This is a genomic window from Brevundimonas sp. (assembly GCF_052436175.1).
Classification (GTDB): Bacteria; Pseudomonadota; Alphaproteobacteria; order Caulobacterales; family Caulobacteraceae; genus Brevundimonas.
Window position 1 is genome coordinate 1 of sequence record NZ_JBQVNM010000015.1, and the last position, 50,598, is coordinate 50,598.

At 68.5% G+C, this 50,598-nt stretch carries 50 protein-coding genes; 29 read left to right on the forward strand and 21 right to left on the reverse strand.

Annotation, left to right across the window (positions count from 1 at the left end):
* From ACT6QK_RS05545 to ACT6QK_RS05575, 7 genes are all read right to left on the reverse strand, one after another.
* Positions 1-2,244 (reverse strand): AAA family ATPase (locus ACT6QK_RS05545; protein ID WP_444596817.1); only part of this gene is annotated, 2,244 nt, incomplete at its 3' end.
* Positions 2,245-2,292: 48 nt separating this feature from the next.
* The gene (locus tag ACT6QK_RS05550; protein WP_444596818.1) at positions 2,293-2,916 is read right to left on the reverse strand and encodes a thioredoxin domain-containing protein; all 624 of its coding nucleotides are present in this window, start codon (positions 2,914-2,916) and stop codon (positions 2,293-2,295) included.
* A 1-nt stretch (position 2,917) separates the two neighbouring features.
* On the reverse strand, positions 2,918-3,532 hold the full coding sequence (locus ACT6QK_RS05555) for a thioredoxin domain-containing protein (protein ID WP_444596819.1): 615 nt from the start codon (positions 3,530-3,532) through the stop codon (positions 2,918-2,920).
* A 2-nt stretch (positions 3,533-3,534) separates the two neighbouring features.
* A complete protein-coding gene (locus ACT6QK_RS05560; protein WP_444596820.1) occupies positions 3,535-4,176 on the reverse strand; it encodes a thioredoxin domain-containing protein in 642 nt (213 codons plus the stop codon).
* Positions 4,177-4,289: 113 nt separating this feature from the next.
* A complete protein-coding gene (locus ACT6QK_RS05565; protein ID WP_444596821.1) occupies positions 4,290-4,934 on the reverse strand; it encodes a DsbA family protein in 645 nt (214 codons plus the stop codon).
* Positions 4,935-5,046: 112 nt separating this feature from the next.
* Positions 5,047-5,574 carry a hypothetical protein gene (locus ACT6QK_RS05570; RefSeq protein WP_444596822.1) on the reverse strand — a complete coding sequence of 176 codons (528 nt, stop codon included), beginning with the start codon at positions 5,572-5,574 and terminating at the stop codon, positions 5,047-5,049.
* A 55-nt stretch (positions 5,575-5,629) separates the two neighbouring features.
* Positions 5,630-6,190 (reverse strand): DUF721 domain-containing protein, encoded by a 561-nt coding sequence (locus ACT6QK_RS05575; RefSeq protein ID WP_444596823.1) that lies wholly within the window; start codon positions 6,188-6,190, stop codon positions 5,630-5,632.
* Positions 6,191-6,443: 253 nt separating this feature from the next.
* Between ACT6QK_RS05575 and ACT6QK_RS05580 the strand changes: the two genes are divergently transcribed.
* The 3 genes from ACT6QK_RS05580 to mutY are packed head-to-tail and all read left to right on the forward strand — an operon-like array spanning position 6,444 to position 8,753.
* Entirely contained in the window at positions 6,444-6,746 is a 303-nt protein-coding gene (locus ACT6QK_RS05580) for a hypothetical protein (RefSeq protein WP_444596824.1), read from the forward strand.
* A gap of 42 nt (positions 6,747-6,788) precedes the next feature.
* A complete protein-coding gene (locus tag ACT6QK_RS05585) occupies positions 6,789-7,694 on the forward strand; it encodes a hypothetical protein (RefSeq protein WP_444596825.1) in 906 nt (301 codons plus the stop codon).
* Positions 7,695-7,733: 39 nt separating this feature from the next.
* Positions 7,734-8,753 carry an A/G-specific adenine glycosylase gene (gene mutY / locus ACT6QK_RS05590; RefSeq protein ID WP_444596826.1) on the forward strand — a complete coding sequence of 340 codons (1,020 nt, stop codon included), beginning with the start codon at positions 7,734-7,736 and terminating at the stop codon, positions 8,751-8,753.
* Here the strand turns inward: mutY and ACT6QK_RS05595 are convergent.
* From ACT6QK_RS05595 to ACT6QK_RS05610, 4 genes are all read right to left on the reverse strand, one after another.
* Complete coding sequence (locus ACT6QK_RS05595) at positions 8,731-10,878, reverse strand: amylo-alpha-1,6-glucosidase (protein ID WP_444596827.1); 2,148 nt, start codon at positions 10,876-10,878, stop codon at positions 8,731-8,733. The two genes, mutY and ACT6QK_RS05595, sit on opposite strands and share 23 nt — an antisense overlap.
* Positions 10,879-11,001: 123 nt before the next feature.
* On the reverse strand, positions 11,002-12,117 hold the full coding sequence (locus tag ACT6QK_RS05600; protein ID WP_444596828.1) for a glycosyltransferase family 4 protein: 1,116 nt from the start codon (positions 12,115-12,117) through the stop codon (positions 11,002-11,004).
* Positions 12,118-12,260: 143 nt separating this feature from the next.
* The gene (locus ACT6QK_RS05605; RefSeq protein WP_444596829.1) at positions 12,261-13,352 is read right to left on the reverse strand and encodes a site-specific DNA-methyltransferase; all 1,092 of its coding nucleotides are present in this window, start codon (positions 13,350-13,352) and stop codon (positions 12,261-12,263) included.
* A gap of 72 nt (positions 13,353-13,424) precedes the next feature.
* A complete protein-coding gene (locus ACT6QK_RS05610) occupies positions 13,425-13,937 on the reverse strand; it encodes a hypothetical protein (RefSeq protein WP_444596830.1) in 513 nt (170 codons plus the stop codon).
* A gap of 113 nt (positions 13,938-14,050) precedes the next feature.
* On the opposite strand from ACT6QK_RS05610, the gene murC reads away from it, so the two are divergent.
* The 6 genes from murC to ftsA all read left to right on the forward strand — a co-directional run bounded on the left by murC (position 14,051) and on the right by ftsA (position 20,162).
* Complete coding sequence (murC, locus tag ACT6QK_RS05615; protein ID WP_444596831.1) at positions 14,051-15,481, forward strand: UDP-N-acetylmuramate--L-alanine ligase; 1,431 nt, start codon at positions 14,051-14,053, stop codon at positions 15,479-15,481.
* On the forward strand, positions 15,478-15,993 hold the full coding sequence (locus tag ACT6QK_RS05620) for a DMP19 family protein (RefSeq protein ID WP_444596832.1): 516 nt from the start codon (positions 15,478-15,480) through the stop codon (positions 15,991-15,993). The genes murC and ACT6QK_RS05620 overlap by 4 nt, the downstream gene beginning before the upstream one ends.
* Positions 15,990-16,901 carry a UDP-N-acetylmuramate dehydrogenase gene (murB, locus tag ACT6QK_RS05625; protein ID WP_444596833.1) on the forward strand — a complete coding sequence of 304 codons (912 nt, stop codon included), beginning with the start codon at positions 15,990-15,992 and terminating at the stop codon, positions 16,899-16,901. Before ACT6QK_RS05620 ends, murB begins: the two co-directional genes overlap by 4 nt.
* Before the next feature lie 95 nt (positions 16,902-16,996).
* Positions 16,997-17,935 carry a D-alanine--D-alanine ligase gene (locus ACT6QK_RS05630; protein WP_444596834.1) on the forward strand — a complete coding sequence of 313 codons (939 nt, stop codon included), beginning with the start codon at positions 16,997-16,999 and terminating at the stop codon, positions 17,933-17,935.
* Positions 17,923-18,825 carry a cell division protein FtsQ/DivIB gene (locus ACT6QK_RS05635; RefSeq protein WP_444596835.1) on the forward strand — a complete coding sequence of 301 codons (903 nt, stop codon included), beginning with the start codon at positions 17,923-17,925 and terminating at the stop codon, positions 18,823-18,825. Before ACT6QK_RS05630 ends, ACT6QK_RS05635 begins: the two co-directional genes overlap by 13 nt.
* A 17-nt stretch (positions 18,826-18,842) precedes the next feature.
* On the forward strand, positions 18,843-20,162 hold the full coding sequence (gene ftsA, locus ACT6QK_RS05640; protein ID WP_444596836.1) for a cell division protein FtsA: 1,320 nt from the start codon (positions 18,843-18,845) through the stop codon (positions 20,160-20,162).
* A gap of 207 nt (positions 20,163-20,369) precedes the next feature.
* On the opposite strand, the gene ACT6QK_RS05645 is transcribed toward ftsA, so the two are convergent.
* Complete coding sequence (locus ACT6QK_RS05645; protein WP_444596837.1) at positions 20,370-23,510, reverse strand: TonB-dependent receptor plug domain-containing protein; 3,141 nt, start codon at positions 23,508-23,510, stop codon at positions 20,370-20,372.
* A gap of 316 nt (positions 23,511-23,826) precedes the next feature.
* Between ACT6QK_RS05645 and ACT6QK_RS05650 the strand changes: the two genes are divergently transcribed.
* From ACT6QK_RS05650 to lpxC, 3 genes are all read left to right on the forward strand, one after another.
* Positions 23,827-25,842 (forward strand): alpha/beta hydrolase family protein, encoded by a 2,016-nt coding sequence (locus ACT6QK_RS05650; RefSeq protein WP_444596838.1) that lies wholly within the window; start codon positions 23,827-23,829, stop codon positions 25,840-25,842.
* Between the two features lie 247 nt (positions 25,843-26,089).
* Positions 26,090-27,715: a cell division protein FtsZ gene (ftsZ, locus tag ACT6QK_RS05655; protein WP_444596839.1), complete on the forward strand. Its 1,626-nt coding sequence runs from the start codon at positions 26,090-26,092 to the stop codon at positions 27,713-27,715.
* Positions 27,716-27,881: 166 nt separating this feature from the next.
* Positions 27,882-28,799, forward strand: a complete 918-nt coding sequence (gene lpxC, locus ACT6QK_RS05660; RefSeq protein WP_444596840.1) for a UDP-3-O-acyl-N-acetylglucosamine deacetylase — start codon at positions 27,882-27,884, stop codon at positions 28,797-28,799.
* Here the strand turns inward: lpxC and ACT6QK_RS05665 are convergent, their stop codons facing one another.
* The 5 genes from ACT6QK_RS05665 to lgt form a co-directional block, all read right to left on the reverse strand.
* Positions 28,800-29,312, reverse strand: coding sequence for an SgcJ/EcaC family oxidoreductase (locus ACT6QK_RS05665; protein WP_444596841.1), 513 nt, complete (start codon positions 29,310-29,312; stop codon positions 28,800-28,802).
* Positions 29,313-29,382: 70 nt separating this feature from the next.
* Positions 29,383-30,171: a helix-turn-helix domain-containing protein gene (locus tag ACT6QK_RS05670; RefSeq protein ID WP_444596842.1), complete on the reverse strand. Its 789-nt coding sequence runs from the start codon at positions 30,169-30,171 to the stop codon at positions 29,383-29,385.
* A gap of 42 nt (positions 30,172-30,213) precedes the next feature.
* Complete coding sequence (gene pgeF / locus ACT6QK_RS05675; protein ID WP_444596843.1) at positions 30,214-30,990, reverse strand: peptidoglycan editing factor PgeF; 777 nt, start codon at positions 30,988-30,990, stop codon at positions 30,214-30,216.
* Positions 30,987-32,087, reverse strand: coding sequence for a class I SAM-dependent methyltransferase (locus ACT6QK_RS05680; RefSeq protein WP_444596844.1), 1,101 nt, complete (start codon positions 32,085-32,087; stop codon positions 30,987-30,989). Before ACT6QK_RS05680 ends, pgeF begins: the two co-directional genes overlap by 4 nt.
* 6 nt (positions 32,088-32,093) lie before the next feature.
* Complete coding sequence (lgt, locus tag ACT6QK_RS05685; protein WP_444596845.1) at positions 32,094-32,996, reverse strand: prolipoprotein diacylglyceryl transferase; 903 nt, start codon at positions 32,994-32,996, stop codon at positions 32,094-32,096.
* Positions 32,997-33,199: 203 nt separating this feature from the next.
* On the opposite strand from lgt, the gene ACT6QK_RS05690 reads away from it, so the two are divergent.
* From ACT6QK_RS05690 to proC, 4 genes are all read left to right on the forward strand, one after another.
* A complete protein-coding gene (locus ACT6QK_RS05690) occupies positions 33,200-33,487 on the forward strand; it encodes an accessory factor UbiK family protein (RefSeq protein ID WP_444596846.1) in 288 nt (95 codons plus the stop codon).
* Positions 33,488-33,582: 95 nt separating this feature from the next.
* Entirely contained in the window at positions 33,583-34,086 is a 504-nt protein-coding gene (locus ACT6QK_RS05695; protein WP_444596847.1) for a YbjN domain-containing protein, read from the forward strand.
* A gap of 155 nt (positions 34,087-34,241) precedes the next feature.
* Positions 34,242-34,649 carry a hypothetical protein gene (locus ACT6QK_RS05700; protein WP_444596848.1) on the forward strand — a complete coding sequence of 136 codons (408 nt, stop codon included), beginning with the start codon at positions 34,242-34,244 and terminating at the stop codon, positions 34,647-34,649.
* 68 nt (positions 34,650-34,717) lie between these two features.
* The gene (gene proC / locus ACT6QK_RS05705) at positions 34,718-35,527 is read left to right on the forward strand and encodes a pyrroline-5-carboxylate reductase (RefSeq protein ID WP_444596849.1); all 810 of its coding nucleotides are present in this window, start codon (positions 34,718-34,720) and stop codon (positions 35,525-35,527) included.
* Here the strand turns inward: proC and ACT6QK_RS05710 are convergent.
* The 3 genes from ACT6QK_RS05710 to ACT6QK_RS05720 form a co-directional block, all read right to left on the reverse strand.
* Positions 35,524-36,045, reverse strand: a complete 522-nt coding sequence (locus tag ACT6QK_RS05710) for a hypothetical protein (protein ID WP_444596850.1) — start codon at positions 36,043-36,045, stop codon at positions 35,524-35,526. The two genes, proC and ACT6QK_RS05710, sit on opposite strands and share 4 nt — an antisense overlap.
* Before the next feature lie 96 nt (positions 36,046-36,141).
* Complete coding sequence (locus ACT6QK_RS05715; protein ID WP_444596851.1) at positions 36,142-37,485, reverse strand: ATP-binding protein; 1,344 nt, start codon at positions 37,483-37,485, stop codon at positions 36,142-36,144.
* A gap of 26 nt (positions 37,486-37,511) precedes the next feature.
* Positions 37,512-38,243: a response regulator gene (locus ACT6QK_RS05720; protein ID WP_444596852.1), complete on the reverse strand. Its 732-nt coding sequence runs from the start codon at positions 38,241-38,243 to the stop codon at positions 37,512-37,514.
* 229 nt (positions 38,244-38,472) lie between these two features.
* On the opposite strand from ACT6QK_RS05720, the gene ACT6QK_RS05725 reads away from it, so the two are divergent.
* Genes ACT6QK_RS05725 through ACT6QK_RS05740 form a run of 4 tightly spaced genes read left to right on the forward strand, consistent with a single transcriptional unit; the run spans position 38,473 to position 41,093 of the window.
* The gene (locus ACT6QK_RS05725; protein ID WP_444596853.1) at positions 38,473-39,744 is read left to right on the forward strand and encodes a NupC/NupG family nucleoside CNT transporter; all 1,272 of its coding nucleotides are present in this window, start codon (positions 38,473-38,475) and stop codon (positions 39,742-39,744) included.
* A 25-nt stretch (positions 39,745-39,769) separates the two neighbouring features.
* Positions 39,770-40,390 carry a glutathione S-transferase family protein gene (locus tag ACT6QK_RS05730; protein ID WP_444596854.1) on the forward strand — a complete coding sequence of 207 codons (621 nt, stop codon included), beginning with the start codon at positions 39,770-39,772 and terminating at the stop codon, positions 40,388-40,390.
* A 35-nt stretch (positions 40,391-40,425) separates the two neighbouring features.
* Positions 40,426-40,719: a type II toxin-antitoxin system Phd/YefM family antitoxin gene (locus tag ACT6QK_RS05735; protein ID WP_444596855.1), complete on the forward strand. Its 294-nt coding sequence runs from the start codon at positions 40,426-40,428 to the stop codon at positions 40,717-40,719.
* Positions 40,716-41,093 (forward strand): type II toxin-antitoxin system VapC family toxin, encoded by a 378-nt coding sequence (locus ACT6QK_RS05740; protein ID WP_444596856.1) that lies wholly within the window; start codon positions 40,716-40,718, stop codon positions 41,091-41,093. Before ACT6QK_RS05735 ends, ACT6QK_RS05740 begins: the two co-directional genes overlap by 4 nt.
* Here the strand turns inward: ACT6QK_RS05740 and ACT6QK_RS05745 are convergent, their stop codons facing one another.
* On the reverse strand, positions 41,094-41,528 hold the full coding sequence (locus ACT6QK_RS05745) for a PaaI family thioesterase (RefSeq protein ID WP_444596857.1): 435 nt from the start codon (positions 41,526-41,528) through the stop codon (positions 41,094-41,096).
* 61 nt (positions 41,529-41,589) lie between these two features.
* Here ACT6QK_RS05745 and ACT6QK_RS05750 point away from each other — a divergent pair, with 61 nt between their 5' ends.
* The 9 genes from ACT6QK_RS05750 to ACT6QK_RS05790 all read left to right on the forward strand — a co-directional run.
* On the forward strand, positions 41,590-41,901 hold the full coding sequence (locus ACT6QK_RS05750) for a DUF3253 domain-containing protein (protein WP_444596858.1): 312 nt from the start codon (positions 41,590-41,592) through the stop codon (positions 41,899-41,901).
* A gap of 57 nt (positions 41,902-41,958) precedes the next feature.
* Complete coding sequence (locus tag ACT6QK_RS05755; RefSeq protein ID WP_444596859.1) at positions 41,959-43,008, forward strand: alpha/beta fold hydrolase; 1,050 nt, start codon at positions 41,959-41,961, stop codon at positions 43,006-43,008.
* 87 nt (positions 43,009-43,095) lie between these two features.
* Positions 43,096-44,727, forward strand: coding sequence for a flagellar basal-body MS-ring/collar protein FliF (fliF, locus tag ACT6QK_RS05760; RefSeq protein WP_444596860.1), 1,632 nt, complete (start codon positions 43,096-43,098; stop codon positions 44,725-44,727).
* Positions 44,727-45,764, forward strand: coding sequence for a flagellar motor switch protein FliG (fliG, locus tag ACT6QK_RS05765; protein WP_444596861.1), 1,038 nt, complete (start codon positions 44,727-44,729; stop codon positions 45,762-45,764). The genes fliF and fliG overlap by 1 nt, the downstream gene beginning before the upstream one ends.
* Complete coding sequence (locus ACT6QK_RS05770) at positions 45,764-46,444, forward strand: flagellar assembly protein FlbE (RefSeq protein ID WP_444596862.1); 681 nt, start codon at positions 45,764-45,766, stop codon at positions 46,442-46,444. Before fliG ends, ACT6QK_RS05770 begins: the two co-directional genes overlap by 1 nt.
* The gene (gene fliN / locus ACT6QK_RS05775; RefSeq protein ID WP_444596863.1) at positions 46,444-46,773 is read left to right on the forward strand and encodes a flagellar motor switch protein FliN; all 330 of its coding nucleotides are present in this window, start codon (positions 46,444-46,446) and stop codon (positions 46,771-46,773) included. The genes ACT6QK_RS05770 and fliN overlap by 1 nt, the downstream gene beginning before the upstream one ends.
* 37 nt (positions 46,774-46,810) lie before the next feature.
* Positions 46,811-48,196 carry a sigma-54-dependent transcriptional regulator FlbD gene (gene flbD, locus ACT6QK_RS05780; RefSeq protein WP_444596864.1) on the forward strand — a complete coding sequence of 462 codons (1,386 nt, stop codon included), beginning with the start codon at positions 46,811-46,813 and terminating at the stop codon, positions 48,194-48,196.
* A gap of 1 nt (position 48,197) precedes the next feature.
* Positions 48,198-49,127 (forward strand): class A beta-lactamase, encoded by a 930-nt coding sequence (bla, locus tag ACT6QK_RS05785; protein ID WP_444596865.1) that lies wholly within the window; start codon positions 48,198-48,200, stop codon positions 49,125-49,127.
* Positions 49,124-50,598 (forward strand): FHIPEP family type III secretion protein (locus ACT6QK_RS05790; protein WP_444596866.1); only part of this gene is annotated, 1,475 nt, incomplete at its 3' end. The genes bla and ACT6QK_RS05790, both read left to right, overlap by 4 nt.

Consider the following 50,598-nt stretch of genomic DNA (forward strand, 5'->3'; position numbering starts at 1 on the left):
GGTGCGGGCGGCGGCCAGTTCGGCGCGCAGAGCGTCGAGGGTCTCGGACGGCGCCTCAACGGTCAGTGCCTCGTTCAGAGCGGCTTCCGCCGCCTCGACCTCGGTCGACTGGCGCGCGAGCGTCTCGTCCAGGGCCTGGGCGCGGGCCTCGCGACGGGCCTGATCGCGGGCCAGGGTCTCGACCCGGTCGCGGGCGGCGGCCACGGCCTTGTCGGCGGCGAAGGGTTTGAGGCGGGCGGCCTTGACCGCCTCCTCGGCGACGCGGAAGGCCTCGGTCGCCGACTTCAGGGCGGACTGGGCGGCGTCCAGCGCCGGCTTGCCGACATCGATCTCGGCCTCGAGTTCGGCCAGACGGGTGCGCTGGGCCAGACGCACGGCGGCGGGGCGCGGCGCCTCGGCGCGACTGACGAAACCGTCCCAGCGATAGAGATCGCCCTCGCGCGTCACCAGCCGCGCGCCGGGGGGCAGGAATTGGGCCAGTCGCGCCGCGTCGGCCGCAGACGCCACGCCGCACAGGGCCAGACGCGCCGCCAGCGGATCGGGCGCGCTGACATGGGCGCTCAGGGGTTCGATCCCGGCGGGCCAGGTCGGCGCGGGGACCTCGGCCCCGCCCCAGTAGGCGGCCGCCCGAGCGTCCAGCGCCGCATCCAGATCGTCTCCGAGCGCCGCCGCCAGGGCCGCCTCATAGCCCTTGTCGGCCGAGACCTTGTCCAGAGCGGGCGGATGGTCCCGCCGGGCCGAGACCAGCAGGGAGGCCAGACCCCGCGCCTCGGTCTGCAGCCGGCCCAGCCGGTCCTCGGCGGCGCGGGCGGCGGTGCGGGCCTCCTGTTCAGCCCGGGCCAGATCGCCGCGTTCGGCCTCGGCTGTTTCGACCCCCGCGCGAGCGGCGGTAAGTTCGGCGGTCGTCGTCTCCAGCGCGGCCCGAGCTTCGGTCAGCTCAGGCGTTTCCAGCGGACCGAGGGCCTCGCGCTCGCGCCGGGCGGCCTCCAGCCCGGCGGTCGCTCGCGCCACCCGCGCCTCGGCGTCGCGTTTGCGGGCGCTTTCGGCGTTGGCCCGCGCCTCGATGGCGGCGAGCGAGGAGGCGATGCGTTCGACCTCGGAGTCGGCGGCGCGGCGCGCGTCCTCGGCGGTGGCCAGGGCCTGATCCAGTTCGGGGCCGCGCGCGGGGGCGGCGGCGATTTCGGCGGTCAGGGCCTCCAGCTCGGCGTTGAGCCGCTCCAGTTCGACGGCGGCGTCGTGGGCCATGGCCGTCTCGCGGTCCTGATCGGCGCTGATACGGGCGACCTCGGCCTTCAGCCGATCGACCTCGGCCCGGGCCTGCTGCTCGGCCATGTCGAGGCGGTCGCGTTCGAGCGAGGCGCGGTGCAGCAGGGCGCCGGCGACCGCGTCCTCCTCGCGCGCCGGCTTCATCGCCTCCTGGGCCGACAGGGCGGCGGTCTGGGCGCGGGCGGCGGCGGTGGTCGCCTCACCGGTCGCCCGCTCGGCCTCGCGCAGCTCCTCCGTCGCCGCCTCGGACGCCAGTCGGGCGTCGTTCCAGCGCACGAACAGCAGGGCCGATTGCAGGGCCCGGATCTCGGCGGAGATCTTCTTGTACTTCTCCGCCTGACGCGCCTCGCGCCGAAGCCGGTTCAGCGAGGTCTCGAGTTCGCGGCCGATGTCGTCCAGCCGCTCCAGATTGGCCTCGGCCGCCTTGAGCCGCAGCTCCGCCTCGTGGCGACGGGTGTGCAGGCCCGCGACCCCGCCGGCCTCTTCCAGGATGCGGCGCCGGTTCTGGGGCTTGGCGGCGATCAGCTCGGAAATCTGGCCCTGCCGCACCAGAGCGGGCGAGTTAGCCCCGGTCGAGGCGTCGGCGAACAGGAGCTGGACGTCGCGGGCCCGCACCTCCTTGCCGTTGATCCGGTAGGTCGAGCCCTGGCCCCGGTCGATGCGGCGCGACACCTCCAGCACGGCGCTGTCGGTGAAGGGCTGGGGCGCGCGGCGTTGCGCATTGTCGATGGTCAGCTGGACTTCGGCGTGGTTGCGCGGCGGGCGGTTGGCGGCGCCGGCGAAGATGACGTCGTCCATGCCCTGACCGCGCATGGCCTTGGCGGAGTTGGCGCCCATGACCCAGCGCAGGCTCTCCAGCACATTGGACTTGCCGCAGCCGTTCGGGCCGACGACGCCGGTCAGGCCGGGTTCGATCTGGACCTCCGCCGGATCGACGAAGGACTTGAAGCCGACAAGCCTCAGCCGCTGGAACTGCATGGGTCTTGGTTAGAGGCGAATCGGCGGTTTGGCGATTCTCGTCGCGCTTCAGCGCGCGGCGGCGATGGCGGCGGCCAGGCCGGCGGCGCTGTGATCCGGAGCGATCACGCCGTTGACGAAAAAGGTCGGGGTCTTGCGCACCCCGGCGGCGACGCCGCCCGTCTGGACCGCCTCGATGGCGCGCAGGGTGGCCGGGTCGTTGACGCAGGCCCGGACCTGGGCCTCGGGGCGACCCGATTCGGCGATGGCGCGATCGTACCATTCGCTGACGGGGCCGAAGTTGCGCGCGGTGGATTGCCAGCGGAACAGGACGTGGAGGACCTCGAAATAGCGCTCGGGCGCCGAACAGCGGGCCACGGCGGCGGCGGTGGCGGCGAGGTCGGTCGGCTCGGTCAGGATCTCGCGAAAGACGAACCGCACCTGGCCGGTGTCCACGAAACGCGCCTTGAAGTCGTACCAGCTGCCCATCTGCCATTCGGCGCAATAGGGACAGGCGAGGGAGCCGTATTCGATCACCGTCACCGGGGCGTTGGGATCGCCGATCGTATGGTCCGCCGCCGTCACGCGCGGCGGGCCCATCTGGGCCAGCGCGGGCGCCGCCGTCAGCGACCCCAGCATAAGGACCGTCGCCGCCAGAATGGCGCGCGTGAGACGGGCGGCGGTCCCGATCATCTCAGTGTCCGGCCGCGGCGATGGCGGCGGACAGGCCGGCCAGCGAGTGATCCGCCACGGCCTTGCCGTTGACGAAGAAGCTGGGGGTGCCCGTGACCCCCGCAGCCGTGGCGCCGTCGATATCGGCGTCGATGGCGGCCTTGGTGGCGGGGTCGGCGAAACAGGTCTCGATCTCCTCGCGCGACCGCCCGCTGGCGGCCACAGCGTCGTTGAACCAGGCCTGTCCGCCGCCCGTGAAGAGGGCCGCCTGACCGGCGAACAGCGACCGGGTCACGTCGAAATAGCGGTCCGGCGCCGAGCACCGCGCCAGGGCGGCGGCGGCGAAGGCGACGTTGGCCGGGTTGGTCGGCAGGTTGCGGAACACCAACCTGGCCTTTCCGGTGTCGATGAACCGCGTCTTGAACTCGGGAAGGACGTCGTTGTGGAAGGCCGCGCAGTGCGAGCAGACGAACGAGGCGTACTCAATCACCGTGACCGGAGCATCGGCGCGACCGAGAATGCGGTCCGTGGCGCTGACCGGCGGCGGCGGATTGCTCGCGCGGGCGGCCGGGGCGGCGCCGAACGACGCCGCCACGACCAGACCCAGGGCCAGCAGAAGTCCCGAAAGCCTCTGCATGATTACTTGGCCAGCTCGGCGTCGATGGCGGCCGAGAGGTCGGCCAGGGACGGACCTTCGCTGCTGCCGGGCGTCTGGACGACTGTGCCGTTGACCAGGAAGTAGGGGGTGCCGGTCACGCCGGCGGCCTGGGCGGCCTGGACGCGCTTCTCGAGGGCGGCGATGGCCTTCTCGTCGGTGATGCAGTCGGAGAAGGCCTGTTCATTGAAGCCGAAGGCGTTGGCGGTCTTCAGCAGCGAGGCGCGGGGCGTGATGGCGCCCGACTGCCATTCGCCCTGGTTGGCCATCAGTTCATGGATGACGGCGAAATACTTGTCCGGCCCCGCGCAGCGGGCCAGCAGGACGCCCGCCGTGGCGATGTCGGCCGGCGGGGTCGGCAGTTCGCGCATGACGAAGCGGACCTTGTTGTTGGCGACATACTTGGCCTCGAAGGCCGGGCCGGTGTTCTTCTGCCAGGCGGCGCAGTGGGCGCAGGTGGGCGAGGCGTATTCGACGACGGTGACCTTGGCGCCCTCGGGCGCGCCCATGGCCATGTCGCCCTCGGCCGCTGCGCCGCCCCCGCCGCCACAGGCCGCCAGGGCCATCAGGCCGATCGCCGTCGCGGCGCCGGCCAGGATGCGGGTCAGGTTACGGTTCAGGGTCATGGCAGGCGTCCGTGTGCTGGAGCGTGAGAGTCGGTTGATCCGATTTCATACAGCCCGGATCGCGCGGGGCAAATCCCGCGCCAGTGCGGCGGGCCGCGTGAGCCTTTCGGGCGTCAGGGCTTGGCCAGGGCGGCGTCGATCTTTTCCGACAGGCCGGCCAGGCTGGCATCCACGACCTTCTCGCCGTTGACGAAGAAGGCGGGGGTGCCGTCGACCCCGGCGGCCAGTCCGGCCTTGATCCGGGCGTCCAGCTTCTCGATCGCCGCCTTGTCGGACAGACAGGTCTGGAACTGCGCCTCGCTCAGCCCCGCCTTGGTCGCGATGTCCAGCAGCACCGGGCGCGGGGAGGCCGCGCCGAGCATCTCCTGCTGACGCGCCATCAGTTCGTCGACCACGTCGAAATACCGGTCCGGCCCGGCGCAGCGCGCGACCAGGAAGCCCGCCGTGGCCACATCGACCGGCTGGGTCGGGAATTCGCGGAAGACGTAGCGGACCTTGTTGGTGTCCACATACTTCGCCTTGAACGCCGGCCAGACCTGGGCCTGCCACTGGGCGCAATGGCCGCAGGTGACCGAGGCGTATTCGACCACCGTGACCCTGGCCCCCTCGGCCGCGCCCAGGCCCATGTCGCCCTCGGCCGGCTTCATCGCGGTGTCGCAGGCGGACAGACCCGCCATCAGGGCCAGAGCCGCGCCCGTCACCGCCGCGCGACGGCTCATCGCGCCGAACCGACGATGGGAAAGAGGGGCGTCACGCATAGGCGGGTCCTGAAGATGGGGATCAAGCGTCGCTTGTCCGGAACAGGTGAGGCGATTTTGTGCCGTTCCGTCGGCGATATCTCATTCGGCGTCCCGAAGCCAAGCGGCGGCCTCAAGGCTCGACGTGGGGCGGACAGGTTGGGAGGGCATCGTCGGAGCGGGTGATGCCGCCGACCACCACCTGGATCACCGGTTCCTGCCAGTGCTCGAAACTCGCCATGCCCCGAGGGACGGTGCAAACGGAGGTCGCCTCCGGGCCGCGCGCCCGGCCGCCGACATAGCGCACGATGAAGCCTCCGTATTTCAGGCCTTCATCCAGGCTGTTCTCGACCTTCAGCAAGGAGCCCACGTCCTGCCGGGCGTGCATGCCGAACCTCAGCGTGCCGGGCGCCGCCTCGTTCAGAGGACCCCTAGATCCTTGGGCCGGCGGCAGGACGTCGCGAACCTCGATGCGATCGACCCGCGTCAGGTCAAAGGTCCCGTCGGCGTTGCGCCTCAGGGTGGCGCGTTCGCCGGCGGCCAGGTTCAGGGTGCCCTGGACATAGCTGGACCGCCGGCCGGGGAACTGCTGCGGCGTTGCGGGGTAGGCGGGCTGGGCGGCCTGGACGGCGATCCCCGCGATCAGGACGATAAGCGACATGGGGGCTCCCGGGGGTTGAACTGTCAGCGGACTCTTCGGGCGGCGGCTGGAAGGATCAGTCACTACCCTTTGGATCGGCCGCCAGCACCGCCCGGCCCAGGGTCGCAAGGGCGGTCTTCAACCCTTCGGGCGCGGCGGCCAGCGAGCGGTCGAGCTCGGCCTGGGCGGCGGCGTCCAGCGGGGGAGGGCGGCGTGAGGCGCGTGACGCCCGGGCGGGGGCGGTCATGGGCAGGGGCGCGACCGGGCCCTGGGCGATGCGCAGCCTGTCGACCGATCCGGCGCCGAGGAACAGGTTCACCCGCGACAGGATCTCGGCCGACTGGTGCTGGACCAGCAGGGCGGCGGGGCCCGCCACGCGAAGCTCCAGTACGCCGCCTGTCCCGCCGCGCCCCTTGCTCAGCTTCTGGGGGCGGGTGACGCGGGCCAGCTGGTCGCCGACGATCTCTCGCCAGCGCGGCTCCAGGGCGCCGGCGCCCCGTCCGTACTTCTCGTCCAGTTCACGGACGAACTTCGTCAGGGCTCGACCGACGGGCGGCGCGGGGCGAGGCGCGGGCCGCGTTCGCTTGCGCGACAGAATGTCCCGCGTTTCGGCGTCTGTCGGCAGGGCGCGAACCATGGGCGAACCATAGCGGGCTTTTGTGCGCGCGTGCAGTCCTGCATCCCGCCTTCCCGCTCGGCCCCGCCCTGCGCGTCCAGATTGTAACGCAAGGTTAAAACACCCCATTTTCGGCCCATCGTCTCTGGACTGAAAGTTTTGCCGATCGGTAGGGGTTCGTTCAGAAACTCGATTGTCCGGGGGGGCAGGCGTCGTGGGTGCAATCGTCAACTCTGGGGCCAACACGCAGAGTCCGCGCCAGAGACGGCCGGCCGTGGAGCCGATCGTGGCCGAGATCATCGAGGCCCTGCTGCGGCGGGGAGGCTCGGCGCATCGACAGGTGGTGGCGGATCACATCGCCTCGGTTCGCGCCGGTCTGCCTGTGACCGCCACGCGGGAAATCCAGCAGGAAGTCTACGCGGGCTTTGAGCGTTACCTCGAGGTGGCCCGGACCCGCCGGCCCGCGCCGCTGCTGCATCGCCCCCTCGGGCTGGACAGTTACCGCTGGGCCCTGACCCCGTCGGGCGAGCGGCTGTTCACCCGTGTGACCGCCCACTCCCGCCGTCAGGTGCATTAACCCCGACGTCGCCCCCTCGCGTCTTCGCGTCCCTGAGCCCGCATGAAAACCAACGAACACATCGGCTCGGTCGCCTGGCTCAACGCCCGGATGACGCTGGAGGTCCTGACCACGGCCCGGACCCGGATCGTGGACGATCTGGTCTCGGTCATGCTGCTGGCGGCGGTGTCCAACGCCAACACCAGCCATCTGGATGCGCGCCCGGACATCAGTCAACGCTACCTGGCCGTCGGCTCCGTCACCGACGACCTGCGCCGCCCGGCCGCTGTCAGCAGCCTGGCTCGATCTCTGGGAGTGCCGCGTGAGACCGCGCGGGGCAAGGCCCATGAACTGGTCGCTCTGGGCCTGATCGAGATGGTCCCGGAGGGACTTATCCTGCGCTCCGACGCCCTGCTGGCCGATCCGATCCGCTCGGCGAGCCAGGCCTTCATGGAGTCGATCGAGCGGTTCATTCAGGGCCTGGCCCGGCTGGAGGCGTGCGGTCTGGACGAGACCTGGGCGCTGGCCACGCCTACGCCCCAGGTGCAATGGGGCGCGTTGCGCCTGGTCACGGCCAACATGCTGCGCAGCATCGCCCACGTCATGGACCTGTCGCCGGATCTGGGTCTGATGAGCGCCTACATCATGCTGGCGGTCACCCAGGAGACCGGCGCCCACCTTGAGCTGGATGCGCAGCCGCCGCCGCCCTCGGCTCTGGGGCGGACGCGCAGGGGTCCGGTGCGCGGCGCGGCGGTCGCCGCCGCCCTGTCGATGCCCCAGGAAACCGTGCGCCGTCACCTGCAGCGGCTTGTGCGCAGCGGCCGGTTGAAGGTCGATCCGGCCGGATACTCGATCCAGATCACGGATGAACGCCTGCCCCTATGGCGCGAGCTTCAGGCCCAGTCTCTGGTCAATACGCGCCAGCTGGTGTGGAAGCTTCAGGCCGCCGGGATCGTGGTCAAGGTCTGACGGCTGGCTCGCCGGACCCGGCCCGTCTATGGACGGGCCATGAAGGTCGCCGACGTCCGATCCGCCCTGCTCGACTGGTATGACGCCCATGCGCGGGCCCTGCCGTGGCGGACGCCGCCGGGCGCGGGGGGGCGACCCGATCCGTACCGGGTCTGGTTGTCTGAAGTGATGCTGCAGCAGACCACCACGGCCCACGCCGCCCCCTATTTCGCGGCCTTCACCAGCCGCTGGCCGACGGTCGCCGACTTGGCGGCGGCGGCGGACGGCGACGTCATGGCCGCCTGGGCGGGGCTCGGCTACTACGCCCGCGCCCGCAACATGCTGGCGGGCGCACGGGCGGTGGTGCGCGACCACGGCGGGGTCTTCCCCGACACCGAGGCGGCCCTGCTGACCCTGCGCGGCGTCGGCGCCTATACAGCCGCGGCCGTCGCCGCCATCGCCTTCGGCCGTGCGGCCAATGTGGTGGACGGCAATGTCGAGCGGGTCATGGCCCGGCTGTTCGCGGTCGAGACCGCGGTCCCCGCCGCCCGGCCGGAGCTGAAGCGGTTGGCGGCGATGTTCGTCACCGACAATCGCCCGGGAGACTGGGCCCAGGCTCTGATGGACCTCGGCGCAACGGTCTGTCGGCCGAAATCGCCGCTGTGCAACCACTGCCCCGTCGCCTTCGCCTGCGAGGGGCTGAAAACCGGGGCGCCGGAACGCTATCCGCTGAAGACGAAGAAGGCCGAGCGCCCGCACCGGCGCGGCGTCGCCTGGGTCCTGCGCGACAATTACGACCGGGTGGCCCTCGTCCGGCGGCCGGACAAGGGCCTGCTGGGCGGAATGTTGGGCCTCCCGACGTCGGACTGGTCAGAGGCGCCGGACGCGACGCCGCCCGTCGCGGCCGATTGGCAGGACGCGGGCGCGGTCGAGCACGTCTTCACCCACTTCTCCCTGACTCTGACCGTCCGGGTCGCGCGCGGCGCGGGCGACGACTGGATCTGGACGGAGGAGGCCGAGGCCCTGGCCGGCCTGCCCACCGTCTTCGCCAAGGCTCTTATCTCGTCGTCACGATCCTGACCTCGCCCGTGCGGTTGCGCGGCGTGACCACGACCTGGTCGCCGAGACGGTGGAAGTCGAGATCGACCCGCGCCTCCCCGACCTGAAGCCGGGTGACCGACAGCCGCTCGACCCCGGCGGGCAGGACCGGAGCGTCGATCGTCACCGTCTTCTTGAACGCGTCGATCGTCACGCCCAACGCCGCCTGCAGCATCAGGAAGACCGACCCCGCCGCCCAGGCCTGGGGCAGGCAGGCGACCGGATAGGCGATCGGCGGCTCGCCCGGCTGGCGCTCGAAGCCGCAGAACAGTTCGGGCAGCCGCATGTGGAAATGGCTGGCGGCGGAATAGATTTCGCCGAGGATCATGGCCGCCGCGTCCCGCTCGCCGTAGCCGGCCATGCCCGCCACCCCGAGGGAGGTGTCGTGCGGCCAGACCGAGCCGTTGTGATAGCTCATCGGATTGAATCGGGCCTGGCCTGTCGCCAGGGTGCGCAGGCCCCAGCCCGAGCGGAACTCGCTGGACAGCAGCCGCCGCGTCACCGCCTCGGCCCGGGCCTGGGTCGGCAGCCCGGTGAACAACAGGTGCCCGGCGTTGGAGGCGATGGCCTCGCAGGGGTTCCCGTCCCCGTCCAGGGCGATGGCGTAGAAGCCCTCGTCCTCCATCCAGAACCGGTCCTCGACGAGGAAGCGGATCTCGTGCGCCTGATCCTCCCAGGCCTGGGCGCGGGCGTCGCCCAGAAGCTCGCCCAGTTCGCCCATCGCCAGCCAGGCGGCGTAGGCGTAGCCCTGAACCTCCAGCAGGGCGACCGGCCCCCTGGGGAAACGGCCGTCCCTGTGGAAGATGGAATCCTCCGAATCCTTCCAGCCCTGGTTCGACAGGCCGGTCTCGGCGGCGCGCTGATAGTCGATCAGGCCGTCGCCGTTGCTGTCGCCATAGTCCCGCATCCACTCGACCGCTGCGATCAGATTGGGCCACAACCGGCGGATTAGGTCGAGGTCGCCGGTGCGCTTCGCATAGGCGCCGGCCAAGGCGACGAACAGGCAGGTGGTGTCGACCCCGCCATAGTAGAGGCCGAACGGCACCTCGTGCAGGGCGCTCATCTCGCCGCCGCGCGTCTCGTGCATGATCTTGCCGGGCTGGCTGTCGCGGAAGGCCGAGACCTCCGTCGCCTGTCGCGCCGCCAGATAGGTCAGGACCCCCTTGGCCAGCGACGGGTCCAGCCACAGCATTTGCCAGGCCGAGATGATGCCGTCGCGCCCGAACGGGGTCGAGAACCAGGGCGTGCCCGCATAAGGATAGGGGCCGGTCGGCAAGTCGGTGGTCAACAGGGCGATGTCGGCCCGCGACTGGTCCAGCCAGTGGTTGAACAGAGGGTTCCTGGGGCCGCGCACAGAGGCGCCGCGACGACGCCTGCGCCGCATGGCCAGCTTGGCTTCCACCGCGTTGCGCCGCCAACGGTCACGGTCGGGCGCCGCACAGATGTCGACCCCGCATTCGATATAGAGATCGACGGTCCGGCCGGCGGGCAGGCTGAACATGAACTCCGCGCGGGTTCCCGTCAGGCGCGCGGGCGGTTCGGAGAAGGACAGGCAACTGGTCCGCCTCACCCCGTCCAGCCCGGTATAGGCGAACATGACCCGGCGGCCGTCGTGGGTGGGGGCATGCAGTTCGCCGCGCTTTGCCCTCAGCGTGCCGCGCACCTGGAAGATGTCGGCGAAGTCGGCCCCGAAATCGAAGGCCAGAGGCAGCAGAACCTCCTCGATCCCATGGTTGGTGATCTGCACCCTCTCGAACATCCGCCCGTCCCGCAGAAAACGGCGGCGCTCGAGATGCAGCACGCCCGCCGGGGCCGAACGACCGCCCATGGGGGGCAAGGGGCGGTTGGTGCCGTGGGCGGTGAAGAAGACATTGTCGCGCGACACGGCCGAACTCAGCCGAGACGGCCGCGCCGACCCTGCGGTCAGCACGAAACGGGACAGAATCCGGGTGTCGTGGTCGAACAGGCCGTCGGCCCCATCCTTGAGATCGCCCCAGGCGTCGGCCACCAGAAACAGGTCGCCGTCCTTCAGGGCCTGAAGCGTGTCCAGGGTGCCGGTTTCGGTGCTCTCTGCGGCCGTGGTCTGGACCGAATAGCTGTCGTCCATGAAGCCTCCGCGGGGTTCAGTTCAGCCGAGCGTCCCACCTGAATGCGACGCCCAAGCGACCTGTGTCGGTCGGCTTCATGACCTAATGAACAAGGCGCGCCATGGTTCAGCTTGATCGCGGCGTTATCCGGCCACGGCGAAGCTGCGGTCCTCGTCCAGCGGGCGCAGGCGCGTCACGACATCGGGGACGGCGGCTTCTGCGAACGGCCGGCGGGCCAGCAGATCGCCGTAGACGTCCAGATAGCGCCGGGCCATGGCCGTGGCCGAGAACCGCAGCTCGAACCGCGCCCGGATGGCCTCGCGGTCCAGCAGATGGACGCGGTCGGCCGCCGCGATGGCCTGCTCCATCGTATCGACCAGAAAGCCGGTCGCCCCGTCCTCGATGATCTCCGGCGTCGAGCCACAGCGGAAGGCCACCACCGGCGTACCGCAGGCCATGGCCTCGATCATGACCAGCCCGAAGGGCTCGGGCCAGTCGATGGGGAAGAGCAGGGCGTCCGCGCCGCCGAGGAACTCGGACTTCTGATGGTCGCCGATCTCGCCGATGAACTCGATCAGGGGATTGCCCTCGATCATCGGCTTGATGGTCTCTTCCCAGTACAGCTTGTCGGCGGCATCCACCTTGGCCGCCATCTTCAGCCGGCGGCCCAGCTTGGTGGCGATCTCGATGGCGCGATCCGGGCGCTTCTCCGGCGATATGCGGCCGAGGAAGGCGAGGTAGCCCTCGGACCTGGGTGAGAAGCGATAGGAGTCGGACGGCATACCGTGATGCACGGTCGCCTTCCAACTGGCTGAGGGAATGGGCCGGCGCTGATCGTCGGAGATGGAGACCAGGCCGAACTGCGGCCAGCGCCGATAGACCTCGGGCAGGTCCTTCATGTCCAGCCGCCCGTGCAGGGTGGTGATCGTCTTGTTCGCCCAGGGCCGGAACATGGGGAAGTGGATCATGTCGGTGTGGAAGTGGACGATGTCGAAGTCGTCGATCCGCTCCATCACCATGTCCAGCATGGTCATGTGGGCCGCGAGATCGGATTTGAGCGGCGCCGGGTCCAGCCGGATCGCCTGATCCCGCACCGGCACCAGCCGCGCCCGGGTCTGGGCGTCGGCGCTGGCGAACAGGGTCACCTCATGGCCCAGATCGACCAGGGCGTCGGTCAGATGGGCCACGACCCTTTCGGTGCCCCCGTACAGCTTCGGCGGCACGGCCTCATACAGGGGGGTGACCTGGGCGATCTTCATGGCGGTGTTTCCCGACCCGGTCTGTCGGGCCGAAGACATCAATGATCTCGCAGGTGCGAAGTTCCGCCGTTCCGTCGATTTAGTCGTTCAAAAACGGAAGTTTATGGCCAAGCCTGTGTCGGCTGGACGACATAGGCTGCGGCCTACATCGTTGCGCGAATCTCCGACCGCAGGGCGTCGATGGACTTGAAGCCCTGGTCGGTCTTGAAGCGCCAGTAGGTCCAGCCGTTGCAGGCGGGAGCGTTCTCCAAGAGAGCGCCCAGCTTGTGGATCGAGCCGGACAGGTCGCCTGAAATCAACGAACCGTCGGCGCGAACGCGCGCCTCGCGATCGCCCTTGGGGCAGTAGAGGCGGTCGCCCGGACGCAGCAGCCCGGCCTCGACCAGTGCGCCAAACGGCACCTTGGGCTCGGACTTCCTGGAGCCCATGACCTTCAGGTCCTCGGGATTGGCTGGGACGACGGCGGCGATGCGCTTCTCGGCGACGTCGGCATAGGTGGGGTCACGCTCGATGCCGATGAACTTGCGGCCCAGACGGCGGGCGGCGGCGCCGGTGGTGCCTGTGCCGAAGAAGGGGTCGAGGATGACGTCGCCGGGCCGGGTCGCCGCCATCAGCACCCGGTGCAGCAGGGCCTCGGGCTTCTGGGTCGGATGGGCCTTCTTGCCGTCGGCGTCCTTGATCCGCTCCTCCCCGGTGCACAGGGCGAAGGTCCAGTCCGACCGCATCTGGGTGTCTTCGTTGAAGGCCTTCAGGGCGTCGTAGTTGAAGGTGTAGCGCTTCTGGTCGCGGCTCTTGGCGGCCCAGATCAGGGTCTCGTGGGCGTTGGTGAACCGGGTGCCCTTGAAGTTCGGCATCGGGTTGGACTTGCGCCAGATGATGTCGTTCAGCACCCAGAAGCCCAGGTCCTGGATCGCCGAGCCCAGGCGGAAGACGTTGTGATAGGAGCCGATCACCCAGATCGAGCCCTCGGGCTTCAGCACCCGGCGGCATTCCTTCAGCCAGTCGCGGGTGAAGGCGTCATAGGCGGCGAAGCTGTCGAACTTGTCCCAGTCGTCGTCGACCGCATCGACCTTGGAATTGTCGGGCCGCAGCAGGTCGCCGCCCAGTTGCAGATTATAGGGCGGGTCGGCGAAGACCATGTCCACCGAGGCGTCGGGCAGGGACCGCAGCACCTCGATGCAGTCGCCGCGATGGACGATGTCGGTCGCGAGGACGGGGATCTTGAGTTCGGACATGGATAAGGCGGCCCCGCAACAGTGAGACCGCGATGGTGAATCCTTGTGGTTAAGGCGTCGTTGACGACCCGATCAAGGCGCCGCCGCCGGTGGAGGCTTCAAGCGAAGATCGGCGTTGGCGCGGGCAGCGGCCACATTTGGGTAGGTGGCGCGTGGCACGACCGGCGCCGGGGCGCACAAGGCCGTCACAGGCAAGGCGCCCAGGGTGTTCTCCGTCACCCGGGACCAGGTCGCGACGTCGCTCAGATTGAGCCGGCTCGAAAAGGTCGAGCCGGCGAGGTGCTCGGTCGCGCGATTGATCGTCGTCCGGTCCGAGCAGTCCACGGTGGTGCGCACCGCCCGCGTGTAGGGAGCGCCGGGAGTCGATCGCTCATGGTCCGGGCCGAAAAAATGCCAGACCCAGATGGTTCTCTGACTGGAGCCGTCCAGCGCGCCGAGGTCCGAGGCCATGACCACGGTCGTGGCGCTCTTGCCGAGGTAGGTCAGAGGGCCCTGATTTGCGGACTGCTGGGCCGAAGCGCCGGTGGCGGCAAACAAAGCGAGCGTACAGGCGGCCGAGGCGCACAGGCTTGATCTGGCGGTCATTGATAGTCCTCCAAAGGGAAACGGCGACAGGCTAGGCGACGGTTCGACACTGCAAACAGACCATTCCTGACGGCGCTCTTTCCGGTCGGGTCGGGCCTCGCTATGACGCTTTCATGATCGCACGCCTCCGCCCCGTCCCGTTCGACCTCGGTCCCGTCCATTTCGTCGGCATCGGCGGCATCGGGATGAGCGGCATCGCCGAGATCATGCTCAAGATCGGCTATTCGGTTCAGGGCTCGGACGCCAGGTCGTCGGCCAATACCGAGCGGCTGGAGAAGCTGGGCGCCCGCATCTTCATCGGCCACGACGCCGCCCACATCGGCGAAGGCGTGGCGGCGGTGGTTCATTCCACGGCGGTCAAGACCGACAATCCCGAGATGAAGGCGGCCCGCGAGCGTCGCATCCCGGTGGTCCGCCGGGCCGAGATGCTGGCCGAGCTGATGCGGCTGCAGTTCTCGATCGCGGTCGGCGGCACCCACGGCAAGACCACCACGACTTCCATGGTCGCGGCCCTGCTGGACGCGGCCGGGCTGGACCCGACGGTGGTCAACGGCGGCATCATCAACGCCTATGGCACCAACGCCAAGGTCGGCGACGGCGACTGGATCGTGGTCGAGGCGGATGAAAGCGACGGCAGCTTCCTGCGTCTGAAGTCGACGGTGGCCATCGTCACCAACATCGATCCCGAGCATCTGGACCACTACGGCGATTTCGACCGGGTGCGTCAGGCCTTCGTGGACTTCGTCGAGAACATCCCCTTCTACGGCTTCGCCGCCGTCTGTCTCGACCACCCGGAGGTCCAGCGGCTGGTGGCCTCCATCGATAACCGCCGCCTGGTGACCTACGGTCTCAACCCCCAGGCCCAGGTCCGGGCCGAGAACGTGGACATGGCCGCCGACGGCTGCCGTTTCGACGTGGTGTTCCAGGGCGTCGGAGAGGCGACGCGGATCGACGGCCTGCACCTGCCCATGGCCGGAGGGCACAATGTCGCCAACGCCTTGGCCGCCATCGCCGTGGCGCGCGAGCTGGACGTGTCTGACGAGGCGATCAAGGCGGGTCTGGCCGGCTTCGGCGGGGTCAAGCGACGCTTCACCACCACGGGCGTGGTCGGCGGGGTCCGTATCATTGACGACTACGGCCATCACCCGGTCGAGATCGCCGCGGTGCTCAAGGCCGCCCGTCAGGTCGTCCAGACGGCAGAGGGCGAGGGCCGGGTCATCGCCGTGGTCCAGCCGCATCGCTACACCCGCTTGCGCGACCTGATGGAAGAGTTCTCGACATCGTTTTCCGATGCGGATTCCGTGGTCGTGGCCGACGTCTATCCCGCGGGCGAACAGCCCATCGATGGGGTGGACAAGCACGCCCTGGTCGAGGGCGCGCGCCGTTATGGCCATCGCAATGTGCAGGCGCTGGAGAATGTCACGGCCCTGCCGCGCCTGATCCGCGACGAGGCGAAACCGGGTGATCTGGTGGTGCTTCTGGGCGCCGGGGACATCACCAGCTGGGCCTACGCCCTGCCGGCGCAGCTGGAGGCGCTGGGGTGAACCTGATCGGTCGGTTGTTGGGGCGGAAGGATGCCTATTGGCGTTTGGTCGATCCTTATTGGGAAACGGTGTCGATCTATGATGGCGGTGAGCGTTTTTTAGCCGAGTTTGGGCGGATACCGGAAAAGTCGCAGCATCTCCTGGCGACACACTGGTGCCAAAGCGAGGTCAATAACGGCGGATTTGAACAATTTTACTCCAACTCGACTGGTGTGCTTGCGCCTGAGGCGGCGCGGGGATTCCGTGCGCTCGGAATGTCGCGGTGTGGGGCGATAGTCCAAGAGCAGCTTGACGCGTTCGGCTTGGAATATCCGCGTGATCGGGAGCAGCGTCAGGATTTCCTGCAAAGGCTTGAGGACGCTCACTTCGATCAGTTTGAGGACGATTCCCAAGCCGACGAGCCTCCACCCCCGCTTTTGACGCCGCGAGACAGTGAGTTTTGGACGCTTCTGAAAACCGAGGCGGGCGGCTTCCGGTTGGCCGCAAATCGCTATGCAGAGACGCAGACATGAGTTCGATGTCAGCCTTCCCCCCCGTGCGCGGCAAGCTGCTGCGGAACGAACCCCTGGCCCCCTACACATGGTTCCGCGTCGGCGGGGCGGCCGAGGCCCTGTTCATTCCGGCGGACGCCGACGATTTGGCCGATTTTCTGAAGGCGCTGGACCCGGCCGTGCCGGTGACGGTCTTGGGCGTCGGGTCCAACGTCATCGTGCGCGACGGCGGGGTCGAGGGGGTGGTGATCCGTCTGGCGGGCCGGGCCTGGGGTCAGGTCACGACCGACGGCGTCACCGTCACGGCGGGCGCCGGGGCGCTGGACAGTATGGTGGCGCGGGCGGCGGCCAGGGCGGGAATCGCAGGGCTGGAGTTCTATGCCGGCATCCCCGGCGCGGTCGGCGGCGCCCTGACCATGAACGCGGGCTGCTATGGGTCGGAGACCAAGGACGTGCTGGTCTCGGCCTGGGGGCTGAACCGCTCCGGGCAAAGGGTCGACTACGCCCTGGCCGACTTCGGCTACACCTATCGCCATTCCGAGGCGCCCGCCGACATCATCTGGGTCGAGGCCGTCTATCAGGGCACGCCCGATGATCCGGTCGCCGTTCAGGCGCGCATGGACGAGATCACCAGCCGTCGCGAGACCACCCAGCCGATCCGCGAAAAGACCGGCGGCTCGACCTTCAAGAACCCGCCCGGCCATTCGTCGTGGAAGCTGGTGGATGACGCCGGCTGGCGCGGCAGGCTGCACAGGGTGACCGGGGGAGGGGCCATGTTCAGCGACCTCCACTCCAACTTCATCATCAACCCGGGCGCGGCGACCGCCGCCGACATCGAGGGTCTGGGCGACGCCGTTCGGGCTGATGTCCTGGCCAAGACCGGCGTTCAGCTGGACTGGGAGATTCGGCGGATCGGCAAGCCGGGCTGAGTCTGCCTTTCGACTGCGGAAATCGAAAAAATCGCCGCCTCACGCGGCGATGGTTGACGGCCTGTTAAGCAAGACTGCGCCACTTCCTCGGGGTCATGATCCGTGTCCCCGCCGATACCCATGTCGCCGTCCTGATGGGCGGTCTGTCGTCCGAGCGCGAGGTCTCCCTGACCTCGGGCAAGGGCTGCGCGGACGCGCTTGAAGCCGTCGGCTATCGCGTCAGCCGCGTCGACGCCGGGCGCGATCTGGCCGCGGTCCTGACGGCCCTGAAGCCCGACGTGGTCTTCAACGCCCTGCACGGCGCCTGGGGCGAGGACGGCTGCGTCCAGGGCGTGCTGGAGACCCTGGCCATTCCCTATACCCATTCCGGCGTCCTCGCCTCGGCCCTGGCCATGGACAAGGACAAGTCCAAGGCCGTGCTGAAGGCGGCGGGCGTCAAGGTTCCGGGCGGCGGGCTTTACGATCGGCATGAGGTCGCGACCCGACACGTCATCGACCCCCCCTATGTCGTCAAGCCGAACGCCGAGGGCTCGTCCGTCGGGGTCTATCTGATCCGCGAAGGCTCGAATGATTTCGTCACCGAGGTCGGCGCGCCCGACTGGGCCTATGGCGAGCAGGTGATGGTCGAACCCTATATCGCCGGCAAGGAGCTGGCCGTGGCCGTGATCGGCGAGACGACCGGGCCGCGCGCCCTGACGGTGACCGACATCACCCCGACCAAGGGCTTCTATGACTATGAGGCCAAGTACGCCCCTGGGGGCTCGATCCATGTCCTGCCCGCCGTCCTGCCGCCCGCCGTGTTCGACAAAGCCCTGCGTCAGGCCGAGTTGGCCCATGTCGCCATGGGCTGTCGCGGGGTGTCGCGCAGCGACTTCCGCTACGACGAGACGAAGGATCAACTGGTTCTTCTCGAGATCAACACCCAGCCGGGCATGACCCCGACCTCGCTCGCGCCCGAGCAGGCGGCCCATGTCGGGGTGGACTACCGGGATCTGGTGCGCTGGATGGTGGAGGACGCCTCATGCCGGCGGTAGTTCGCGGCGGTCGCCGCCAGGGTGCGGGGCCCGCGCCCAATCGCAATTCCGGTCGCGGTCCGGCCAAGGGCGGCGGTCGAGGGGCCGCTCCCCGCAACGTCTCGGGCGTGCCGGGCAAGTTCGCGGCCCTGGGCAAGATGGACCTGTCGCCGCGCGGGGTGGTGATCTGCATGATCGCGGGTCTGGGCGTCCTGGGCGTGGTCCTGGCCACGGGGGCGCGGGCCGAGCGCATCGGAGCTTCGATCAGCCACAGCCTGGACGCCGCCACGACCGGCATGGGCCTGTCCCTCCGCCGGGTTCACATCACCGGCGCTTCGCCGGAGGCGACGCCCGCCATTCGCCAGGCCCTGAACCTCTATGCCGGCCAGCCGATCACAAGCCTGGACCTCAAGGCCCTGCACGATCAGGTCGCCGGCGTAAGCTGGGTCAAGGAGGCGAGGGTGGTGCGTCTGCTGCCCGACACCCTGATCATCGAGGTCAAGGAGCATGACCGGCTGGCCGTCTGGCAGACCGGCGGTCATGCCTATGTCATCGACAGCGCGGGCCGCGTGATCGAGGGCGCCGACCCCGGCCGTTATCCGCAGCTTCCCCTGATCGTCGGCAAGGGCGCCGACACGGCCGCCGCCGGCCTGCTGCCCTTGCTCGCCCAGCGCCCGCGCCTGATGGGCCGCGTCGATGCCCTGGTGCGGGTGGATGAGCGCCGGTGGGACCTGCGCCTCAAGGACGGCAGCCTGATCCAACTTCCGGCGGTGGATCAGGATTCGGCTCTTATCCGCCTCGACGCCCTGGACCAGCGCGAGCGCCTGCTCGATCTCGGTTTCGCTCGCGTCGATCTGCGGGCGCCCGACACCGTCGCCGTCCGCCCCGCCGCCGCGACCCCCAGCGTCTAGATTTCAGGACCCTCAGGATGACCGTTCGCAAGCCAGACGCCGCCGATCCGACCCGCGCCGCCCGCGCGCCGGTGGTCGCCGCCCTGGACCTCGGCCAGTCCAAGGTCTCCTGCTTCATCATGAAGCCCGAAGGCGTGCGCCACGCCGACCGCACCATCCGCGTGGCGGGCGCCAGCCATGTCCAGTCGCGCGGCGTCCGCGGCGGCGCCATCGTCAACATGGATGAGGCCGCCCAGGTCATCGGCCGCGCCGTGGAGCGCGCCGAGCGTTCGGCCGGCAGTCCCGTGTCGGGCGTCGTCGTCACAACGGCCATCGGCCAGATGCGCAGCCACAGGCTCCAGGCCCGGGTGTCCCTGGGCGCCAATCCCATCGGGGATGCCGACCTGGCCCGCGCCATCGGCATGGCCCTGAACAGTCTGCGTCTGCCCGATCGTCGCCCGATCCATGTCCTGCCCGTCGCCTGGTCGGTGGACGGCGGCCGCGGCGTGCATGACCCGCGCGCCATGCGGGGCAGTTCGCTGGGGCTGGACCTGCTGGCCGTCTCGATGGCCGAGAGCGCCTTCGGGGCCCTGAGCCATTGCCTTGAGCTGGCCCACCTGGACCTTCAGGGCGTGGCCGCCGCCCCCGTCGTCTCGTCCCTGGCCGCGCTCGAGGACGACGAGATGGAGCTGGGTTGCGTCTGCATCGAGATGGGCGGAGGGGTCACGACGGCGGCCGTCTGGGGCGATCGCTCCCTGCTGCATGTCGAATCCCTGAACGTCGGCGGCGATCATGTGACGTCCGACATCGCGCGTGGCCTCTCGACCTCCCTGTCGGGGGCCGAGCGGCTCAAGACCCTGCATGGCTCGGCCATGGCCGGTCCCAACGAGGATCGCGAGATGCTGGAAGCCCCGGCCCGGGGCGAGGACGCCTCCGCCGGGCCCGTCGTGGTCCCGCGCGCCATGCTGAAGACCGTCATCGCCCCACGCGTGGAAGAGACTCTGGAGCTCCTGCGCGACCGGCTGAAAGCCTCCGGCGTCGGTCTGGAGCCCGGCGCCGGCATCGTCCTGACCGGCGGCGCCAGCCAACTGAACGGGGTGCGTGAGCTGGCCATCCGGGTCTTCGACCGGCCCGTTCGCCTGGGCCGTCCGCAACGGGCGCCCCACCTGGCCGACGCCGCCTCCGGCCCGGCCTTCTGCGCCTCGGCCGGCGTCCTGCTCCGCGCCGCCTACGGTCCTCGCGAGGCGGTGTCCGCCCGCAAGCTGATGTCGCGCCAGATCACGGCCGCAGACGCCCCGCGCGTCCACACGGGCAACCTGGCCGCACGCGCGGCCCTGTGGATCCGCGAGAACTTCTAACCACCCCCCACCACATCTGAACGAAGACCGCGCTCCGGCTCCCAGCCAGGATGCGCTTCGTCGTGGTCGGCCCCGGGGGCCGTCGCTACCCACCCCATCCATGGCGTGGAGTCCGCGCGCCCAGCCGCCCCTGTGCGCGTGCGCCGGCGCAAACAAAAAGGGCGGCGGGTTTCCCCGCCGCCCTTCAGTTGGTTCAAATCCCTGCGCTTAGAAAGTGCGCGAGATGTTGATGAAGCCCGTGCGTTGGTTCCAGTCGTACTGCGAGGCCAGCGGCGTGTTGCCGATAACCGAAGCGCCCGACGACAGGCCCAGGTAGGGGGGGTTCTCGTCGAACAGGTTCTGGATGCCCATCTGCAGGGTCCACTTGTCCATACGCTTCCGCACGGAGACGGTGTGCGTCAGATACTGGTCGACGCTGCGGTTCACGTAGACGTTCTCACCCAGGAAGGTGGTCGCGCCGTTGGCGTTCGCAGCGGCCGGGAACAGGAACTGGTTCGAGGCTTCGCCGACATAGTTGATGCCGTAGAAGACGGTCCAGTCGCCGCGGTCGAAGCGGAAGCTCAGGTTTCCGACGGTTTCGGGGCTGCCGATCCGGCTGTTCAGGAGCGTCGGCGCCGAAGCGTTGAAGACCTGCTGGGTCCAGTCGAGGATGTGGCTGACGCGCAGGTTGACCTGGAAGTCGCCGACGGCCAGCTCCTTGCGGTAGCGGGCGTTGATGTCGATGCCCTTGCTCTGCTGTTCCGAGATGTTCACGTAGCTGTCGTTGATCGTGAGGATCTGGTTGAACCGGGCCGAGGCCGGGTTCTTGTCCCGCGTGAACAGGGTGCAGAGCGCTTCATTCGGATAGTTTTCCGAGTTGTAGCAGGCGCTCAGGATGTTGGCCGAACCGAACTGGGCGACCTGGTCGTTCACGGTGATGTCGAAGTAATCGACCGCGATCGACAGGTCGACGAAGCTCGGCGTCCAGATCAGGCCGACCGACAGGGCGTCGGCGGTTTCCGGTTCCAGGATGCCGGCGCCGCCGCCGGTGATGACCAGAGCCGAAGAGCCCGGATCGTTGTAGGTCGCCGGCACGCCGTCAGCGGCGCAGTTTTGCTGCAGACGCTGGTTGGTGCTGGTGCCCCAGTTGCGGCAGGGATCGACGTTGGCCTGACCGAGGAAGCTGGTCTGGTTGGCCAGGAACAGTTCGTACAGGGCCGGGGCGCGGAACGAGGTGCCGTACGACGACCGGATGCGGAACTGCGAGTTGATCTGCCAGTTGAGGCCGACCTTGTAGGTGTCGCTGGTGCCGTAGGAGTCGTAGTCCGAGATGCGGCCCGACAGGTTGGCGGTCAGACGATCGAAGAACGGCAGGTCGCGCAGGATCGGCAGTTCCAGCTCCAGGAAGGCTTCCTTGATGGTGTCGCTACCCGCGGTGCGGCCGGCGGCGGTCGAACCCCAGAGGTTGTTGCGCTGCTGTTCCGGTCCCGGCTGGTCGTCGATCTCTTCCTTGCGGATCTGGAAGCCCAGAGCCATGCCGATCGGGCCGGCGGGCAGGTTGAACAGTTCGCCCGAGATCGAGCCTTCCACATACTGGTGGATGTACTCGGTGGTGCCCTGCTCATAGCCTTGCAGGAACTCGAGCTGACCGGCCGGCAGGACGCCGTTGGTCAGGAAGTCCGGGCTGAACCAGCTGATGCCGCCGGTGGGGCAGGCGGTGGCCGAGATCAGGATCGCCGCGTCGCAGTTGCCGGTCGAGGCGCCGAAGGTGCGCGCCGCGCCAATCGTGTTGCCGCGCGCGTCGGCGCCGAACAGGGCATAGTAGCCGGCGGTGGCTTCAACACGGTCGTTGTAGAAGAAGTTGCCGCCGTAGGTGCCGTCCGACTTGCTGTATTGAGCGGCCAGGTCCCAGTCCCAGGTCTTGTTCAGGGCGCCGAAGGAGCCGCGGAAACCGCCGACGGCGCGGACGTAGTCCACCTGCTGGTCGGAGTTGGAGTTCACCAGGGCGACCGGCGTGGCGTAGTAGCCGCTGCCGAAGGTCTGGGTCGTGCCGTTGAACACGCCGCCGAACGGGTTCTGCGAATGGAACGGCGACACGGTCGGGAACAGCTGACGCCAGCTGCGTTGCTCCGATTCACGACGGTTCCACAGGGCCTCACCATAGGCCTCGATGTTCGGGGTCAGGTCGAAGCCGCCGAAGACCGAGACGCTGTAGCGCTTGACCGGCGAGATGGCCGTGCGGCTCTCGTAGCGGTCGTTGTACAGCGGGTAGACCGAGTAGGCCGCGCGACGCAGGTCGGTGTTCTGGGCCGTGATGCTGCAGTTGTTGGCCGGGGTGGCGATCGGGGTCGTGGTTTGCGACGTGCCCGAGCTGAAGCCGCCGGCGACCAGACGCCAGCCGTTGATGTCGCAGCCCGTGAAGCCGCCGCCCTGAACGGCGGTCGGGTCGAAGACGAAGTCACCGTCGCGACGCTGGCGAGCCGTGACGGCGGTGCCGCCGGCGCGCTGGGTGCGAAGAATGCCGTTCAGGGTGAAGTCGCACTTGAACTCGCCGTCTTCGAGAACGTCACGGCGGAACTTCAGGTCCGGATCGGAGTAGACGCGGTCTTCAGGGCACTTGAAGGCTTCGCGATCGCCGAACAGCAGGGCGCGCTGCTCGTAGTAGTCGACGCCGGCCGACAGATAGCCGCGGTCGAAGGCCTTGCCGTAGGAGCCGCTGACGCGGAACTGCTCGCCGCCGCCCTCGAAGGGCATGCCGGCGTACAGTTCGACGTTGCCGCCGTCGAGGTTGGTCTTGGTGATGATGTTGATGACGCCGGCGACGGCGTCCGAGCCGTAGATCGACGAGGCGCCGTCGGTCAGGACTTCAACGCGCTCGATCAGCGAGCCGGGGATGGTGTTCAGGTCGGTCGGGCCGACCTGACCGCGAACGCCGGCGGGGCCGACGCGGCGACCGTTGACCAGGACCAGGGTGCGCTGGGCGCCGAGGCCGCGCAGCGAGACCGTGTTGACGCCCGGGCCGCCGGTGGTGACGAAGCCGGTGAAGAAGTTGTTGATCTGGGTCGCGGTGTTGGCGGCCGTCGACGACTGCAGCAGCTCGGTCGTGTCGACGATGCCTTCCAGGGTCGCCTGTTCGGCGGTGATCACCTGGATGGGCTGCGAGCTGGTGAACTCGTTACGACGAATGCGCGAGCCGGTGACGACGACGTCCTCGACGCGGCTGGAGTCGGCCTGGCCGTCTTCCTCGTCGGGGCTCTGGGCCGTGGTCGGCCGAGCCGGTTGGGATTGAGCCGAGGCGACGGCCGGCGCAAAGGCCATCAACCCGGCGATGAAGGTGGTGGCGAGAAGACCGTTTTTGGTCAGACGCATTGGCGAAGTGCCCCCTGCAGTTACAAAAATATGACGATGTCCAGCGACGCTGGAGGTCGCTTACCCGGGCCGGACCATAACGATTGAGGCAAGACAACCAACCCAGTGAAGGCCGTTTCGCGCATTTAGGTCATATTTGTAGCAATGTTGTCACGCTCCCGGCCATGGCGAGGCTCCGTCAAAGCTGTGCGCGGAATTGGGGAGTTGTCGGCGCGCGGTTAGAATGCGAGTTTCTGCGCTCGCTATCGGCATGTACGGGCTTTGGGTGACAAAAATGCGTTATTTATCAAAGATTTTGCTGGGATTGGCGCCGCTCGTGGCCGCGGCAGGCATGTCGGGCGCCGCCCTGGCGCAGCCGGCCGCTTCGACGGCCGCGACCCCGCCTCCGGCCTCGGCTTTCGCTCGCAGGCCCGCGATCGCTTCCGTCGATCTGTCTTCGGACGGGCGCCATATCGCCGCAGTTGTGTCGCCGGACGGCAAGCGGCGTCTGCTGTCGATCTGGGATGTCAGCAATCTGACGGCGGCGCCCTATATCGTCGCCTCTGATCCCCGGTCCGAAATCATCTCGGTCAGCTTCATCAAGAACGACCGACTGTTCGTCACCACGCAGCAACTGACGGACTTCGCCATCAGCGGCGCTCAGGAGCGGTCCTACGCCTACCGCACCCAGATCCTCGACCTGCGCGGCAATCCGGTGCGCACCGGCATGCGCTTTGACGGTCTGAGCGAGGCGCAGCAGGAACTGATCGGTGTGGGCAGCCTCGTCAGCGACCTGCCGCAGGATCCGCAGAGCATCCTGGTTCGCGATCCGATGCGCGGCGACATTTACAAGGTAAACCTGTCGAACGGCCGTACGGAGCGTCGCGAGCGCGGCTCGGATCGGTTCAGCGGCCAGCAGGCCGATCTGAACGGCGAGATTCGCGCCCAGACGGAGTTCGATTTCGACGCGGGCGCCGCCTATATCGCCCAGTGGCTCAAGGATCCGGCCACCGGCCAGTGGGCCGAGCACTTCCGCTGGTATGCGCGTGATCGCGTGCCGATCGCCGTGGCCGGCTTCTCGAACGATCCCAACATCATCTTCGTGCGCACCACGACCGGGCGCGACCACTCGGCCATCTACGAATATAATATCGCCGAACGGAAGATGGGCGAGGTGGCCTTCGCCCACCCGATCTTCGACGCCGGCGGCGTGGTCCGCTCGACCTCGCCCCAGGATTTCGGCGAGGTTCTGGGCTTCACCTACCAGGGCGAGCGCGGACGCACCTATTGGGCCGATCCCAATATGGAGGCGGCCTACAGCCAGATCCGCACCGCTCTCGGCATCACCACGACGCCCGTCCAGTGGACGCAGATCGCCGACGGCACGCGCACGCGCTTCCAGGTCGGGGACGGCGCGGACATTTCGATCAACTCGATCTCGAACGATCGCAAGGTCTTCCTGGTCGAGAAATCAGGGCCTCGGCTGCCGCCGGAGTACTATCTCGTCAAGGACGGCCGGGCCCAACTGCTGGGGCGCGCCTATCCCGAGCTACGCAACGCCCCGCTCGGCGAAACCACCCTCATCCAGTATGAGGCGCGCGACGGTCTGATGATCCCGGCCCTCCTGACCCGCCCCGACGAGTCCGTCTATGGCCCCGGGCCCTATCCGACCATCATCACGCCGCACGGCGGACCCTGGTCGCGCGACGAACTGGACTGGGACGTCACGGGCTGGAGCCAGTACTTCGCATCCAAGGGCTATGCCGTGCTGCAGCCCCAGTTCCGCGGTTCCAACGGCTGGGGCCAGCGCCTCTGGCGCGCCGGTGACGGCGAGTGGGGCCGCAAGATGCAGGACGACAACGACGATGGCGTCAACTATCTGATCGCCCAGCGCATTGCGGCACCCGGACGCGTCGCGATGCACGGCTATTCCTATGGCGGCTACGCCTCCATGATGGCCGGCGTGCGCCCGAACGGTCTCTACAAGTGCACGGCGGCCGGTGCGGGGCCCGCGACGATCGCCCTGTTCAAGAAGGGCACCTACAACAACCGTTACCTGCGCGAGTTCCAGCATCCGACGGCCAACGGCGAAGACCCGCTGGTCCGCGTCAACGAGGTGTCGATCCCGGTCTTCCTCTACACGGGCGATCGCGACACGCGCGTTATTCCGGCTGAATCGCGCGCCTTCGCCTCGGCGCTCGAACGCGCCGGCAAGCCGGTCAAGCTGGCCATCTTGCCGGACATGGAGCACACGCTGAACACCTGGACGCCCCAGAACTTCGAGGCGATCCTGACCGGCGTGGAAAGCTTCTTCACCGAGAACTGCGGGCCGGGCGGCCAAGGCTCGCTCTGATCGCCGCCTGAGCCAACCGGCTTCAGCGCCCCGGACGCCCGTCGTCCGGGGCGCTGTCTTTTCAGTCTTTCCCCCGCAGATCGCGGCAAAGGTTAAGAATTGTTCTTGGCGCGCCGCCGACTCGCCCTATCCGGTAACCACTCCTTAACGCTGAGCGCCGAATCTTAAGGTGCTCGTAACCAGAATGACTGCGGGGGCGCGTCGGAACTGGAGCGAACAGGGCAGGGTCGGAAGGTCGGAACGAAAAATGTCTCTTTCTCTGGTGCGGCCGCAGGCCACGGAACTGAAGCCCCGGATCGTCGTCTTCGGCGTGGGCGGCGCGGGCGGAAACGCCGTCAACAACATGATCGACGCCGGTCTTGAGGGCGTCGAGTTCGTCGTCGCCAACACCGACGCGCAACACCTCAGCTTCGCCAAGACCGATCGCCGCATTCAACTCGGCGAGACGATCACGCAAGGCCTGGGCGCGGGCGCCCACCCCGAGGTCGGCATGAACGCCGCCGAGGAATCGGCCGAGGAGATCAACGCGCACCTCGAGGGCGCGCACATGGTCTTCATCACCGCCGGCATGGGCGGCGGCACCGGCACCGGCGCCGCGCCGATCATCGCCAAATGTGCGCGCGACCGCGGCATCCTGACCGTCGGCGTGGTCACCAAGCCCTTCACCTTCGAAGGCCGTCACCGCATGCGCCTGGCGGACAGCGGCATCGCCGAGCTGCAGCGCTACGTCGACACCCTGATCGTCATCCCGAACCAGAACCTGTTCCGCGTCGCCAATGAGCGGACCACCTTCGCCGACGCCTTCGGCATGGCCGACCAGGTGCTGCACTCGGGCGTGCGTTCGATCACCGACCTGATGATCCTGCCGGGCCTGATCAACCTCGACTTCGCCGACGTTCGCGCGGTGATGTCCGAGATGGGCAAGGCGATGATGGGCACGGGCGAGGCCTCGGGCGACGACCGCGCCCTGCTGGCCGCCCAGAACGCCATCGCCAACCCCCTGCTGGACGAGACCTCGCTGAAGGGCGCCAAGGCCGTACTGGTCAACATCACCGGCGGTCTGGACATGACCCTGCTGGAAGTGGACGAGGCCGCCAACGCCATCTCGGCCGAGGTGGACGGGGACGCCAACATCAACTTCGGCGCCGCCTTCGACCCGGCCCTGGACGGCAAGATCCGCGTCTCGGTCGTCGCGACCGGCATGGACGAGGGCGTGGGCCAGAAGATCGAGCCGGCCGCGACCGGCGGTTTCCATGACACGCGCCGCCCGGCGACGCCGACCTATGCGCCCGCCCGTCCGGAACCGCGCGTCGAAACGCGGATCGAGACCCCGCGTCCCGATGCCTATCGCGCCGAGACGGTCCGTCCCGAGCCTGTCCGCGCCGAGACCGTTCGCCCCGAGCCGATGCGCACCGAGCCTGCGCGCCAGCCCGCCGCCCGGATTGAGACCCCCGCGCCTCAGCCGGTCGCGGCCCCGCAACCGACCTATTCTGCGGCTGCCGAGCCCGTCATCCACGTCGCCGAGGAACGGGTCCGCGAGCCCATCGTCGATCCCTGGGTCGAGGAGTTCGAGCAGGCGGATCGCCGGCCGGCCGCCCGGGCGTCTCAGGATCAGGATGACCTCTATTTCGACCGCGAGACCTCGGCCCCCGTCGAGCCGGCCCATGACGACCGCGACCATCGCCGCAGCGGATGGAGCCTGTTCGGCAAGAAGCCGCGCGCCAGCTCCAACTATCACGCCCCGGCCGTCGAGGCTCCGCCGGCCCGTTCGGCGCCCCAGATGCGGTCCACCTCCAGCGCCCAGCCCATCGAGGCGCCGGGCGGGGAGGACGAACTTGAAATCCCCTCCTTTCTTCGCCGACTCGCGAACTAAGAGGGACAAGACCTGATCTCGAAGCGCCCCGGTTCGCCGGGGCGTTTTTCGTTGCGGGCTGGAGCGCGCGGATCGTGCGGCGAGCGAAACAATCCGAAACCCGAGTTTCGTTTTAACCTTGAGCAGGGCCCACTAGATTGCGGGTGTCGGCTACTCCCCCTTGTCGATGAACCGGATCCTGTCCTTGTCCCCACGTCACGATCATCACGAGCAGACGATCGTCGCCCCGGCGATCTGCGCCGGCGTGGGCGTGCACACGGGTCAGAGGGTGCGCCTTGCGATCCGCCCGGCGCCGGCGGGCACGGGCATCGTCTTCGTGCGCACGGACATCTCCGACCGCGACAACCGCATCAAGGTCTCGGGCGAAGCCGTCGTCGACGCCCGGCTGAACACCATGATCGAGAATACGGCGGGCGTGCGCCTGTCGACGATCGAGCATCTGATGGCGGCCTTCTGTGCGCTCGGCGTTTCGAACGCCATCGTCGAGGTGGACGGGCCGGAGCTGCCGATCCTGGACGGTTCGGCCCTGCCGTTTGTTCAGTTGCTGGACCGCGCCGGCTTCCGCCGCCAATCCAACCCGGTCCAGTATATCGAGATCCTGGAGCCGATCCGCGTCACGGACGGAGACAAGCACGCGGCCCTGCTGCCTTGCGACCGCTACGAGATGCGGTTCGAGATCGATTTCGACGCCGCCGTCATCGGCAATCAGGTCGTGGACTTCGTCGTTGACGAGCCGACCTTCCGCAACGAGATCATGGCCGCCCGCACCTTCGGCTTCGCCCATGAGGTCCAGGCCCTGCGTCAGGCCGGACTGGCGCGGGGCGGCAGCCTGGAGAACGCCGTCGTCATCGACGAGGGCCAGATCCTGAACCCCGGCGGCCTGCGCATGGAGCGCGAGTTCGTGCGTCACAAGGCCCTGGACGCCATCGGCGACCTCTACGTCCTCGGCGCGCCCCTGCTGGGCCGCTACGAGGGCTACAAGGCCGGTCACGCCGTCAACAACCTGCTGGTCCGCGCCCTGCTGGCCAACCCGCAGGCCTGGCGCACGGTGACCCGCGTGCCGGAGCTGGCCGAGGTCGCCTGATCAGTCCGCGCCGCCCCTGATCGGGTCGTTGGCGGCAGCCCTTTCGTCGATCTGCACATTGGCCCCATGCACCAGACGCAGGCCTTGCGGCGTCCGCTCGAACACAAGGGTCATCCGGTCAAGGGATGGCGGCACGACCTGACCCCCGGGCGTGGTGAAGCTGCCCACCGACCAGCGGATCACCGCCACAAGACCCTGGTCGCCGAACCGGCGAACGCTCTCGATGTCCTCCAGGGTGATCGGCGTGTTGCGGAACATCGTGGTCAGGTAGGCGTCATGCGCCGCGACGACCTCGGCTCGGCCGCGCCAGTGCATGCCGACAATGTTCACCCATTCGAGATCATCGGAGGACGCGGCGTACATGCGCCCGCCGTCCTTTGCAGCCCATGCCGCCTGATACTCCGTGGCGAAGGCTCGCACATCGGCGAGGTCGGCTGAGTCCTGCGCGAGAGCGGGGGCGGAGATCATGAAGAAGGCTCCTGTGGCGAGGACGGCGAGGATGTTGCGGGCCATGCGGGTCTCTCCGGTTCACGGACCTCCGCTATGGCGACCGGCGCCGCCCCGGGATTGGAAAAATCGGACATCAGGCCATGACCGGGTCCCAGGCCCCCGGCGCGACGCCCGTAAACTCATGGGCGTCGCGCAACAGGTGCGCCTGATCGAAATAACCGAACTGCTGCGCAAGCTGGGTCCAGGTCTCGGTCGGGTTCCTCATTCGGGCGTCCATGAGGGCGTCAAAACGCACGGTGCGGGCATAGAGCTTCGGAGCCAGGCCCACCTGCTCGACGAACCGCCGCTGCAACTGGCGCGTCGACAGGTCCGCGCGCCGGGCCAGTTCGGGCACGGGCGCGGAGGCGCCGCCGCGACGGATGACGCGCGCCAGCCGCGATGCGGCGTCTTCAGGCGCCGTCGAGGCCAGCCGACGCGCGAACCAGGCTTCGCAGCGGCGGACGCGCGTCTCGAAGTCCGTTCCGGACCGGATCACCTCAACCAGATCCTCAACTGCCCGCAGTCCGAGATCGGCCACGGCCACCCCTGCATCGGCTACGGTGCTCATGTTGAGACCGAACAGCCTGTGGAAGCCGGCCGGCTGGAAGGCGACGTGGAAGGTGTGGACAGGCCCCGCCACGAGCAGACGCGTGCTGGGTCTGGATGAGACCCCGACCACGACGGCCTCCGGAGCCGGTGCAAACCCGCCCCCGTCGATGCTGAGGCGATAGGGGTCGTCGAAATAGACTTCGAGGAACTGGGCGGGACGGCCGGGGAGGGGGACGATGACGCCCGGGCCCTCGCTATGGCCCCGCCGTTCACGGAACCCGCGTACGACCGATCGGATGACGACCGATGCAGGATGGCTGCCTTGAACGATCATCGGTCCCGCGATGGTAGCTCCAGCGCCCGACGACGAGCGGACCTACCCTAGCATGATCGCGCTCATCAATCGTCCAAAGTCGGGTTCGCCGCGCTGGAAGGCGCGCCGGTTGGAAAAGAAGCGCGTTTCGTCGGCCCAGGTGTCGTCTCCGGTCCAGGCGGCCTCGCCGACGCCCGCCTGTTCCAGCCGCCAGAGGACGAAACCCGGCAGGTCGAAGAGCCGCTTGTCGGGCGTCGCGCCGGGCTCGAAGAACCGCTCGCTGCCCGGGTCGTGATGGGCGAACCGCTCCTGATAGTCGGCGCCGACCTCATAGCTCGCCTGGGCGATGCAGGGTCCGACGACCGCGACCGTGCGGCCGGGCCGGGCGCCCAGGGCCTCCATGGCCGAGACGGCGCTGTGAACCACCCCGCCCAGCGCGCCCTTCCATCCCGCGTGGACGGCGGCCACGACCCCGGCCTCGGCGTCGGCCAGAAGCACCGGCGCGCAGTCGGCGGTCAGGACGGCGCAGACCACGCCGGGGGTGGCGCTGGCGGTCGCGTCGCCCTCGGGCCGTTCGCCCTTCCACGGCCCGTCGGCGACGCGGGTGATGGCGGAATGAATCTGGTAACAGGCGGCCAGGTCGTCGGGCGTGCGGCCGAACCAGTCCGCGATCCGACGCCGGTTCTCGGCCACGGCGGCGGGGTCGTCGGCGGAGCCCAGTCCCGTGTTCAGACCCTCGAACAGGCCCGTCGAGACCCCGCCCTGGCGGGTGAAGAAGCCGTGGCGCACCCCGGCCTTGTCCAGCAGGGGATGGGTGATCGGCTGCAGCGTCTCGGTCATGTCTCGAATCCCGGGATCGACAGGCTGTGCGGCGAGAAGATCGCCGCCGCCTTGAACAGGGTCCCCATCTGGTCCGGGGCGATCAGGCGATCAAGTTGGCGCGCGATCACGGGCGCCGCATCCGGCCGTGCCGCGGCCAGCCGTTCCGCCCGCGCCTCGATGCCCAGAGCCCGCAGGAAGTCGCCCTGACCCCGACAGCCCGTCACGTCGGCGCCGGCCCGCACCGCCGCCTCGAGCGCCAGCGGGAAATCGGCCCATTGCGTCAGGTCGGCCTCGCCGGGCTCAGCTAGGGGATCGACCTTGGCATGCCTTTTCAGCGCCTGAAGGGTGTCCCCCGCTTCGGGCCGGTCGCGGCCGTAGTCGATCAGCAGGGCGGCCCCCGACGTTTCCGCGATCAGCCGGCCCAGATCTCGGCCGAATGCGGCCTGCTGTTCGGAAATTTCCCAGACCTGACCGGGTTCGACATCAATGTTGGGCCCAGCGAAGTCGCCGGTCGTCGCCACCAGTCCGAAGATCAGGTCGCCGTCGTCCGTTACCCCGATGCGACGCTCGGCCCAGAGGTTCGCGGAGGGAGCGCCCTCGGTGCGCACGAACTGGCGTGCCGGCATGCAGTCCAGCACCTCGTTGGCGATCAGTATGACAGGCGCGTCGGTCTCGATGCGGTCGAGTGACGCGGCCCAGCGGGGGGCTGGGTCCGCATTCGCCAGACGTTTCGCCTGCATCGCCCGCAGCGGGGCGCTGGGCTCGATAAGGATCAGGTCGCAGGCCTCCAGCAGTCCGGGGGCCAGCCGCGCGGCGCCCGCCATGGCGCGCAGGGCGTCCTCCATCAGGGTCCCGTCGCCCGGCCCGACCTCGACCAGCCGGAAACGCTCGGGCGCGCCCAGACGCATCCAGGTCTCGACGACCCACAGGCCCAGGAGTTCGCCGAACATCTGGCTGACCAAGGGCGCGGTGATGAAGTCGCCGCCTTCGCCGAGCGCCGGACGGGTGGCGTAGTAGCCGTCCTGAGGGTCATGCAGGCAGCGCACCACGTAGTCGGCGACCGTCATCGGCCCGGTCAGGGCGATCTCGCGCGCCAGCCTGGCTTTCAGGCTCATGCCGGATCAGGCCGTGGCGGGCGGACGGCTCCAGGCCCGCCAGATCAGCCAGGCGCCGATCAGGATCATCGGGGTGGACAGCATCATCCCCATGGTCAGGCCGAGCGGCAGGTGCTCGAACCCGGCGTCGGGCTGACGCACGGTCTCCAGCGCCGCCCGCGACAGGCCGTAGCCCAGCAGGAACAGGCCGGTGACATAGCCGGGCTTGGCCAGCAGGCGGAAGACCCAGATGGCGAGGGCGAGGATGACGAACAGCAACAGCCCCTCCAGCCCCGCCTCATAGAGCTGGCTGGGGTGGCGCACGCCGTCGCCGGGGCCGACGACGAGGCCGGTTTCGGTCATCAGGGCGCAGGTCTGGCCATAGATCTCGCGCGCATGGTTGTTGCAGAAGTTGACGCCCCACGGGACATCGGTCGTCCGGCCCCACAGCTCGCCGTTGATGAAGTTGGCCAGCCGGCCGAAGAACAGTCCGATCGGGGCGGTGGCCAGGGCCATGTCGCCGATGCTGAGCGTGTTCAGCTTCTTCGCCCGGGCGTAGAGGACGACGGCCAGGGTGGTGCCGATCATGCCGCCGTGGAAGGACATGCCGCCGGTCCAGAGCTGGAACAGTTCGAACCGTTCGCCGAGGCTGTCGCCGGTGAACAGCTGGGCGAACATCACCGGCTTGTAGAAGAGGGCGTAGCCGAACCGGCCGCCCAGAATGATGCCGAGCGTGATCCACATCACCAGATCGTCCAGTTGGACGCCGGTCAAGGGCGGCCTGCCCGGCGCCCAGAGCCGGGCGCGCTTGATCAACTGTCCCGCATACCACCAGCCCAGGACGATGCCCGCCACATAGGCCAGGGCGTACCAGCGGATGGGCAGGGGGCCGATGTGGAACCAGATCGGGTCGAACTCGGGAAAGGGCACGAGGGCAGGCTCCAGTCGGATCAGTCGCCCGTTTAGCAAGCGGCGCGGGCGTCGTCGCCCCCAACCTCGCATTCGCCCCGGCTCGATTTCGCCATGGACGGTCTATAAGTCGCATCGACGGAAAGGTTTCGTTCACCATATCGCGTAAACCTTCCTTAACGACGATCGCCCGCCCCGAGCCGGCGGCGTCCACGGAGACCTCCATGCAGACGCGCAACCCCATCCTCGACGAGTTCGCCAAGATCACGACCGGCGCCATGGGTCTGGCCCAGGCGGCCGGCGAGGAGGCCAAGGCCGCCTTTCGCGCCCAGACCGACCGCGTCGCTGCTGAGATGGACCTGGTCCGTCGCGACGAGTTCGACGCCCTGAAGGCCGAGATCGCCGCCCTGCGCGCCGAGATCGCGACCCTGAAGGCCGCTCCGGCCAAGGCGAAGAAGCCTGTCGCGGGAACGTCCACAGCCGGAACTCCCGCCCAGGACGCAGCCGGTTGAGCCGAATCTACGAACACGTCTACCGTCCGGATACGGCGGCTGAGTCGGACTTCCGGTCACGCGCGGCCGCAACTTTTGTAAGTGGGAACAACTGAATGGACGCCGTCAGGCCCGAAGAGGTCGATGTTCCCTTCGATCCGCTGGACGTGGTCGAACACGTTCTGAACGCGGAGAATCTGCCCTTCGACCGCACCGACGACGGCGACCTGGCCTTCGCCCTGGCCGGCGACTGGAAGGACTATGAGCTGTGGTTCGCCTGGCGGCCCGAGGGCGACTGCCTGCAGCTGTGCTGTGCCCTGGATCTGCGCGCCGCCAAGGGCCGTCGCAACGCCGCCTATGAGCTGGTGTCGATGGTCAACCAGCGCACCTGGATGGGCCATTTCGAGGTCTGGTCCGAGGACGGCGAGATCGTCTTCCGCCACTCCCTGGCCCTGCCGCACGGCGAACGCCCGACCCTGGCCCAGGCGGCGTCCATGATCGACGCGGCGGTCGAGACGGCGGATCGCTACTATCCGGCCTTCGACTTCATGATCCGCGGCGCGAAGAAGCCGCAGGAGGCCATCGACGCCTGCCTGTTCGAGACCGTCGGCACGGCCTGATCCGCCCGGGCTGACCCGCGCTTCTGGGGTTTCGACAGAGCCGCGGTCTGTCAAAAAAGCGATTCCGGCGCGTGGAATGTTCCTGTGCGGGCGATCGCTTGACGGCGCCGGAGCGGCGGCGCAAGAGGCCGCAGTCCCTGTTCAGAGAACCGTGCATGTTGTCGTCTCTCGTCGTTTCCGCCCTTCTCGTCGGCGGTCAGGTTTCGCCCCAGAGTTTTCCGGACGTCGTCTCCGAGGTGGGCGACGTGGTCGTGGTCGCCCAACGCCCGACGTGGCGGGTGACGGTGGTGGTCGAGGGCGCCACGGATGAGGCGACGATGGTCACAAGCGAACCGGACATCCGCTGCGGCGGCGATCAGTTCAAATGGGGAAACCTGGGTCGGCCGCGCCTGTGCTGGGCCCGCCGCGAGCGCGAGCGGACGGTGGTCCTGACCCCGACCAGCCCCGGCCAGGACTGGGCCGTGGACTGGACCGGCTGCACGACGGTGCGTCCCACGGGCGAGTGCGATGTCGAGCTTCACGGCGACGCCCTCGTCACGGCCCGCTTCCGCCGCGGCGGTTGAGCCGAACCGCATTGACCCCGTGGCGGGCGAGCAGCCAAGACTAGGTCCTGTCCGTCGAGGTCATGCCCATGCCGCCTGCCGTCTCTGATCCCGCCCGTCCGACCGTCCTCGTGGGCTGCGGCCGTCTCGGCTCGGCCATCGTCGAGGGGTGGCTGACGCATGGCCCGGTCGATCCCCGACGACTGTCGATCGTCACGCCCTCGGCCAAGCCCGTGACTGACCGCGCTGGACGCGCCGGAGCGACGATCAACCCTGACGCAGAGGTCCTCGTCGATGCCCGCGCGATCGTTCTGGCGGTCAAGCCGGCGAAATGGCGAGAGGCGGCGGCGGGTCTGGCCGGTCGATTGGCCGCCGACGCCGTGGTGATTTCGGTGATGGCCGGGGTGCGGGCGGCGGACATCCGATCTGTGCTTGATCGCCCGGTCGCCCGTCTGATGCCGACCACCGCCGTGGCGCAGGGGAGGGGCGTGGCCGCTCTGTGGTCGGACGACGCCGAGGCATCGGAGCTGGCGCTCGCGCTGTTCGCGCCGCTCGCCGATGTGGTCGAGTTGCCGACCGAGGATCAGATCGACATCGCCACCGCCGTGGCCGGCTCCGGTCCCGCCTATGTCCACGCCTTCACCCGCGCCATGGCCGAGGCGGGGGTCGAGGCGGGTCTGTCGCCGGACGACGCGGTCAGACTGGCGCGCGGCGCGGTGCGCTCGGCCGCGGCCGCGTCCCTCGACGAGGATCTTGAAGATCTGATCGCCCGCATCGCGTCTCCCGGCGGGACCACCCGCGCGGGGCTTCAGGCGGCGGAGGAGGCCGGGCTGGCCAGGGCCGCCCATGCCGCCGTCGTCGCGGCCCTCACACGGGCGAGGGAGCTTTCCGCGGGTTAGCGGCTGACCAGCCGGCCCCGGCGCAGGTTGGCGGCCAGACCGTCGAACGCGCGGTCGGCGTCCGTCCAGGTCGAATAGCCGAACACGTCCGCCAGGCTGGTCGAGTACCGCTCGTAGCGAACGGGCAGACGGTCTCCGTTCGCCGTGACGATCTCGCCCTCGATGGCGGCGCCGCCGATGGACTTGGAATCGAAGATCGACAGACCCGGACGGTCGATGGCCTGCTGCATGGTCGGACGATTGGGCTTCAGATCGGTCAGGATGAGGCTGACCTGGGCGCCGGCCCAACGATTCTCGCCTCCGGCGTCCCGCGCCAGTTCGCGCTGGATCACGTCGGCCAGGTCATCGACCTGTTGCTGCACGTCGCGTTCGCCCAGCTTGTCGATTTCCTTCAGAAGGTCCCCGCCGACCGTGACGGTCACCTGGGGCTTGGAGGCGGTGGGCTGGGCGGCCTGGACGGCGCCGGCCAGAAGCGTTGCGGCCGCTGCGGCCGTGATGAGAGCGGAGAGTTTACGCATGACGGGCTCCCGGGAAAAATCCGTTCGTACCGGATTGAACATGAACATGGGCTGACATCCGTCGCGGCGCCAGCCGGGGATCGCAAATCGTGATCGTCAGCCGGGCAGGCGGATCAGGGCCAGCAGGCCCCCGAGATCGCTGCGGCTCAGAGAGATGTCCCCACCATGGCCGCGCACCACGTCCCGCGCGATGGCCAGACCCAGACCCACGCCCTTGGAGTTCTGGTTCCTTGCGGGGTCGAGGCGGGAGAAGGGGGTGAAGGCCTCCTCGTGCATCTCCTCGGGAATGCCGGGGCCGTCGTCCTCAACCGCGATCTCCAGTCCGCCGCCGTCCAGCGGTCGGACGCTCAGACGGACGTGATCGCCGTGCGAGGCGGCGTTGCCGGCCAGATTGGTCAGGGCCCGCTTGAAGGCGATGGGACGCAAGGCCGCCGTCAGGTCGTCGGGAGCGCTGATCTCCACGTCCGCCCCCGCGCGCCGCGCGTCGTCTCCCGCCGCAGCCAGCAGATCGGCGATGCGGATCGTCTGGGGCGCTTCTCCGGCCTCGCCGCGCGCGAAGGCCAGATATTCGTCGATCATGTGCTCCATCTCGTCGAGGTCGCCCTGCATCGCCGACGCCCGCTTGAACGGCGGCGCCAGGGCCAGCTCCAGCCGCAGCCGCGTCAGGGGAGTGCGCAGGTCGTGGCTGACCGAGGCCAGCAAGGCCGTGCGCTGTTCGATATGCCGCTGGATCCGGTCGCGCATGGCCAGAAAGGCCGTGGCCGCCTGACGGACCTCGCGCGCGCCATGCGGCTTGAACCGGGGGGAGACCTCGCCCCGCCCGAAGGCCTCGGCCGCCTCGGCCAGCCGCTCGATCGCCCGCACCTGATTGCGGATGAACAGGATGGCCACCGACATCAGCAGCACCGTGGCCAGCATCAGCCACAACACGAAGATGTGGGCCTGGGTCGCCACGGCCCGTTCGCGCGGCGCGATGATGCGCAGCACCCCGTCCGCCTCCTGCACCTGGATATCGATGGCGGCCGGATAGCGGGTGGTGTCGAACCAGAAGGGCTGGTCCAGCCGCGACGCCAGGGCCTGTTCCAGTGTCCGGTCAACGATGCCCACGGGCCCGCGCCTCTGGTCCTTGGGCAGAGTCTCGCCGGCGTCCAGGGCGATCGACAGCTGCATCGACCGCTGGGCCCGGCCGGAGATGACAGCCAGGTTCTCGGGCGTGGGGTCGTCGCGATAGCTTTCGGACGCCCAGGCGATGTCGCCGGCCAGCCCCTCGGAAAGACGCGCCGTCACCCTCTGCCAGTGGGCGTCAAAGAAGGCCCAGGTCACCGCCCCCTGCATGATGAGCACCGGCAGGACGATGATGAGCAGCGACCGTCCCCACAGCGACGACGGCATCCGGCGCTTGATGAACCGGCCGAGGACAGGGAAGGGGACGAGACGCATCTAGGACCTGCCCGGGCGCGAACCCATCAGTCCGGCGCCAGCATGTAGCCGACGCCGCGCACGGTCTGAAGGTAGCGCGGGTTCTTAGGGTCGGCCTCCAGCTTGCGGCGCAGGCGGGTCACCTGGACGTCCACGGCGCGGCCGGTGATGTCGGCGGTGTCGGGCGACAGATCCATGCGCTCGACCGGCGCGTGGGCGTGCAGGGCCAGCGTCTTCAGCAGTTGGGCCTCCGCCTCGGTCAGGCGCTGGGGCTTGCCGTCGCGGGACAGCTCCAGCCGCTCCAGGTCGAAGGTCGCGTCGCCCAGGCGGATCTCGCGCGGCATGATCGGCTTGACCCCGGTCCGGCGCAGGATGGCGTCCACCCTCAGGGCCAGTTCCTTGGGGTCGAAGGGCTTGGCCATATAGTCGTCGGCGCCGCGCGACAGGCCTTCGATCCGGTCGGCCGCCTCACCCCGCGCGGTCAGCAAGAGGACGGGCGTTTTCGACAACTGGGCCTTGTTCCGGACCCAGGAGGTCAGCTCCAGCCCGCTCTCGCCGGGCATCATGATGTCGAGAATGACCAGATCGAACTCGATCAGCTCCATCAACCGCCGGGCCGCGGGCGCGTGGGCGGCGCCGGTCGTGCGATAGCCCTCGCGCGCCAGATATTCCTTCAGCAGTTCACGGATGCGGTCGTCGTCGTCGACGATCAGCAGGTGGCGTCCGACCCCGGCGCCGGCCACGGGACCCGATCGTCCTCCCCGAGAGTCTGTGCTCATAGTCGAATTCCGTGCGCCTTCAGGCGCTTTTCCTCAGCCGTGATGTCCACGATCACACCAAGCTATACGGCGAACCGCCCGAAATTCCAGCATTCCGCGTGACGACGGCGCCGCAGACGGGAAACAAGTTCGTGGTCGTCCGATGTCTCGCTTTCCTGCCTCTTGCAGCCGATGGCGGTTCGGCGTTCAACGGCTTGGGGATCCGGCGCGGCCGGGACGGGGAGATTCCATGTTCAGCCTGCTCAATCTGCAGAGCCTTTTCGGCCTTCTGGTCATCATCGCCATGGCCTGGGGCCTGTCGGAGAACCGGCGCGCCTTTCCCTGGCGGCTGGCGCTCGGGGCCGTCGGGGTGCAGGCCCTGCTGGTCCTGGTTCTGTTCGGCATTCCGGGTTCGCAGGTCGTGCTGGCGGCCATCACCGGCGCGGTGGACGGCATCGCCGTGGCCACCGCCAAGGGCACCCAGTTCGTCTTCGGCTATCTGGCCGGGGGAGACCAGCCCTATGCGGTGACGAACGCCGGCGGGCTGTTTACCTTCGCCTTCAACGTCCTGCCGCTCATTCTGGTCATTTCCGCCCTGTCGGCCCTGCTGTGGCACTGGAAGATCCTGAAGTGGATCACCCTGGGCTTCGGCTTCCTGTTCCAGAAGACCATGGGACTGGGCGGCGCCTCGGCCCTGGCGGTTGCGGCCAACATCTTCCTGGGCATGATCGAAAGCCCCATCGTCATCCGCGCCTATCTGGACAAGCTGACGCGGTCGGAGGTGTTTCTGATGATGGTGGTCGGTCTGGCCACCGTCGCCGGATCCACCATGGTCGCCTATGCGGCCATCCTGGCCCCGGTCCTGCCCAATGCGGCGGGCCATGTGCTGGTCGCCTCCATCGTCTCGGCGCCGGCGGGCGTCCTGCTGGCCCGCATCATGATCCCGGAAAAGCCGGGCGAGGGCGGGGCGGTCGCGGACTATGGCTCGGCGCTGAAGTACGACTCGGCCATCGACGCCATCGTCAAGGGCACGGCCGACGGCCTGATGGTGGTGATGAATATCTCGGCGGTGCTGATCGTCTTCGTGGCTCTGGTCGCCCTGGTCAATGTGATGATCGGCGGCATCGTCGTCCATGACGCCCCCCTGACGCTTGAACGCCTGCTGGGATGGCTGTTCATGCCGGTCGCCTGGCTGACCGGGGTGGAGTGGTCCGAGGCGGGCAAGGCGGGCTGGCTGCTGGGCGTGAAACTGACCCTGACCGAGTTCGTCGCCTTTATCGAACTGGGCAAGGTCCCGGCCGAGGCCATGAACGAGCGGACCCGGATGCTGATGACCTACGCCCTGTGCGGCTTCGCCAACATCGGCTCGGTCGGTATCACGGTTACGGGCCTGTCGGTCCTGATGCCGGAGCGGCGCGAGGAGGTTCTGGGCCTGATCTGGAAGGCCCTGTTCGCCGGTTTCGTGGCCACCCTGATGACCGCCGCCATTGTCGGCGCCATGCCGGCCGCCATATTCCGTTGAGCCGGATGAGCGGCAGGAGGAAACGATGAAGCTCTACACCTCTCACCGCGCGCCCAATCCCCGGCGCGTCCGCTGGGTCATGGCCGAGAAGGGCATCGAGGACGTCGATCTGATCGAGATCGACATCATGGCCGGGGAGCATCGCACCCCCGAATACCGCGCCAGGGTCGGCGTCTCCCACCTGCCGGCGCTGGAGCTGGACGACGGGACGGCGATTTCGGAATCCCTCGCCATCTGCCGCTATCTGGAGGCGCTGAACCCCGAGCCCAACCTGTTCGGTCGCGATGCACGCGAACAGGCCTTCGTCGAGATGTGGACCCGGCGCTGCGAATTCTATCTCGCCAATCCGATCATGTTCAGCGTCCGGCATTCGCACCCGGCCCTCGCGGCGCTGGAGGCGACCCAGCTGCCGCAGGTGGCGGAATACAATCGGCTCACGGCCGAGCGGTTCATGAAAACCCTTGACCGGCGCCTGGCCGACAATCCCTTCATCGCCGGGGACCGCTTCACCATCGCGGACATCGTTGCGGTGGTCGGGCTGGATTTCGCTCGACTGGTCAAATACCGGCCGCCGGAAGAGTTGACGCATCTGGCCCGTTGGCTCGCCGAAACCCGCGACCGCCCGGCGGCCAAGGCCGGCGTCTGATTGAAAAATCAGGTTAGCTAGGTTAGCTTACCTGCATGGCCGTGACCGCGAACATCCATGAGGCCAAGACCACGCTCTCGAAGTTGATCGAGCGCGCGCTCGCCGGCGAGGAGGTCATCATCGCCAAGGCCGGCAAGCCGCTGGTGCATCTGACGCCAGTGACGGAGGCGACCGATGCTCCGAAGCGGAGTCGTGGGATTCTCGGGGCGATGCGGGGCCGGATCTGGTTCGCGCCGGACTGGGACAGTCCCGACGTCAATGCGGAGATCGAACGTTCATTCTATGAGAGCGAGATATTTCCGGATCAGCGGGGCTTCGCCGAGGAGTGAAGCTTCTGCTCGACACCAATGCGGCGCTCTGGATGCTCGATAGACCGGAAAGGCTGTCGAAGGCCGCCGCAGTCGCGATTGATGATCCGGACAACGCCCTGATCGTCAGCAGCGTCTCCATCGCCGAGATCGCCATCAAGACCTCGGTCGGCAAGTTGCGGATCGACTATGATCTGATCGCGACCCTGGCCGAACTGGGATGTGAATTTCTCTCGCTCTCCGTCCGGCACGCCTGGAAAGTCGCCGAACTGCCCTTGATTCATCGGGATCCGTTCGATCGATTGATCGTGGCCCAGGCCCTCGTGGAGGGGCTGACATTGATCACGAGCAATCGAACTCTGCCCCTCTATGGCGTCGCGAACATCCAGACGTGATCACGCCCTCGGTGTGAACTTCCGGATCACGCCGGAGAAGGTCATCAGCATCTTCTCGCCGGTGGTGATCTGGCCGCGCACGAAGATCAGGCTGCCGCCCGCGCGCACCACCTCGCCCGTCGCCTCGACCAGATCCCCGACCACGGCGCCGTCGATGAAGGTGGAGTCCAGCTGCACCGTCACTCCGTTTCGACCCTCCATCTCCTGATAGGCGGTCTGGAACAGGGAGATGTCGGCGAAGGTCATCAGACAGCCGCCGTGCATCCGGTGGCCGGCGTTCATGTGCTTGGGCTCGGCGCGGAAGGCGCAGCGCATGCGGCCGTCGGGGTCCGGCCGGAAGTAGAAGGGCCCGACGGTCTGGTCGAAGGTGCCGTGCAGGTCATAGGTCTGCCAGCCGGCGAACTCGCCCTCTGTCACCGTGATCTTCGCAACCATCGTTCTTCCCTGTTCGCAGGTTGGGCTTCTTATCGCCTTCGCAATGCAGCATAATGGACGAATGAGCGACCCTATCGAAGCTGCCATCCTCGAAAAACTCTCCGCGATCGATCCGAAGGGAACGAACGGCAAGAGCATCGAGCCGTCCGAGGTCGCCAAGGCGCTTCAGCCCGAGCAATGGCAGCGCCTGCTGCCCAAGGTGCGCGGCGTCGCCCTGGGCATGATGCGTCAGGGTCGGCTGACCATCACCAAGAAGGGCAAGCCGGTCGATCCGAACGCCGTCAAGGGCGTGACGCGTCTGCGCTTCCCCACGCCGGAAGAGACCGCCGCCGCCCTGGCCGCCCTGCCGCCGGTCGCGGACGACGAAGACTGATCGCCCTGGACACCGAACGCCTTGCCTTCGCCATACTGACGGAGACAGGCTGAGATCATGCGCCCTTCCCTGCGTTCGATCCTCGCCGTTCTGGCTGCGGCTTCCAGCCTCGCCGCCTGCGCCACCCCCTATATCCAGCCCCCGCTGACGCCGGGCGCTGACTTCACCGGTCCGCGCATCATCGGCCCGGCGAGGGTGGCGACGCCCGGCGCCTTCGTTGTCAACGACGGCGGTCGGCTGCCCTATCTGCGCTGGAGCCCGGCGGGCGAGCCGAAGGTCGTCATCGTCGCCCTGCACGGGATGAACGACCACGACGCCTCCTTCCGGCTGGCCGGCCCCTGGTGGGCGGCGCACGGGATCGAGACCTGGGCCTATGACCAGCGCGGCTTTGGCCAGGCGCCGGGCAAGGGGGTCTGGGCCGGGACCGACCGGATGGTCCAGGATCTGCGCGACATCGTGGCCCTGGTCCGCGCGGCCCGGCCGGGCGCGACGATCGCCGTGGTGGGCGAGAGCATGGGCGGCTCCGTCGCCTCCGCCGCCTTCGCCTCCGACACGCCGCCGGACGCGGACCGCGTGATCCTGCTGGCCCCCGGCGTCTGGGGCTGGGGCAGTCAGAACCTGCTCAATCGCACCAGTCTGTGGATCACGGCGCGGACGTTCGGCGATGTGGCGGTCGAGCCGCCCGACTTCATCGCCCGCCATATTCTCGCGTCCGACAATCTGCTGGAGCTGGTCCGCAACGGTCGTGACCCCGACAGCCTGCTGTCCACACGCTTCGACGCCATCTACGGCCTCGTGGATCTGATGCAGACGGCGGCGGACGGGCTGGCCGATCCGAAACGTCCCACGCTTCTGATGTATGGCGGCAATGACCAGGTGGTCGAGAAGGGCCCCATGCGGCGGGCGCTGACGCGGGCCGGGTCGCCCGCCAATCTGCGCACGGCCTGGTATCCCGACGGCTGGCACCTGCTGAACCGGGGCCTGGGCGCGGAAGGGGTCTATCGGGACGTCGCCGCCTGGCTGACGGCCCCGGCCGACGCGCTTGGATCGACGCCCCTGCCGTCGGGCGCGGGGCCCATCCCGCCGCGCTTTCCTGACAATCCTTAACCGCCTTAACGGGGCGTTTACCACGCGGGCGGCACTTTCTGCCTAGCGGGCGCGTGTTGCCGCACGCTCTGTTTCGGGTGGGGATGCGTGGGCGGCTTTACGGCGGCGTTGCAAAGGTTCGGGATCGGCCGTCTGGCCGCGGTGCTCGGCGTCGCCGCCGGCGTCACGGCGGTGCTGGTCGCCCTGATGCTGCGCGTGGGCCAGTCGCCCGACGCCCTGCTGTACTCCGGGCTTGATCTGAAGGAGGCCGGGGAGATCACCTCGGCCCTGGATCAGGCGGGCATCAAATACGCCTCGCGCGGCGACGGCTCGACCATCATGGTCAACCGCGATGATGTCGGCACGGCCCGGATGATGGTCAATTCCAAGGGGCTCGTGACCACGGGATCGGTCGGCTACGAGCTGTTCGACACCCAGTCGGTCCTCGGCCAGACCGAGTTCCAGCAGAACCTCAACGAAAAGCGCGCCCTGGAAGGCGAGCTGGCCCGCACGATCCTGGGCTATCAGGGCATTTCCACCGCCAAGGTCCTGATCGCCCTGCCGCGCCGGGAGATGTTCGCCTCCGAAGCCGGCGAGCCCACGGCGGCGGTGGTCGTGGGCGTGGGCGCGCGGGGCCTGACCGGCGCCCAGGTCGAGGCCATTCGCAACGTCGTCGCCTCGGCCGTACCCGGCATGAAGCCGGAACGGGTGACCGTGTCCGACACCTCCAACCGCACCCTGGCGGCGGGCAGCGACGGCGGGCAGTTCTCGTCGGCCTCGTCCCAGGACGCCAAGAACACCACGGAAGCCCAGCTTCAGGCCCGGATCAAGGACATCGTCGAGGGCGTCGTCGGCGCCGGCAACGCCCGGGTCCAAGTCACGGCCGACATCGACCACAGCCGCTCCACCACCCAGGAGCAGAAGTTCGATCCCGACGGCCAGGTCGTGCGGTCGACCTCGACCAACGGCTCGGAATCCACCGACACCACGGGCGATCCCTCGGGCGGGGCGACGGCGACCAACAACATCCCCGGCGGCGCGCCTCCGGTGACGACGCCTGCGGGTTCGGCCGAGAAGGCCAGCACCGAAACCACCAACTACGAAATCTCCAACACCACCACCACCACGGTGAAGGAGCCCGGCGAGGTCAAGAAGCTGGCCGTGTCGGTCGCCGTCGACGGCAAGTGGACGCCCGCCGCGGACGGCAAGGGCGAGCCCACCTATGCCGCCCGCCCGGCCGCCGAGATCGCCCAGATCAAGTCCCTGGTGGCCGCCGCCGTCGGCATCGACGAGACGCGCGGCGACAAGATCGAGGTGCTGAACGTGCCCTTCAGCCGCGACGCCTCGGCCCAGGGCGGGGCGGAGGCCAAGTCGTCCCTGTTCGACTTCAACAAGAACGACATCATGCGCGGCGTCGAGCTGCTGGTTCTGCTGGTGACCGGCCTGTTGCTGATCTTCTTCGTCCTGCGCCCGCTGCTGAAGGCGGCCCAGGGCGGCGGCGGCATGGGCGGGCAGCTCTCGGGCGCCGGCGGCGTGCCGACGACCATGCTGGAAACGACCGAGATGGGCGGGTTCGCCGGCCATCTGAGCGGCCCCCAGACCGAAATCGAACAGCGGCTCGATCTCGCCCGTGTCCAGGGCCAGGTGAAGGCATCGTCGGTCAAGAAGGTCGCGGAGTTCGTCGACAAGCACCCCGATGAGTCCGCCGCCATCCTGCGCAGCTGGGTGCATGAAGGCTGATGGCCCGGCTCGTCGGAAAAAAGACCTCGGTCGATGACGCCAAGAAGCTGACGGGGCCGGAGAAGGCCGCGGTCATCCTCCTGGCCCTGGGCGAAGACCACAGCCAGCTGTGGAAGGCCCTGGACGACGACGAGATCAAGGAAATCTCCCAGGCCATGGCCGGTCTGGGGTCGGTCACCGCCCAGGCCGTCGAGGAGGTTCTGGTCGAGTTCGTCTCGGGCATGAGCGGCTCGGGCTCGGTCATGGGCTCGTTCGACCAGACCCAGAAACTACTGGCCGCCTTCATGCCCGCCGACCGCGTCGAAGGGCTGATGGAGGAAATCCGCGGCCCCGCTGGTCGGACCATGTGGGACAAGCTCGGCAATGTGAACGAGGCCGTCCTCGCCAACTATCTTAAGAACGAATACCCCCAGACCGTCGCCGTGGTCCTGTCCAAGGTGAAGCCCGAACACGCCGCGCGCGTCATGACGGCCCTGCCCGAGGACTTCGCCCTGGAGTGCGTGCAGCGGATGCTGCGCATGGAGCCGGTGCAGAGGGAAATCCTCGACAAGATCGAACAGACCCTGCGCGTCGAGTTCATGTCCAACCTGGCGCGCACCTCCAAGCGCGACAGCCACGAGATGATGGCCGACATCTTCAACTCGTTCGACCGCCAGACCGAGGCCCGCTTCATCGGCGCCCTGGAAGAGCGCAACCGTGAAAGCGCCGAACGCATCCGCGCCCTGATGTTCGTCTTCGAGGATCTGAACAAGCTCGATCCCGGCGGGGTTCAGACCCTGCTGCGCGCGGTCGAGAAGGATCAGCTGGGTCTGGCGCTGAAGGGGGCGTCGGAGACCCTGCGCGAGATGTTCTTCTCCAACATGTCCGAGCGCGCCTCCAAGATCATGCGCGAGGACATGGAGTCCATGGGCCCCGTCCGTCTGAAGGACGTCGACACCGCCCAGATGGCCATGGTCCAGGTCGCCAAGGATCTGGCGGCCAAGGGCGAGATCATGCTGGCCGGCGCCGGCGGCGCCGATGACGAGTTGATCTACTGATGAACACCCGCGCCGACAGAACCGCCGCGTCGCCCAGCCGTCCCTTCGGTTTCGAGACCGAATTCGACGACATGGGCGGGGTGCGCCCCGGCCCGGTCTTCCGCCCGACCAAGCGCGCCTATCTGCCGGCCGAGGTCGAGGCCCTGACGGCCCAGGCGCGGCTGGAGGGGCGCGAGGCCGCCCTGGCCGAGATCGAATCCATGCGGGTCATGGCCATGAGTGAGATCGCCCAGTCCGTGGCCGCTTCGACGCCCGCCCTGGCCGCCCTGGCCCAGGCCCATCGGGAACAGGCCGCCGGTCTGGCCCTCGCCGCCGCGCGCGTGGTCGCGGGCGCCGCTCTGGAGCGCTTCCCGGCCGGGCCCCTGCAGGAGGCGCTGGAGGCGCTCGGCGCCGAGATCGACGCGGCGCCGCGTCTGGTGGTGCGCACGCGGGGACTGGATGAGGTCGGACAGGCCCAGCTTCAGGCCGTGGCGGTGGACGCGGGCTTCTCGGGCTTGGTGTCTTTCCGTGACGATCCCGGAATGGCCCCGGCCGCCTTCCAGCTGGAATGGGCCGACGGCCGGGCGGACTTCGATCCCGCCGAAGCCGCCTCGCGCATCGAGGAGACCGTCGTCGCCGCCCTCGCCGCCGAGGCCGGTCACGCCGAGAGCCTGGCCCAACCCGATCACAGGAGGCCCTGATGGCCGAAGACTTCGCCCTCGAGGAGTTCGATCCCGCCAACGCCCTGGTGCCGCACGACGACGCGGGCGACAAGAGCGCCCTGGACCTGGCGCCCGTGTTCGACGTGCCGGTCAATATCTCGGCCGTCCTGGGCAAGGCGCACATGACGGTGGCCCAGTTGCTGAAGCTCAATCGGGGCTCGGTGCTGGAGCTGGACCGCAAGGTCGGCGAAGCCATCGACATCTTCGTCAACAACCGGCTGGTCGCGCGCGGCGAGGTGGTGGTGGTCGAGGACCGCCTGGGCGTGACCATGACGGAAATCATCAAGACGGAAGACAGCGGCGCCTGATCGGCAGCCCGGCGTAGAGATTTAGAGGAGAAGACCCATGCGGCTTCTGGTGGTTGGGAAAATCAACGGGCAACTCGCCTCGGCGGTCAAGATGGCCATGGCGCACGGCGCCAAGGTCCAGCACGTCGAGCGCGCCGATCAGGCGACTGAGCAGCTGCGCCGGGGGCAGGGGGCCGACCTGCTGATGGTCGACTACAACCTCGACATCGCCGCCCTGATCGCCGCCAACGAGGCCGAACGGATCTTCGTGCCGGTGGTCGCCTGCGGCGTTGACAATGACGCCGACAAGGCCGCCGCCGCCATCCGCGCCGGCGCCAAGGAGTTCATCCCCCTGCCGCCCGAGGCGGATCTGATCGCTGCGGTCCTGTCGGCGGTGGCTGACGACGATCGCCCGATGATCTCGGCCGACCCGTCGATGAAGGCCGTGACCCAGCTGGCCGACCAGGTCGCGCGGTCTGACGCCTCCATCTTGATCACCGGCGAAAGCGGCGTCGGCAAGGAGGTGATGGCGCGCTATCTTCACACCCATTCCAGGCGGGCGGACCGGCCCTTCATCAGCGTCAACTGCGCCGCCATTCCGGACAACCTGCTGGAATCGGAACTGTTCGGGCATGAGAAGGGCGCCTTCACCGGCGCCGTCGCCCGTCGCATCGGCAAGTTCGAGGAGGCCGAGGGCGGCACTCTACTGCTGGACGAAATCTCCGAGATGGACGCCCGCCTGCAGGCCAAGCTGCTGCGCGCCATCCAGGAGCGGGTCATCGACCGCGTCGGCGGCTCTCGCCCGGTGCCGGTCAACATCCGCATCATCGCCACCTCCAACCGCGACCTAGCCCGCGCCGTGTCGGAGGGGACATTCCGCGAGGACCTGCTCTATCGTCTGAACGTCGTGAACCTGCGGCTGCCTTCCCTGCGCGAGCGGCCCGGCGACATCGCGGTCCTGGCCGACCATTTCGTCAGGAAATACGCCGCCGCCAACGGCGTGCAGGCGCGGCCGATTTCGGCCTCGGCGCGTCAGGCCCTGACGGCGCACCGCTGGCCCGGCAATGTCCGCGAGCTGGAAAACGCCATGCACCGCGCCGTGCTTCTGGCGGTCGGGCCCGAGATCGACGTCGAGGCTATCCGCCTGCCCGACGGCCAGCCCCTGAGCGGCAGCGGGATGTCGGGCGGCGACACCGGCCTGGCCGCCCGCGCGGCCCAGACCGCCGACGCCATGAGCCGCGCCTTCGTCGGCCAGACCGTGGCGGCGATGGAGAAGACCCTGATCCTGGACACCCTCAACCACTGCCTCGGCAACCGCACCCATGCGGCCAACATCCTGGGCATCTCGATCCGCACCCTGCGCAACAAGCTGAACGAATACGCCGACGAAGGAACCGCCATCCCCGCGCCCCAGTCCGGCGTCGCCTCGGGCCACGCCGCCTGACATGACCGTCGGACCGGACCGCAGGTTCGTCGTCTCCGGCCTGGCCCTGCTTGGGCTGGGCGGGTGCGAACGCGCGTCCGACAGGAAGACCTCCGTCGCCGCCTCGGCCCCCGCCATGCCGGAACAGACGCTGGACCTGTCCGACCTGGAGCGCGAGAACGGCGGCCGCATCGGCCTGTCGGCCCAGCTGCATGAGCGGGTGTCTTGGCGCGGGCGCGAGCGGTTCAACCACTGCTCGACCTTCAAGCTGTTCCTGGCGACGGTGATGCTGGAGCGGATCCAGCGCGGGCTCGACACCCTGGATCGCGCCGTGCCGATCACGGCGGCCGACATCATCCCGCATGCCCCCGTCACCGGCCCGATGGTCGGCAAGACCATGACGCTGAAGCAGCTGATGCAGGCCACGGTCGAGGAAAGCGACAATCCCGCCGCCAATATCCTGATCCGCGAGATGGGCGGACTGGCCATCCTGTCGGCCTGGTACGGCAGCGCCGGCGACCAGACCACTCACATCGACCGGCTGGAGCCGATGCTGAACGTCGCGGACGGCGACAAGGACACCTCCCAGCCGATCCAGACCACGTCCAATCTGGACTGGATCCTCAAGACGTATCAGCCCTTCAGCTTCGGCTCGACGCATCGGCCCTTGTTCGACTGGCTGATCAACTCGCCGACGGGCCCGGGCCGGATCAAGGCCGGGGTTCCGGTCGGCTGGACCGTGGCGCACAAGACCGGCACGGGCGGGACGGGCCAGACCAACGACATTGGCTACGCCTGGCCGCCCTCGGGCGACCCGGTTCGCATCGCCGTCTACTATGACGCCCCCGAGAGCCTGTCCGCCGAGCGCCGCGACGCCGTCGTCGCCGAGGCCACGCGCCGGGCGCTGAAGGCCCTGGGCTATGGTGCAGGCGCTGAGGGCACCGCGGCATGACCGACGTTCCGGCCCAACCCAACCTGATGAAGGATGGCATGGCCCGGCCGACCGGTGCGGACGTACGCGGCTGGCTGCTGCGCGGCGAGGTCGGGATGGCCGTCGGCGTCATCGGCGTCATCCTGCTGCTGATCCTGCCTGTCCCCAGCTTCCTGATGGACCTGTTGCTGGCGATCTCGCTGGTTTCGTCCGTGCTGATCCTGATGACGGCGCTGATGATGAAGCGGCCGCTGGACTTCGCCATCTTCCCCACGGTGCTGCTGGTCTCGACCCTGTTCCGCCTGGGCCTGAACCTGGCCTCCACCCGGCTGATCCTGAGCCACGGCCACGAGGGCCACGACGCCGCCGGTCAGGTCATCAACGCCTTCGGCCAGTTGATGATGGGCGGCAGCTTCATCATCGGCATCATCATCTTCGCCATCATCCTGGTGGTGAACTTCGTCGTCATCACCAAGGGCTCGACCCGCATCGCCGAGGTCTCGGCCCGCTTCACCCTGGACTCCATGCCGGGCAAGCAGATGGCCATCGACGCCGACCTGTCCTCGGGCCTCATCACCGAGGACCAGGCCAAGCTGCGGCGCAAGGAGCTGGAGCAGGAATCGACCTTCTTCGGCGCCATGGACGGCGCCTCCAAGTTCGTGCGCGGCGACGCCATGGCCGGGCTGATCATCGTCTTCATCAACGTCATCGGCGGCATCCTGATCGGGGTCATCCAGCACGGCCTGCCCTTCGCCGAGGCGGCCAACACCTATATCCAGCTGACCATCGGCGACGGCCTGGTGACCCAGGTCCCGGCCATCATCATCTCGATCGCCGCTGGCTTCCTGGTGTCCAAGGCGGGCGTCGAGGGCTCGGCGGACAAGGCTCTGGTGCAGCAACTGGCCACCAACCCGGTCAGCTTAGGCGTCGTCTCCGGCGCCGCCGGCCTGATCGGCCTGATCCCCGGCATGCCCATCATCCCCTTCGCCGCCCTGTCGATCGGCGCCGGCTTCATGGCCTGGCGACTGGGCCGCAATCGCCTCAAGCCCCAGGTCGAGGCCGTCGATCCCGCGACGCTCCAGCCCAAGGACGACGTCGAGGAGCCGATCGGCACGGCCCTGACCATCGACGACGTCAAGATCGAGCTGGGCTACTCTCTGCTGTCCCTCATCAACGATCTCGAGGGCCGCCGCCTGACCGACCAGATCCGCGCCCTGCGCCGCGCCCTGGCCCAGGAGTTCGGCTTCGTCATGCCGTCGGTGCGGATCCTGGACAACATGCGCCTGCCCAGCCAGGGCTCCGCCATCCGCCTCACGGACATGGACGCCGGCGCCGGCGCGGGCCGCCCGGGCCACCTGCTCGCCATGGACCCGGCGCGCCGTCAGGTCGTGCTGCCCGGCGAGCACACCAAGGAGCCCGCCTTCGGCCTCCCAGCCACCTGGATCGAGGATGGTCTGAAGGAAGAGGCCACCTTCCGCGGCTACACCATCGT

Coding starts and splice junctions, on each gene's coding strand:
- ACT6QK_RS05550 (WP_444596818.1), bottom strand. CDS start 2,916: ATGATCGGGACCGCCGCCCGTCTCACGCGCGCCATTCTGGCGGCGACG.
- ACT6QK_RS05555 (WP_444596819.1), bottom strand. CDS start 3,532: ATGCAGAGGCTTTCGGGACTTCTGCTGGCCCTGGGTCTGGTCGTGGCG.
- ACT6QK_RS05560 (WP_444596820.1), bottom strand. CDS start 4,176: ATGACCCTGAACCGTAACCTGACCCGCATCCTGGCCGGCGCCGCGACG.
- ACT6QK_RS05565 (WP_444596821.1), bottom strand. CDS start 4,934: ATGCGTGACGCCCCTCTTTCCCATCGTCGGTTCGGCGCGATGAGCCGT.
- ACT6QK_RS05570 (WP_444596822.1), bottom strand. CDS start 5,574: ATGTCGCTTATCGTCCTGATCGCGGGGATCGCCGTCCAGGCCGCCCAG.
- ACT6QK_RS05575 (WP_444596823.1), bottom strand. CDS start 6,190: ATGGTTCGCGCCCTGCCGACAGACGCCGAAACGCGGGACATTCTGTCG.
- ACT6QK_RS05585 (WP_444596825.1), top strand. CDS start 6,789: ATGAAAACCAACGAACACATCGGCTCGGTCGCCTGGCTCAACGCCCGG.
- mutY (WP_444596826.1), top strand. CDS start 7,734: ATGAAGGTCGCCGACGTCCGATCCGCCCTGCTCGACTGGTATGACGCC.
- ACT6QK_RS05595 (WP_444596827.1), bottom strand. CDS start 10,878: ATGGACGACAGCTATTCGGTCCAGACCACGGCCGCAGAGAGCACCGAA.
- ACT6QK_RS05600 (WP_444596828.1), bottom strand. CDS start 12,117: ATGAAGATCGCCCAGGTCACCCCCCTGTATGAGGCCGTGCCGCCGAAG.
- ACT6QK_RS05605 (WP_444596829.1), bottom strand. CDS start 13,352: ATGTCCGAACTCAAGATCCCCGTCCTCGCGACCGACATCGTCCATCGC.
- ACT6QK_RS05610 (WP_444596830.1), bottom strand. CDS start 13,937: ATGACCGCCAGATCAAGCCTGTGCGCCTCGGCCGCCTGTACGCTCGCT.
- murC (WP_444596831.1), top strand. CDS start 14,051: ATGATCGCACGCCTCCGCCCCGTCCCGTTCGACCTCGGTCCCGTCCAT.
- murB (WP_444596833.1), top strand. CDS start 15,990: ATGAGTTCGATGTCAGCCTTCCCCCCCGTGCGCGGCAAGCTGCTGCGG.
- ACT6QK_RS05630 (WP_444596834.1), top strand. CDS start 16,997: ATGATCCGTGTCCCCGCCGATACCCATGTCGCCGTCCTGATGGGCGGT.
- ACT6QK_RS05635 (WP_444596835.1), top strand. CDS start 17,923: ATGCCGGCGGTAGTTCGCGGCGGTCGCCGCCAGGGTGCGGGGCCCGCG.
- ftsA (WP_444596836.1), top strand. CDS start 18,843: ATGACCGTTCGCAAGCCAGACGCCGCCGATCCGACCCGCGCCGCCCGC.
- ACT6QK_RS05645 (WP_444596837.1), bottom strand. CDS start 23,510: ATGCGTCTGACCAAAAACGGTCTTCTCGCCACCACCTTCATCGCCGGG.
- ftsZ (WP_444596839.1), top strand. CDS start 26,090: ATGTCTCTTTCTCTGGTGCGGCCGCAGGCCACGGAACTGAAGCCCCGG.
- lpxC (WP_444596840.1), top strand. CDS start 27,882: ATGAACCGGATCCTGTCCTTGTCCCCACGTCACGATCATCACGAGCAG.
- ACT6QK_RS05665 (WP_444596841.1), bottom strand. CDS start 29,312: ATGGCCCGCAACATCCTCGCCGTCCTCGCCACAGGAGCCTTCTTCATG.
- ACT6QK_RS05670 (WP_444596842.1), bottom strand. CDS start 30,171: ATGATCGTTCAAGGCAGCCATCCTGCATCGGTCGTCATCCGATCGGTC.
- pgeF (WP_444596843.1), bottom strand. CDS start 30,990: ATGACCGAGACGCTGCAGCCGATCACCCATCCCCTGCTGGACAAGGCC.
- ACT6QK_RS05680 (WP_444596844.1), bottom strand. CDS start 32,087: ATGAGCCTGAAAGCCAGGCTGGCGCGCGAGATCGCCCTGACCGGGCCG.
- ACT6QK_RS05690 (WP_444596846.1), top strand. CDS start 33,200: ATGCAGACGCGCAACCCCATCCTCGACGAGTTCGCCAAGATCACGACC.
- ACT6QK_RS05695 (WP_444596847.1), top strand. CDS start 33,583: ATGGACGCCGTCAGGCCCGAAGAGGTCGATGTTCCCTTCGATCCGCTG.
- ACT6QK_RS05700 (WP_444596848.1), top strand. CDS start 34,242: ATGTTGTCGTCTCTCGTCGTTTCCGCCCTTCTCGTCGGCGGTCAGGTT.
- proC (WP_444596849.1), top strand. CDS start 34,718: ATGCCGCCTGCCGTCTCTGATCCCGCCCGTCCGACCGTCCTCGTGGGC.
- ACT6QK_RS05710 (WP_444596850.1), bottom strand. CDS start 36,045: ATGCGTAAACTCTCCGCTCTCATCACGGCCGCAGCGGCCGCAACGCTT.
- ACT6QK_RS05715 (WP_444596851.1), bottom strand. CDS start 37,485: ATGCGTCTCGTCCCCTTCCCTGTCCTCGGCCGGTTCATCAAGCGCCGG.
- ACT6QK_RS05720 (WP_444596852.1), bottom strand. CDS start 38,243: ATGAGCACAGACTCTCGGGGAGGACGATCGGGTCCCGTGGCCGGCGCC.
- ACT6QK_RS05725 (WP_444596853.1), top strand. CDS start 38,473: ATGTTCAGCCTGCTCAATCTGCAGAGCCTTTTCGGCCTTCTGGTCATC.
- ACT6QK_RS05730 (WP_444596854.1), top strand. CDS start 39,770: ATGAAGCTCTACACCTCTCACCGCGCGCCCAATCCCCGGCGCGTCCGC.
- ACT6QK_RS05735 (WP_444596855.1), top strand. CDS start 40,426: ATGGCCGTGACCGCGAACATCCATGAGGCCAAGACCACGCTCTCGAAG.
- ACT6QK_RS05745 (WP_444596857.1), bottom strand. CDS start 41,528: ATGGTTGCGAAGATCACGGTGACAGAGGGCGAGTTCGCCGGCTGGCAG.
- ACT6QK_RS05750 (WP_444596858.1), top strand. CDS start 41,590: ATGAGCGACCCTATCGAAGCTGCCATCCTCGAAAAACTCTCCGCGATC.
- ACT6QK_RS05755 (WP_444596859.1), top strand. CDS start 41,959: ATGCGCCCTTCCCTGCGTTCGATCCTCGCCGTTCTGGCTGCGGCTTCC.
- fliG (WP_444596861.1), top strand. CDS start 44,727: ATGGCCCGGCTCGTCGGAAAAAAGACCTCGGTCGATGACGCCAAGAAG.
- ACT6QK_RS05770 (WP_444596862.1), top strand. CDS start 45,764: ATGAACACCCGCGCCGACAGAACCGCCGCGTCGCCCAGCCGTCCCTTC.
- fliN (WP_444596863.1), top strand. CDS start 46,444: ATGGCCGAAGACTTCGCCCTCGAGGAGTTCGATCCCGCCAACGCCCTG.
- flbD (WP_444596864.1), top strand. CDS start 46,811: ATGCGGCTTCTGGTGGTTGGGAAAATCAACGGGCAACTCGCCTCGGCG.
- bla (WP_444596865.1), top strand. CDS start 48,198: ATGACCGTCGGACCGGACCGCAGGTTCGTCGTCTCCGGCCTGGCCCTG.